Genomic DNA, 57671 nt, shown 5'->3' on the forward strand with positions numbered 1-57671 from the left:
CGATTAACGCTCGCACCCTCCGTATTACCGCGGCTGCTGGCACGGAGTTAGCCGGTGCTTCTTCTGTTGCTAACGTCAAGATGCGCAGCTATTAACTACACACCCTTCCTCACAACTGAAAGTACTTTACAACCCGAAGGCCTTCTTCATACACGCGGCATGGCTGCATCAGGCTTTCGCCCATTGTGCAATATTCCCCACTGCTGCCTCCCGTAGGAGTCTGGACCGTGTCTCAGTTCCAGTGTGGCTGATCATCCTCTCAGACCAGCTAGGGATCGTCGCCTTGGTGAGCCATTACCTCACCAACTAGCTAATCCCACCTAGGCATATCTTGACGCGAGAGGTCCGAAGATCCCCCTCTTTGGCCCGTAGGCATTATGCGGTATTAGCCATCGTTTCCAATGGTTATCCCCCACATCAAGGCAATTTCCTAGGCATTACTCACCCGTCCGCCGCTCGACGCCCATTAACGCACCCGAAGGATTGTTAGTGTCGTTTCCGCTCGACTTGCATGTGTTAGGCCTGCCGCCAGCGTTCAATCTGAGCCATGATCAAACTCTTCAATTTAAGATTTTGTGACTCAACGAATACTGACTTCAAAACTAATATTCATTCGAAAATGAACATGTAATTCTAAAGCTATTACCATTCCAACAGAATGGTAATGAATTGACTGTGCCGAATAACTACAAGTAGTTAAACGTATTGGTCACTCAGTTCATTGAAATCATTGTGTTACCGAAGTAACTGCTATTACCTAAGTAATAACGTTTTGATATTCATCAACGAGTGCCCACACAGATTGATAGGTTTAAATTGTTAAAGAGCTTTGCTTTCAGTGCCTTAGCACGTAAGCAGGACGCGTATAATACGCTTTCCACTTTGAAAGTCAACATAAAACTCTAAGAAAACTTAGAACTCTATGGTGACTTGTCTAGAAACTAGACAAAGTCGAAATTAAAGCCTGGCGATGTCCTACTCTCACATGGGGAAGCCCCACACTACCATCGGCGCTATTGTGTTTCACTTCTGAGTTCGGCATGGAATCAGGTGGGTCCACAATGCTATGGTCGCCAAGCAAATTTTAAAATTCGGAAAACTGATTTAAAAGTCTATCTCTTCAAACGCATTCAAGGTCTGGTACATCTGAGTCCACAAAACCCCTTGGGTGTTGTATGGTTAAGCCTCACGGGCAATTAGTACAGGTTAGCTCAATGCCTCGCAGCACTTACACACCCTGCCTATCAACGTCGTAGTCTACGACAACCCTTTAGGACGCTTATAGCGTCAGGGAAAACTCATCTCAAGGCTCGCTTCCCGCTTAGATGCTTTCAGCGGTTATCGATTCCGAACTTAGCTACCGGGCAATGCCATTGGCATGACAACCCGAACACCAGAGGTTCGTCCACTCCGGTCCTCTCGTACTAGGAGCAGCCCCTTTCAATTTTCCAACGCCCACGGCAGATAGGGACCGAACTGTCTCACGACGTTCTAAACCCAGCTCGCGTACCACTTTAAATGGCGAACAGCCATACCCTTGGGACCGACTTCAGCCCCAGGATGTGATGAGCCGACATCGAGGTGCCAAACACCGCCGTCGATATGAACTCTTGGGCGGTATCAGCCTGTTATCCCCGGAGTACCTTTTATCCGTTGAGCGATGGCCCTTCCATTCAGAACCACCGGATCACTATGACCTGCTTTCGCACCTGCTCGAATTGTCATTCTCGCAGTCAAGCGGGCTTATGCCATTGCACTAACCACACGATGTCCAACCGTGTTTAGCCCACCTTCGTGCTCCTCCGTTACTCTTTGGGAGGAGACCGCCCCAGTCAAACTACCCACCAGGCACTGTCCGTAATCCCGATTCAGGGACCGACGTTAGAACATCAAAACTACAAGGGTGGTATTTCAAGGACGACTCCACCACATCTAGCGACGCGGTTTCAAAGTCTCCCACCTATCCTACACATGTAGGTTCAATGTTCAGTGCCAAGCTGTAGTAAAGGTTCACGGGGTCTTTCCGTCTAGCCGCGGGTACACTGCATCTTCACAGCGATTTCAATTTCACTGAGTCTCGGGTGGAGACAGCGTGGCCATCATTACGCCATTCGTGCAGGTCGGAACTTACCCGACAAGGAATTTCGCTACCTTAGGACCGTTATAGTTACGGCCGCCGTTTACCGGGGCTTCGATCAAGAGCTTCGACCGAAGTCTAACCCCATCAATTAACCTTCCGGCACCGGGCAGGCGTCACACCGTATACGTCATCTTACGATTTTGCACAGTGCTGTGTTTTTAATAAACAGTTGCAGCCACCTGGTATCTGCGACTCTCGTCTGCTCCATCCGCAAGGGACTTCACTGATAAGAGCGTACCTTCTCCCGAAGTTACGGTACCATTTTGCCTAGTTCCTTCACCCGAGTTCTCTCAAGCGCCTTGGTATTCTCTACCCGACCACCTGTGTCGGTTTGGGGTACGATTCCTTACAATCTGAAGCTTAGAGGCTTTTCCTGGAAGCATGGCATCAATGACTTCACTACCGTAGTAGCTCGACATCGTATCTCAGCGTTAATGAAAGTCCGGATTTACCTAAACTTTCCGCCTACGTACTTGAACCTGGACAACCGTCGCCAGGCCCACCTAGCCTTCTCCGTCCCCCCATCGCAATTGTAAGAAGTACGGGAATATTAACCCGTTTCCCATCGACTACGCCTTTCGGCCTCGCCTTAGGAGTCGACTTACCCTGCCCCGATTAACGTTGGACAGGAACCCTTGGTCTTCCGGCGAGGGAGTTTTTCACTCCCTTTATCGTTACTCATGTCAGCATTCGCACTTCTGATACCTCCAGCATGCCTTACAGCACACCTTCAACGGCTTACAGAACGCTCCCCTACCCCACATACCCTAAGGTACGTAGCCGCAGCTTCGGTGTATAGCTTAGCCCCGTTACATCTTCCGCGCAGGCCGACTCGACCAGTGAGCTATTACGCTTTCTTTAAATGATGGCTGCTTCTAAGCCAACATCCTGGCTGTCTGAGCCTTCCCACATCGTTTCCCACTTAGCTATACTTTGGGACCTTAGCTGGCGGTCTGGGTTGTTTCCCTCTCCACGACGGACGTTAGCACCCGCCGTGTGTCTCCCGGATAGTACTTACTGGTATTCGGAGTTTGCAAAGGGTTGGTAAGTCGGGATGACCCCCTAGCCTTAACAGTGCTCTACCCCCAGTAGTATTCGTCCGAGGCGCTACCTAAATAGCTTTCGGGGAGAACCAGCTATCTCCAGGTTTGATTGGCCTTTCACCCCTAGCCACAAGTCATCCGCTAATTTTTCAACATTAGTCGGTTCGGTCCTCCAGTTGATGTTACTCAACCTTCAACCTGCCCATGGCTAGATCACCTGGTTTCGGGTCTAATCCTAGCAACTGTACGCCCAGTTAAGACTCGGTTTCCCTACGGCTCCCCTAAACGGTTAACCTTGCTACTAAAATTAAGTCGCTGACCCATTATACAAAAGGTACGCAGTCACACCACGAAGGTGCTCCTACTGCTTGTACGTACACGGTTTCAGGTTCTATTTCACTCCCCTCACAGGGGTTCTTTTCGCCTTTCCCTCACGGTACTGGTTCACTATCGGTCAGTCAGTAGTATTTAGCCTTGGAGGATGGTCCCCCCATATTCAGACAGGATATCACGTGTCCCGCCCTACTCGATTTCACTGATTATGATGTGTCGGTTACGGGGCTATCACCCTTTATTGCGAGACTTTCCAGACTCTTCACCTGCATCATTAAAAGCTTAAGGGCTAATCCAATTTCGCTCGCCGCTACTTTCGGAATCTCGGTTGATTTCTCTTCCTCGGGGTACTTAGATGTTTCAGTTCCCCCGGTTTGCCTCCTGTTGCTATGTATTCACAACAGGATACGTGCTTGTGCACGTGGGTTTCCCCATTCAGAAATCCCAGACTCAAAAGGTTATTACTACCTAATCTGGGCTTATCGCAAGTTATTACGTCTTTCATCGCCTCTGACTGCCAAGGCATCCACCGTGTACGCTTAGTCACTTAACCATACAACCCGAAAGGGTTTCTATTTGCTTTCACTTTAAAAAGTGAAGACAAATAAGCGTATGGCAACTAACCAAGGTTTTTGGTTGTCATCAAGAAGGGTTAATTCTTGATAACTGTTTGCCGGACTCAATTTACTTTTGTTTCCACTTTTTAATAAAAAGTAAAATCAAAAAATGAACAATCATTTCTGATCATTCGAATACAAGACACTTGAATGTGTTTGTTGTGTTTATCAATAAAGATAAACATTGAGAACTTTTAAATTTGATTAACATGACTCGTAAGTCAGTTAATCAGTCAGCTTTCCAAATTGTTAAAGAGCATAAAGCAAAAAGCTTTAATCAATAACTTACGTTATTAATTAAAGCTCTGGCTTTAACTAAATCTAAACCATCAATCTGTGTGGACACTCATCGTAAGTATCTTCGTATAAGGAGGTGATCCAGCCCCAGGTTCCCCTAGGGCTACCTTGTTACGACTTCACCCCAGTCATGAACCACAAAGTGGTGAGCGTCCTCCCCGAAAGGTTAAACTACCCACTTCTTTTGCAGCCCACTCCCATGGTGTGACGGGCGGTGTGTACAAGGCCCGGGAACGTATTCACCGTGACATTCTGATTCACGATTACTAGCGATTCCGACTTCATGGAGTCGAGTTGCAGACTCCAATCCGGACTACGACGCACTTTTTGGGATTCGCTCACTATCGCTAGCTTGCTGCCCTCTGTATGCGCCATTGTAGCACGTGTGTAGCCCTACTCGTAAGGGCCATGATGACTTGACGTCGTCCCCACCTTCCTCCGGTTTATCACCGGCAGTCTCCCTGGAGTTCCCGACATTACTCGCTGGCAAACAAGGATAAGGGTTGCGCTCGTTGCGGGACTTAACCCAACATTTCACAACACGAGCTGACGACAGCCATGCAGCACCTGTCTCAGAGCTCCCGAAGGCACACCTGCGTCTCCGCTGGCTTCTCTGGATGTCAAGAGTAGGTAAGGTTCTTCGCGTTGCATCGAATTAAACCACATGCTCCACCGCTTGTGCGGGCCCCCGTCAATTCATTTGAGTTTTAATCTTGCGACCGTACTCCCCAGGCGGTCTACTTAACGCGTTAGCTCCGAAAGCCACGGCTCAAGGCCACAACCTCCAAGTAGACATCGTTTACGGCGTGGACTACCAGGGTATCTAATCCTGTTTGCTCCCCACGCTTTCGCATCTGAGTGTCAGTGTCTGTCCAGGGGGCCGCCTTCGCCACTGGTATTCCTTCAGATCTCTACGCATTTCACCGCTACACCTGAAATTCTACCCCCCTCTACAGCACTCTAGTTCACCAGTTTCAAATGCAGTTCCGAGGTTGAGCCCCGGGCTTTCACATCTGACTTAATGAACCACCTGCATGCGCTTTACGCCCAGTAATTCCGATTAACGCTCGCACCCTCCGTATTACCGCGGCTGCTGGCACGGAGTTAGCCGGTGCTTCTTCTGTTGCTAACGTCAAGATGCGCAGCTATTAACTACACACCCTTCCTCACAACTGAAAGTACTTTACAACCCGAAGGCCTTCTTCATACACGCGGCATGGCTGCATCAGGCTTTCGCCCATTGTGCAATATTCCCCACTGCTGCCTCCCGTAGGAGTCTGGACCGTGTCTCAGTTCCAGTGTGGCTGATCATCCTCTCAGACCAGCTAGGGATCGTCGCCTTGGTGAGCCATTACCTCACCAACTAGCTAATCCCACCTAGGCATATCTTGACGCGAGAGGTCCGAAGATCCCCCTCTTTGGCCCGTAGGCATTATGCGGTATTAGCCATCGTTTCCAATGGTTATCCCCCACATCAAGGCAATTTCCTAGGCATTACTCACCCGTCCGCCGCTCGACGCCCATTAAATCCTCCGAAGAATCAATAATGTCGTTTCCGCTCGACTTGCATGTGTTAGGCCTGCCGCCAGCGTTCAATCTGAGCCATGATCAAACTCTTCAATTTAAGATTTTGTGACTCAACGAATACTGACTTCAAAACTAATATTTACCGCTCTTTCGAAAAAGAACAGAAACATGTAATTCTAAAGCTATTACCATTCCAACAGAATGGTAATGAATTGACTGTGCCAAAATTAAGTAAACTTAATTTTGTATTGGTCACTCAGTTCATTGAAATCAATTTTGATTCCGAAGAATCTGTTTTATCTAACGATAAAACGTTTTGATATTCATCAACGAGTGCCCACACAGATTGATAGGTTTAAATTGTTAAAGAGCTTCACTTGTTGAGCGTTCCTTTTAAGTAAGGAGCCTCTCGAAGTGGACGGCCATTCTAGCGTTTTAATTCTCAGTGTCAAACACTTATTGGGAATTAATTTCTACTTTTTAAAAGTAGGAGCGATTAAACGCTTTAAGCTAGTTGCCTTACCAACATTCTGCGCTGAAGCCTTGTGGCGTCTACCGTGTCAGTGAGGCGGCATTATAGAGATGCAGCTCTTATTGGCAAGCATTAAATACGTTTTTTATTGAAAAAAGAGGTTAAGCGAAGACATTTCAACCAAGGGCTTATTTATACCACTTTTAACCCAAGTTTCGAACAAATTACCCACAACACCCTGTGGATAACTACTCGCCATTATCAAAAAAGTAAGATAAACGAGCCCTAGGGTTTAGATATTCTCTAACTTGTTCCGGTAACTTACTTGGATGAACTGCATTGATAATTTTTATCTCTTTAGTAAAGAGGTCAATGATCGGGGCTTGGGTTCTTGGCACGCTAGGATCATAGATCAGTACATTCGGGTAAAGCATGTGTTTGGCATTAACTGAAATCACTATTCCAATTGATTCATTTGAAAGCTGCACGACAGTGCCCGGTGGGTACACTCCCATAAACTTGACTAACAGACTCAAGTTATCCTGACTATATAGGTGTTTGCAGTTCTTATATAAATGAGAGAGTGCTAAGTAAGGGATCTTTTGCTGGGATTGCGCTTTACTGTGGCAAAGGTTATCAAATGCATTTGCTACCGCGACTATTTTTGCAAACTCATCTATACCATCTTCAGTTAAGCCTTCTGGATAACCTGAGCCGTCATTCATTTCGTGATGCTGACCAATCACTCTCTTCGCACTGTCAGGAAAACCCTCAATAGCCGCGACTATATCTACCCCATACTTAGTATGAAGTTTGAGATAATTCGCCTCTGGCACAGTCAAAGCTGCCTGCTTTCTTAGTATCGCTACGGGTATCTTTATTTTACCTATATCGTGAAACAACGCTGCAAATGAAAGGTCTTTCAACTGTTGCGTATTGTAGCCTTTTGCTTTACCAATCATTAATGCAACAACAGAGACATTTAATGTATGGAAGTAAATGTCTTCAAAGTCAGCTTTTGCATTCATGAGATGCAAGGTTACGTTATCGTCACTCACTAGCGTTTCAACAATATCATCAACAAGAGCTTTAACCTCCCCTACCGCATCTAATGGGCGATTACGGATTTTGGTCATCACAGAACGCATTCGGGCAAGCGAACGTTCGAACTCTTTCTCGCAATGACTTACCCTACGACGGTAAGAGCTTAGAGTTTCGATACGCTCATGCTTATCTTTCCACATTCTTTCCGCTTCAAGACTTACTTGTAAATCAGTATCAAGGTCTTGTTCACTCACATGGTTAGCGGGTAAAGGTGATGTATCGCTTTGGTTCGGGTTTATATAGACGTGCTTAATCCCAAGATGTCGAATTACTTGTACTTGAGCGTCATCTTTGACTTTAAAGCTGTTAAGTAGAAATGGGTGTTCATTCCATTTTACTGGGAGTCGTATATGTAGACCGGGCTGAATGCGATCTACGGTAATCTTTATGCTGCCCATTTTTATATATAATATTGATCAATAATCTCTATTTATAATTCTAATAAAACCGAGCAGCAATTTCACTATCCAATTTCACAGGTTCAACTTAAAGAATCACAGTGCACCATCCAACGTATGCCGAACTTATCTTCCACTTTGCCAAACCGAGCTCCCCAAAACGTATCCGCCAAAGGTGTCATTATTCGCCCACCTTGCTTCAGATTTTCAAAGATTTGCTCTTGAGTCGCGGTATCCTCAGTAACAAGCGAGAGTGCAAGGTTGTTACCTTCGAGCTCTTTCGCTTTAACACCATCAGACATCATCAGCTTCATACCAAACGCTTCAAACTCTGCATGCATAATCCAATCAGGTTGGGCTCCCTCTATTACTTGTGGCGCATCACTAAAAAGTTGTTTCGATAAAACTACACCGCCAAAACATTTATGATAAAAATCCAACGCTTCGTTACAACGGCCATCAAAAAACAAGTAAGGGGTTACTGTCAGCATATATCTCTCCTCTATTATTCCTTTAAACATAGACAATAGAAGAGAGAATGGTAGGTAACATCATGATTTAAGATGATTAATTTATTAAGGAATAGAATTGTGGAGGGAAACGGTGTGGTTTAGGAATGAAACAACAAGATCTGACTGATTAAAAAAGCGTTTCTTTCGTTAAAATAAAGGTCAGCTTTTCTGTTCTCCAGATACAACAAAGCCCCGACCATTTCTGATCAGGGCTTTATCTAAATATGGTACCGGTAGGCGGACTTGAACCGCCACGCCCGAAGGCAACGGATTTTGAATCCGTCGTGTATACCAATTTCACCATACCGGCATTATCTTGGGGCGTTGCCCTTTCGATGTCTGGCATTATACGTATGCGAACTGATGTGGCAAGTATAAAAACTTGAATTCATGTGTGTTTGCCGATAATTTCGCCACTAAGTCATAAGCTGTGCGTCATGTCTCTTTTCACGCCAAGCCTTAGACTATATTCTGACGCCTAAATTTTTGAAGAAGTAATAACACCATGACATCAACAAACACAATGCCACCAGCAGGAGTAATGCGCCGATTTGGTGCCTTGTTCTATGACGCCCTTATCGTAATCGCTATTGAGATGCTGGCGGCTGGCGTCATTGTCGCTCTGCTGCATGCGCTCATGGCACTTGGCGTTTTTAACCATAGCGGTTATGCCGATGTTAGTGACTTCTTGAGCAACCACCCTATTTGGAGCCCTGCATATACCTTTTACTTAGTTGTAGTTTGGGTGTACTTCTTTGTGTTCTTTTGGACAAGAGCAGGTCAAACGCTAGGAATGCGAGCTTGGAAATTGCGCATTCAAAACAAAGATGGCTCCGCTATTACGGTAACCCAAGCGCTGATTCGCTTAGGAACTTCAGGATTTGGATTAGCAAACTTATGTGTTCCATTCGATCCTCAGAAGCGTGGCTTTCACGACATCTGGGCGAAGACCGAAGTAGTAGTGCTACCACAAGCACGATAACGCGATTAAACTTGCTACAGTCAAGATCAAAAAAGGAAGGCGTTATGCCTTCCTTTTTCTATTTACAGTTTCCGCCTCAAGAGCATTATGGCTATTCCGAGGAATACCACGCTCGGGGCTAGCGCACCCAAGGCCGGTGGTATTTGATAAACCAAACTGACCGGACCAAAGAACTCACTGGATATATAGAAGGTAAAACCTGCAATAACCCCCGAAAGAATCCTAGCTCCCATAGTCACACTTCGTAATGGACCAAAGATAAACGACAATGCCATCAACATCATGACCGCTATCGAAATCGGCTGAGTTATCTTTCTCCATAAAGCGAGTTCATAGCGTGATGCATCTTGCTCCGAGGCTTTAAGGTAGGAAACATAATCGTACAACCCACTTAAAGACAGTTCTTCTGGTTTAACCGTTACGATCGCAAGCTTATCCGGAGCGAGTGATGTTTCCCAAGTATAAGTTGGTAAGCTTTCTTTGGTAATCCGAAGCTCATTTTCGAAAGACGTGATCTCTACATCGTTCATAGTCCAAACGTTGTTGCCAACGTAATCGACTTCTTTTGAGTATATAGCTGTTTTCAGAGCCTTGTTCTCATCAAAGCGCCACATATTCATACCATATAACTTCTGATCATCGATTTTGACAATGAAAATGAAGTCATTGGCATCACGTGCCCATACCCCACTTTGGGTAGAGATAATATTACCACCAGCAATCGATATAGTTCTTAAGTCACGAGCCATCTTCTGTGCTTGAGGCGCACCCCATTGACCAAGAAGAGTCACCACGATCATTAATGGAATTGCGGTTTTGAGTACCGATAGGCCAATATCTAACTTAGAGAAACCCGCCGCCTGCATCACCACCAACTCAGAACTCGCAGCAAGCATACCCAATCCAATCAATGCACCAAGTAATGCGGCCATTGGAAAGAACATCTCGATATCACGAGGAACACTTAATAGAACGAAATACAGCGCTTGTAATAGATCATAGGTACCACGACCAACCTTTCTCAGCTGCTCTACGTACTTGATGATCCCAGAGAGACCAACAAACGTCACCAATACCAGTGACGTCGTTGCGATGATGGTTCTGCCTATATATAAATCGAGAATCTTAAACACGGCTTAAGCTAACCTTTTATTCTTGAATTTTTCTTTCAAACGCCTTACTGGCACGCTATCCATAAAGTTTGCACCAATTGCGACAAATAACAATAACGCATTAATTGGCCACATGCCGACTACCGCAGGGATACTCCCTTCTTCAATCGAAGATTTGGTTGCACTGATTGCTAAGAAATAGGTTAGGTAAATAAGGATTGCTGGACCAATTTTAGCGAAACGACCCTGTCGAGGGTTCACCGCCGACAGTGGCACAACAAGCATGGTCAACAATGGAATACAAAGTACCAATGAAATTCGCCACTGTAATTCCGCTTTCGCACTGTTTTCTGGATTACCAATCAGTTCGAGTGTAGGAATCGCTTCCCAATCTCGACCTTTTTTCTCAACTTCACGCTGACCAATTAAGCCTTCGTACTCTTCAAAGTGCGTCACCATATAATCAAGACGTGTCGGAACCCCTTCATGACGAGTGCCGTCATACATAACGATGACTTGGCGACCATCGCTCAGTTCTTTGACATCACCCGACTTAGAAAACATCACACTAGGCAATACCGAATCACGTGGGCGCATTTGAGCAACGAACACATTTTCTAACTTATTACCGTCGATATCATCAATGAAAACGACAGAAGAACCATCCGGCGTACCTTCAAACTTACCTTTCGGAAGTAAATCAACGCTATTTTCTGCAGCCACTTCTTCATACATTTGCTCAACTTTGTCTTGCGACCAAGGAGATAACCAAAATGAGTTGAAAGCGGCAACTGATGCGGTTATCAAAGCCAAATAAAGCGCAGATTGGATAAGGAATTTATTACCAATACCCGTAGCGTTCATTACGACTATTTCACTTTCAGCGTAAAGACGGCCAAAAGTAAGCAAAATACCAATATAGATACTGAGTGGAAGCATCAATAAACCCATCGCTGGCATATTTAGACCAACAATCGACAATATGAGGCTCGCAGGAATATCACCATCAGAGGCGTCCGCTAAAACACTGATGAATTTTTGGCTGAGAAACACGAGAAAGAGAACAAAAAAGATCGCAAATTGGCTCTTGATTGTCTCGCGGATCAAATATCTAACAATAATCACGCTCAAATTACCTATACAAAACTTGTTTTTTTGATTGAATCACTATAATTTCCCGTTGAACCTTTTATTTTTTTAAATTTTTAGCTAAGTGTTAGCGTTCTTCTTTAAGGTTAGTTCCATTATAGGATCCAACAAGTAAGAACCCATTATCTAACATTTAGTTCGATTTGTCTTCAGGATGTAGGAGTACGCATGGAGTTCAGTGTAAAAAGTGGCAGCCCAGAGAAACAGCGCAGCGCATGTATCGTTGTCGGTGTATTCGAACCGCGCCGCCTTTCTCCAGTAGCCGAGCAATTAGATAAGATTAGCGATGGCTATATTAGTTCACTGCTTCGTCGCGGTGATCTAGAGGGTAAACCTGGCCAGATGCTGCTACTGCATCAAGTACCTGGTGTACTTTCAGAACGTGTTCTACTGGTAGGCTGTGGTAAAGAACGTGAGCTAGGCGAGCGTCAATACAAAGAAATTATCCAAAAAACCATCAGCACACTAAACGAAACAGGTTCTATGGAAGCAGTATGTTTCCTTACAGAACTTCACGTTAAAGGTCGCGACACTTACTGGAAAGTTCGTCAAGCGGTAGAAGCGACTAAAGATGGTCTTTACACATTCGACCAATTTAAGAGCAACAAACCAGAGACTCGTCGTCCATTGCGTAAATTGGTATTCAACGTACCAACTCGTCGCGAGCTAAGCCTTGGCGAAAAAGCGATCTCTCATGGTCTTGCTATTGCTTCAGGTGTGAAAGCATCTAAAGATCTTGGCAACATGCCACCGAACATCGCAAACCCGGCTTACCTAGCTTCTCAAGCTCGTCGTTTAGCTGACGATTATGAGACAGTAAAGACTAAGATCATCGGTGAAGAAGAGATGGAAAAGCTGGGTATGACTTCATACTTAGCTGTAGGCCGTGGCTCTAAGAACGAATCTATGATGTCTATCATGGAATACAAAGGTGCTGCTGACCCAAATGCAAAACCTATCGTTCTAGTCGGTAAAGGTCTTACTTTCGATTCAGGCGGTATCTCGCTTAAGCCTGGTGAAGGCATGGATGAGATGAAGTACGACATGTGTGGTGCTGCATCTGTATTCGGCACAATGAAAGCACTGGCGAAACTTAACTTGCCAATCAACGTTGTAGGTATCCTTGCAGGCTGTGAAAACATGCCAGGTAGCAATGCTTACCGCCCAGGTGACATTCTAACAACCATGTCAGGCCAAACCGTTGAAGTATTAAATACTGATGCAGAAGGTCGCTTGGTTCTATGTGATGCCCTAACTTACGTTGAGCGCTTTGAACCAGATTGTGTTGTCGATGTTGCTACGCTAACTGGTGCATGTGTTATCGCTCTAGGTCACCACATCAGTGGCGTTCTATCTAACCACAACCCACTGTCTCATGAACTTGTTAATGCTTCAGAGCAAGCAAGTGATCGCGCATGGCGTCTACCTATGGCAGACGAGTACCATGAGCAGCTGAACAGTCCGTTTGCTGATATGGCAAACATCGGTGGCCGCCCTGGCGGTACTATCACCGCAGGTTGCTTCCTGTCTAAATTCACTAAGAAGTACCACTGGGCTCACATTGACAGTGCAGGTACTGCGTGGAAGTCAGGTGCAGCGAAAGGCTCGACAGGTCGTCCTGTCTCAATGCTAGTCCAATTCTTATTGAACCGCAGCGGCCAAGAGACTGAAGAGCAATCTTCAAAATAATGAAAAGGGCCTACGGGCCCTTTTTTAATAAGCGCTATTTGTTAGACCCTGTTAACCAAGTAATATTGATATCCACGATTTTCAGTTCAAGTTTCGAGTGTTAAGTATGCAGACTGCCACGTTTTACATTGTGCCTTCAGACAGCCCGCAAGCCAGCGAAGATGGTTTTGCTCACTATGTGCTGTTTCTTGCTCAGCACTTTGCTAAACAAGGCGCTAAACTTTATCTCAACTGCAATGACAAAGAACATGCCGAACGTATCGCTGAGGTTTTCTGGCAGGTCGAACCCAATGAATTTATTGCACATAACTTAGTTGGCGAAGGCCCAAAGTATTCAACCAACATCGAAATTGGCTATCAAGGCGTAAAACATAATTGGAATCGCCAACTGGTAATAAATCTGGCCGATAATAATACAACCTTTGCGAACGCCTTTGCTCAGGTGATAGACTTCGTTCCTTGCGAAGAAAAAGCTAAGCAACTCGCTCGAGAAAGGTATAAAATTTACCGTCAGGCTGGATATCAGCTACAAACTATCGAGATTCAACATCCATAGTCAAACCTCATAGTTAAAGCTATCTTTGGATTTAGATTCAAGAAGCTTCACTTATGAAGTTTGACCACGATTAACCATTCACAGTATCCGTTATAAGAGCACTATGGAAAAGACATACAACCCAACATCAATCGAACAAGCTCTGTATAAGACTTGGGAAGAGAAAGGCTACTTTAAGCCACACGGTGACACATCAAAAGAAGCTTACAGCATCATGATCCCGCCACCGAACGTCACTGGCAGCCTACACATGGGTCACGCGTTCCAAGATACGATCATGGATACGCTTATCCGTGCTCAACGTATGAAAGGCAAAAATACTCTTTGGCAAGTGGGTACTGACCACGCTGGTATCGCCACTCAAATGGTTGTTGAGCGTAAGATCGCTGCTGAAGAAGGCAAAACAAAACACGACTACGGCCGTGAAGCTTTCATCGACAAGATCTGGGAATGGAAAGGCGAATCAGGTGGCACGATCACTCAACAACTTCGTCGTCTTGGTGCTTCTGTAGATTGGGATCGTGAGCGATTCACTATGGATGACGGCCTATCGGCTGCGACTCAAGAAGTGTTTGTTCGTCTATACGAAGAAGACCTAATCTACCGTGGTAAGCGTCTAGTAAACTGGGATCCTAAACTGCACACTGCTATTTCTGATCTTGAAGTTGAAAACAAAGACAAAAAAGGTTTCATGTGGCACTTCCGCTACCCACTAGCGAACGGTGTTAAAACGGCTGATGGCAAAGACTACATCGTCGTTGCTACTACACGTCCAGAAACCATGCTTGGCGATACAGGCGTTGCGGTTAACCCTGAAGATCCTCGCTACAAAGATCTTATCGGTAAAGAAATCCTGCTTCCTATCGTTAATCGTCTTATCCCTATCGTAGGTGATGAGCACGCTGACATGGATAAAGGCACGGGTTGTGTAAAAATCACGCCAGCTCATGACTTTAACGATTACGAAGTGGGCAAGCGCCATAGCCTACCAATGATCAACATCCTAACGTTCAACGGTGATATCCGTGATGCGGCTGAAATTTTCACAACTAACGGTGAAGAGAGCGATGTGTATTCAACAGAGCTTCCTGCTAAATACCAAGGCATGGAACGTTTTGCTGCTCGTCGTGCAACGGTTGCTGAATTTGAAGAGCTAGGCCTACTTGAAGAAATCAAAGATCACGATCTAACCGTTCCTTACGGTGACCGTGGTGGTGTGGTTATCGAACCAATGCTGACAGACCAATGGTACGTGCGTACAGCACCTCTTGCTGCGCCTGCTGTTAAAGCCGTTGAAGATGGTGAGATCCAATTCGTACCTAAGCAATATGAAAACATGTACTTCGCGTGGATGCGTGACGTGCAAGACTGGTGTATCTCTCGTCAACTTTGGTGGGGCCACCGTATCCCAGCATGGTACGACAACGATGGTAAAGTTTACGTAGGTCGCACTGAAGAAGAAGTTCGTGAAAAGAACAACCTTTCACCGGTAATTGTTCTTAAGCAAGACAACGACGTTCTTGATACTTGGTTCTCTTCTGCACTTTGGACGTTCGGCACACAAGGCTGGCCTGAAGATACTGAAGCAATGAAAACATTCCACCCATCAGAAGTACTAGTATCTGGTTTTGATATTATCTTCTTCTGGGTTGCTCGTATGATCATGATGACCATGCACTTCGTGAAAGATGAAGATGGCAAGGCTCAAGTACCTTTCAAAACCGTTTACATGACGGGTCTTATCCGTGATGAAAACGGCGACAAGATGTCTAAGTCGAAAGGTAACGTACTTGATCCAATCGATATGATTGACGGCATCGGCCTTGAAGAGCTAGTAGAGAAGCGTTGTGGCAACATGATGCAACCTAAACTGGCTGCTAAGATCGAAAAAGCAACACGTAAAACTTTCGAAGATGGTATCGAACCATACGGTACAGATGCACTGCGTTTCACTCTTGCTGCTATGGCTTCAACTGGCCGTGACATCAACTGGGACATGAAGCGTCTTGAAGGTTACCGTAACTTCTGTAACAAGCTATGGAACGCAAGCCGTTACGTACTGATGAATACAGAAGAGCACGATTGTGGCATGTCACTGTCTGCTGAAGACCGTGCAAACATGGAATTCTCTCTAGCTGATAAGTGGATTGAATCTCAGTTTGAAGTTGCAGCGAAAGAGTTTAACGCTCACCTAGACAACTACCGTCTAGACATGGCGGCAAACACGCTTTACGAATTCATCTGGAACCAATTCTGTGACTGGTACCTAGAGCTAACAAAACCTGTTCTTTGGAAGGGTACTGAAGCTCAACAACAAGCAACTCGTTACACGTTGATCACGGTTCTAGAGAAGACTCTACGTCTTGCCCACCCTGTTCTTCCTTACATCACTGAATCTATCTGGCAGAGCGTTAAGCCGCTAGTAGACGGCGTTGAAGGTGAGACAATCATGACTCAAGCACTTCCTCAGTTTAATGAAGCTAACTTCAATGCTGAGATCGTTGACGACATCGAATGGGTTAAAACTTTCATCACAGCTATCCGTAACCTACGTGCGGAATACGACATTGCACCAAGCCAAGGCTTAGAAGTAATGATCAAAGTCGCTGATGAGAAAGATGCAGCTCGTATCGAAGCAAACAAGATCGTTCTTACTTCTCTAGCTAAGCTAGACGATATTAAAGTTCTAGCAGACGGCGAAGCGACTCCAGCTTGTGCAACCAAACTGGTTGGCAAATCTGAGCTGATGATCCCAATGGCGGGTCTTATCGACAAAGATGCTGAACTTGCTCGTCTAGATAAAGAAGTAGCGAAGACTCACGGTGAGATTAAGCGTATCGAAGGTAAGCTAGGTAACGAAGGTTTTGTTGATAAAGCACCTGAAGCGGTTATCGCGAAAGAACGTGAAAAGCTTGAAGGCTACAAAGAAACTCTTGTTAAGCTTGAAGAGCAAAAAGCGACCATTGCTGCTTTATAATCGATGCGATAGTTTTTAAGTAAGAAAAAGGGCAGATAATAATCTGCCCTTTTTATTGTCTAAAATTCGGTGGTAATTGTTTGATTAATATAAATTACAACTAGATAACAATGACTTAAGCATTAACACTAGCCTTCACCAGTAAACAACTAATGTACGTCCCTCAATGATTCAATCCGTTCACCCAATTCAGGATGAGAACTGAGCCATGTGGGTAGTTCAGCATGTCCATCAGAACCTTTTCCTAACAATTCAAACATCTCAATCATAGCTTGATTAGAACCATGCAGCTCGATCATCGAATAGGAAGCAAATGAATCAGCTTCTCGCTCTGCATCTTGTGATTGACCATTATTTGCAACAAACACACCAAGACCAGTAAGGTTATCAATGATCCCAGAGCTTTCACCAGTCAAAGCCGCCACAGTTACTGATAACAAACTTGATCGAACCAATACCTTCATTACATGCTGGTGCTGAACATGTCCTAATTCATGTAACAAGATACTGTCTAGTTGCTCTTCCGTTGTAGTCAATCTAACGAGATCATCTAATACGATGATTGTCCCAGCACTCAGCGCAAAAGCATTGGCGCCAAGCTCTGAAGAACGAAAAACCAACTGTACATCGCCTTCAATACTCATTTTTTGCAGCTGCCTTTCAAAGCGCTGTCGAATGTGGCGCTGTCGTTCTTCCGACAGAGTGGAGCTCTCAAAGAACTGTTCATCTAAAGACTCTAAAACCTGATTTTCAACCAGCCTAGGCACCGAATCAGGTAGATAAGTGACTATTTGATGAGTTAACCACGGGATCCCATGAGTGAACATAGAAATAGTAAGTAACACGAGAACAACACTACTAACTAAGATAGCCGTGATGTTCTTCTCTAATTTACCTAAGAAATCATGTTTACCTCTGTCTCTCAAATAGGCGTCCAGCTCATCACTTTCCTCCGAGATAAATTGCCATCCATCTGGGAATTTGAGCTTTGTTGGAGCGGATCCAACGCCTCGCATAATTTCAACACGTTCAAAATATGCAGAAACAATAGAGCCATCCACACTCAGGAGTAGTTTATCAGGGTGAGAGATATCTAAAATGGCCTCGCAGCGTTCAGAACTACGAGGCGGGTGTGCAACACCAGAGATCATTTAGCCAATACCAAGATCAACATTAAACGCTTGAGCTATTTCATCAGAAATAGCCGATTCCACATCAGACGGTTGGTCGTTTGCTACTAGTAAATCTAAGTTACCTTGAACATACGTATTCTCCGACAAGTAGTTCATCGTTCTTACCATCACCCATGGTCTAGCTAACCCGAGGGTAATCACTTGAAGTAAGAAGTTAGTTAATACTAAAAACATGTAGCTTTTTATCGTTAATGTCGAAGCAAAACTTAACGTTGAATCGGCCTCATTTTCTTTTCCTTCAAGCACTAATTCAGAAAAGGTGTAATTTCTAATTTTTACTTGAATGTAAGCAGCAATCGCAATACTCATAACAATGAAAGCAAAGTAATAAGCAACCATCATTGAAGTCAAACTTCCGTTGTTAGCGATTTCGGATAACGACTCAGGGTTGCTGATCATGTTGAAGCCAACGGCACTGAAGAGAGCCAAGACGGCAACAATAGAGACAACCAGCCATGCAATCATACTGGTTAAGTATACTTTGAAATAAAAGCCATCTTGGTAATCAGCTTTAAACTGACGATCGCCATAGCGATAGCCATTAGAAAAATAATTGGCGATACCGGCAAGTAGCCAGGATTGTAAATAAACATAAGAAGGTATGGATATTAAAATGGCGATGCCACCAGCAATCATGTTCATTTGCATCGTAAATATTATTGCCATGATTGCCGTAAATACGCCGACACCCACAACAAGACCACGCCCAAGAATTGCCCAGTAGGCTCCGGAAACAGTACCATGGAAAGAGAAGTGAACATTTCGAAAGCTTGTCATTGCAGAATCAAAACGAGCATTACTGCGAGATAACAATGGTAACAATGCAAAAAATACCAGTAATAAAACCAATGCAACCTGAGGAGCAAATTGATTACTGATTCCCCAAGCGACTACACAAATCAACGCAATGATTCGCCCTTTCAATATTTGCATGGGCTTACCATGATATTCAAAGCTATCACTACCAATAAATGTATTCCCATAAAAGTAACGTTTATTTCGAACTTTCGCCCAAGCCGAATAAATACCGAGCGTGATCACTGATAGTAGAATGTTAACAATCCATATTCCAAAATACTCTTTCCCTTTTCCACTAAAGAGAACCTTAGTTTCCAACTCTTTGTTTTCCATTTTAACTCCATCTGACGTTCATCATTAAACCATGCGCATCTTGGTGCGCATTGAGAGATTGCACGCTATAGAAACACGCCGTGCTAATCAATAACCTGAATGGATAAATCAAAGGGAGTTATCATAGTTTTTACAAATAATAACAAGGAGTTGAATAAGCCTTACTAAGATATTTATCACTATACAGTTACATTCAATCAGAGATTATTTTCTCCCTAGAATCCTTTGATAGGTTTCATCTATCAAATTAATCCCTACAACCCATTTCAATTAATGATAATAATTCTCAATAATAGCTCTATCGAAACAACACAACGATTGAGTAATTATCATGAAAAAGACACTAACCTTTGCCGCATTACATTTTACTATCGCATTTAGTGTCGCTTACGTACTCACAGGCGACATCTTAATTGGCAGCTTAATTGCCATGATTGAGCCCTCTGTGAATACTGTGGCCTTCTATTTTCATGAAAAGGCTTGGGCTCAAGTTCCAGCGCTTAAAGCTCGTCAGTGGATGACTAAATTAAAAACAGCAAGCTTCGCTACTATCCACTTTAGTGTTGCCTTTACCGTTGTCTACTTATTGACTGGCGATGCCTTTGTTGGTGGTGTGATGGCAACGTTAGAACCCGCTTTGAATACCGTGGCTTACTACTTCCATGAGAAAGTTTGGCTACGAAAAGCAGAAAGCCAAACAACACAGCCACAGTTTTGTTTGCACCAACACGCTTAACCTAGAGAGTTTATTGTTGACATAGTTGCGGCTCGCAATTAAATTATAGTTGTACGTCGCAACCATATTGAGAGGCAACATGACTTCAACACAACTTAGAGAATTATCACGTCAGCTCGTTCGACAGCTTGGAATGCTCGACAAAGATTGTGGTGATATTGCCCTACCTCCGATTCAAGCGCATACGCTTATCGAACTAGAGCAGCAGCCATTAACCGTGAATCAATTAGCGGATAAGCTCAATATTGATAAGTCCAACGCCAGTAGAGCAGTCAATAATCTAGCGAAGAACTCGTTAATCCAAACCTCGCCACACCCCAACGATAAGCGCAGTGTTGTTGCTTCAGTAACAGAGCAAGGGATAAACACTCTTGCCCAGCTTCACAGTCAACAGAATCAGTTTTATGACTCGGTACTTGAGCGTTTAACGGAAGCGGAAACTCAACAAGTTTCGGGGGGAATTAAGCACTACCTTAAAGCTCTGCAACAAAGCCAGGCTTCAAGTGATGTGGTGGTTCGTCCCCTACAACAGCAAGACAACACCGTAGTGGCCAATGTGATTCGCCAAGTCTCTTATGAGAACGGGCTAACCGAAGATAAAGGTTATGGTGTAGCAGATCCCACCTTAGAAGACATGTTTAGCGTTTATAACAATGAAAGATCTCAGTATTGGGTAATTGAACTTGATGGAAAGGTTGTCGGTGGTGGTGGATTTGCACCATTAGCAGGTATGCCAGAAGTCTGTGAACTGCAAAAGATGTACTTCTTGCCAGAAACAAGAGGCAAAGGCTTAGCTAAGAGGTTGGTTAATATGTCGATGGAGAAAGCTAAGGAACTGGGTTATCAACATATGTATCTAGAAACGACCGAATGCCTTAATGCTGCCGTTAAACTTTACGAAAAATTGGGCTTTGAACACCTTGATTCAGCTTGGGGAGAAACAGGCCATGACGCTTGTGAAGTTGTCATGGCCAAAACGCTATAATGTGTTTTTGAAATAGGGTTAGCGTCGGCAGTTCATCAGATGACAAGCAAGTGAGCGAATTGATTCCTTACGTAACGGGCTAATTAAATAACCGCTAACTACGCAAAAAATTACTGACGCAAGATGCTGGGTTCAAGGCGACAAAAGAGCTCTCTTCCTGCCCATCAAGTACCACTTCTAACGAGTATAAATGTTTAGGGTTAGGATTCTCAATATCAAAAATGATCGGAGCCTCAACCTGGAAAACAACACCCGTATGTTCTGCTCGCACATCTATCGGCATCACCAATGTCATACCATTAAACTTGATTGATGCCGATATTAGCCCCGGCTTTAGCGTTTGATAGATAACATCCACTTTGAACTCACAACCACCACCGTAATGCCAGATCTGCTCTGTCACAACTTGCTCAAGCTTGACGTGACGAACGAACTGCAGATATGGCGCTTGCCAGATTCCAATACGAGAATCCGATTTAGCGACAGCCGGTGAAGAGACTGACTCATCCATATCCTCTTCAAGCAACAGGCTCTCCTCTTCTTTAAGGAAAAGGATCTCAAAACGGTTGCGACCAGACTGCATGTAAGGTCGAATATCTTTACGGTATTCGACTTGGCTACCATCACAATCAAACACAGCCACACCATTGAGTCGCACTTCCGCAAAGTAATCAACACCTGCCATTACTAACTCAACAAACGGGCACGCCAACATCGCATCATCCACTTCGATGTCATGCATCAGGTGCCACTCTTGCTCTGCGATTTCACTTTCACTCAAGCTATCAGGAAGCTTTGAACTTAACGGAGCCGGAAAGGTAATGTCATCTTGTGGAATAGAGAGATCCGTTAGTGGCGATATTTGCCAAAGACCATCGAGAGGTAATCGCATAGCATTCCTTGAGATAGATCAATTTTGACCGCATTATAATGAATGAATGCATATAAAGACATTTATTTTTCTGAGGATAAAAAAATGCCAGCTCAAGGCTGGCATTCTTTAAAACTGGGAAGAAATTACTCTTCGTCTTCATCATCTTCGTCTGGGTAGATAGCATCTTCACCTTCGTAGTAAGTGCCCCAACCGTCGTAGATAATGTCAAACTTCTCTGCAAGATTTACAAGCTTCTCAACTTGCTCATCAATCGCTTCTGCATTCAGAGTACACTGCATCGTTGCATCACAACAAAGTAGCTTATTGCCATCTTCGTCTTCTGTCTCTTCAGCTTCAAGCACTTCAAAGCCCATTTTGAATGCTTCAACAACGGCTTTCTCAAGTACTGCGAAATCTTCAGCAAAAAGGTGATGCTCGATATCGTATAGAGCTTCAGGATCGCTACCATCTTCGATTAGTGCTTCAATGATGTCGCGAGTCTCTCCTTTTTGAAATTCAATTAATTCCGCTACTGATAGATATTCATCTTCGTGAGACATGTGTCTGCTCCAGAGTGTTGACTATGAAAAGATCAAATTTGATTGCCACGAAATATGGCATGGATCGCCTAGAAAAGCCACCTAGATCAGGTATAGAAGAGTAAGTTTATCGCTAGATAACAGAGGGGATATCAATTAAAAAGTGAAATCAAAATCACAGAAACAAATTTTCAACATATTATTAACTAACGTGTGTTTTAGCATTTCATTTTTATTGTTACTTTTCGCCTTACTTCTCTAAAACTGAGTGGTTAGTCATATCAAATGCATACTGACGATCACTTCATTGGTGCATAAGATCTCATTTAAAAGTAGATAATTGCATAAATTTTGAATGAAAAATCATGTTCACCAAGCAAAATGGATTATCGAATTACTGAAATTTGAGCATAGAACCGCAAAAAGTTTGTTCTAGCATTGAGTCTTTCAATTGGATTTTAATATTGCTAATTTTTAATTAATTAGCATTAAAAACCAATAGTTGAGAGATAACACAACCTTTACACAATTTTCAAAACTTGCATATTACGAACAAGCTTGTCATAAATAGACGCTGGATTAATAGTAAGGATGCAAAATGAGTAAGCTGTACGTTGGCTCCGAAGTCGGTCAATTAAGACGAGTTCTCCTAAATCGACCTGAAAGGGCACTCACCCACCTCACCCCTTCTAACTGTCATGAGTTACTCTTTGATGATGTACTTGCAGTAGAAGCCGCAGGTGAAGAACACGATGCCTTTGCGACGACACTTCGTAACCAAGACGTTGAAGTGTTATTACTGCATGACCTACTGGTTGAGACACTCGCTGTGGCTCAAGCTCGTGAGTGGCTACTGACTACTCAAATCTCTGATTTCCGTTACGGCCCTACATTCGCACGTGATTTAAGAGAATACCTTGCTCAAATGGACAACGAGCACTTAGCCACGATCCTACTGGGTGGTTTAGCCTACTCTGAACTTCCTATTAAATCTTCTTCAATGCTACCAAAGATGCACCGCCCGCTTGATTTCGTTATTGAGCCGCTACCCAACCATCTATTTACCCGCGATACTTCTTGTTGGGTTTATGGAGGTGTATCTCTTAACCCGATGATGATGCCTGCTCGTCAACGAGAAACGAATCACTTGCGAGCAATTTACCGCTGGCACCCTGTATTCGCAGGCCAAGATTTCATTAAGCACTTCGGTGATGAAGATCTTCACTATGACAACGCGAATATTGAAGGTGGAGATGTACTGGTTATCGGTAAAGGTGCCGTGCTTATCGGTATTTCAGAGCGTACTAAGCCACAAGGTGTTGAAAACCTAGCCGCTAGTTTATTCAAATCTGGTCAAGCTAAAGAAGTGATTGCGATTGATTTACCGAAGCACCGCTCTTGTATGCACCTTGATACGGTAATGACACACATGGATATCGACACATTCTCAGTCTATCCAGAGATCGTTCGTAAAGACCTAGATACTTGGCGCTTAACGCCAAAAGAAAATGGCGAAATGCGAGTAGAGAAAGCTGAAAACTACCTAACAGCGATTGAAGGCGCACTGGATCTCGATCAACTGAAGATCATCACAACCGGTGGTGATAACTACGAAGCTGAACGTGAGCAGTGGAATGACGCTAACAACGTACTGACGGTGAAACCGGGTACGGTTATCGGCTATGAGCGTAATGTTTACACCAATGAAAAATACGACAAAGCAGGTATCGAAGTTCTGACGATTCCGGGCAATGAGCTAGGTCGTGGCCGAGGTGGCGCTCGCTGTATGAGTTGTCCTATCGAAAGAGACGGTATCTAAGCCACAAAACTCAATAAAGCAAACACACTAACTTATCTAGGCCAGTACCATTGTACTGGCCTTTTTTATTAAATTAATAAAATAAATATTCACAAATATAGCATTTTTATGTTTAACTGAGTTCTTCATTGATCCTATATACGCAAGGAGCGAGAGATGGCCTTTAATCTTCGCAATCGTAACTTTCTAAAACTTCTCGACTTTACTCCTAAAGAGATTCAGTTTTTACTCGACCTGTCTGCCGACCTTAAAAAAGCTAAGTATGCAGGTACAGAGCAGAAAAAGCTTAACGGTAAAAACATCGCTTTGATCTTTGAAAAAGCATCCACTCGAACTCGATGTGCTTTTGAGGTAGCTGCTTTTGATCAAGGCGCTCAAGTCTCTTATTTAGGCCCTTCTGGTTCTCAGATTGGTCAGAAAGAATCAATGAAAGATACGGCGCGTGTATTAGGTCGCATGTACGATGGCATTGAATACCGAGGGTTTGGCCAAAGCATTGTCGAAGACCTAGGCGCTTATGCTGGTGTACCGGTTTGGAATGGCTTAACCGATGAGTTCCACCCTACTCAGATCTTGGCTGATTTCCTCACTATGCTTGAGCATGGTCGTGGTAAACATCTGCACCAAATCAGCTTTGCTTACCTTGGTGATGCACGTAATAACATGGGTAACTCTCTGTTAGTGGGTGCCGCGAAAATGGGCATGGATATTCGCCTTGTCGCGCCAAAAGCATTTTGGCCAGAAGAGCACCTTGTCGAAGAGTGCCAAGCTATCGCGCAAAGTACAGGTGCAAAAATCACGCTGACAGAAGACGTTGCCGAAGGTGTGAAAGGCTGTGATTTCCTTTATACCGATGTTTGGGTTTCTATGGGTGAAGCGCCAGAAGCTTGGGACGAACGTGTTGCTGTAATGACACCTTACCAAGTGAATATGGATGTCATTAAGCTCACAGGTAACCCTCAAGTGAAATTCATGCATTGCCTGCCCGCTTTCCACAACAATGAAACCGTGATCGGCCAGCAAGTTGCAGACAAATATGGAATGAACGGCTTAGAAGTCACTGACGAAGTCTTTGAATCGGATTACTCAATTGTATTTGATGAAGCTGAGAATCGCATGCATACCATTAAAGCCGTAATGGTTGCGACTCTGGGCCAATAGCGAATACTGAAAGTAAAAAAAGCTTGATGTAATCGCTTGCGCTCACAAATTGAAAGCGTATAATTCTCGGCAATTTGTCTGAGAGTAGTGAAAATGACGCCAAGCAATGTTGTGATAAAACATAATGATATTGTGAAAACACATAATAAAATTGTGAAAACACCAAATATTGCTCGCAAGCTAGCATGCTTGCCAGGCCGTCTATTCTGCTTTTCAGCACTTTTTTAAAGCCTCCCATTATGGGGGGCTTTTTTATGGCCAATACATTATTGTGGGGAAGAAGATCATGGCGAATTCGCTCTATCAAAAGCACATCATCTCAATTCCAGAGCTTTCTCGTGAAGAGCTAGAATTAATTGTTCAAACTGCAGGTCAGCTAAAGGCTGAACCAAACCCAGAACTCATCAAGAACAAAGTTGTTGCCAGCTGCTTCTTCGAACCTTCAACGCGAACTCGTCTCTCTTTTGAAACGGCTATTCAACGCATCGGTGGTGATGTGATTGGTTTCGACAGTGGTGGTAACACCTCACTGGCGAAGAAAGGCGAAACGCTAGCGGACTCGGTACAGGTTATCTCTTCATACGTTGATGCTTACGTAATGCGTCATCCTCAAGAAGGTGCTGCGCGTCTGGCTTCTGAGTTTTCTAACGGTGTACCGGTTATTAACGCAGGTGACGGCGCAAACCAACACCCAACACAAACGCTATTAGACCTATTCTCTATCGCTGAGACACAAGGCCGCCTAGACAACCTCAACGTTGCATTCGTTGGTGACCTTAAGTACGGCCGTACGGTTCACTCGTTGACTCAAGCGCTAGCGAAGTTCGATAACATCTGTTTCTACTTCGTAGCACCTGAAGCACTGGCGATGCCAGACTACATTTGCGAAGAACTTGATGAAGCGGGTATCAAGTATCAACTGCTGACAGACATGGAAGATGTCATTCCAGAACTTGATGTCTTGTACATGACTCGAGTTCAAAAAGAGCGCTTCGATGAATCGGAATACGCGCATATCAAATCAGCGTACATCCTGACTGCTCCGATGCTGGAAAATGCACGTGATAACCTAAAGGTTCTTCACCCTCTTCCTCGTGTTGATGAAATTACTGTCGATGTCGATAAAACACCTTACGCTTACTACTTCCAGCAAGCAGAGAACGGTGTTTACGCACGTGAAGCACTGCTAGCCCTTGTTCTTAACGAAACGCTGTAGAGGAGAGATATCATGTCTAAAGAGACTCAATTAAAAGTTGAAGCAATCAAGAACGGAACGGTTATCGACCATATCCCAGCCAACATCGGGATCAAGGTACTCAAACTGTTCGACATGCATAACTCAAATCAGCGAGTAACGATTGGCCTAAACCTGCCATCTTCTGCTCTAGGCGGCAAAGACTTACTCAAGATAGAGAATGTGTTTATCACTGAAGAGCAGGCGAGCAAGTTAGCACTTTACGCACCTCACGCAACGGTAAACCAAATCGAAGATTACGAAGTGGTTAAGAAGCTACCACTAGAACTTCCTGAGCAAATCAACGATGTGTTTGAGTGTCCAAACACCAACTGTATTACTCACAATGAGCCCGTAGAAAGCAGCTTTAAGATCTTTGAAAAGAAAGAAGATATTCGATTGAAGTGTAAGTACTGCGAAAAAGTATTCTCTCGTGAGATCGTGACAGAAAGATAACGTCATACGGCAACGCCGATCGAACGCAAAAACTATTCAATACCTCGCCTGTGCGGGGTATTTTGCTCTTTACCTATCCTGAGTTTGAAGGCACACTAAAAATTGCTTTTTATCCAATAACTGACGGAATAACCAATGACTAAAGTACTTCACACAGAATCGGCTCCAGCTGCAATCGGCCCATACGTACAAGGTGTTGACCTTGGCAATATGGTTCTGACTTCTGGTCAAATCCCAGTAAACCCAGCAACTGGTGAAGTATCTGCTGATATCGCAGAGCAAGCTCGCCAATCTCTAGACAACGTTCAAGCAGTTGTTGAAGCTTCTGGCCTGACTGTAAAAGACATCGTAAAATTAACGGTATTCGTTAAAGACCTAAACGACTTCGGCACAGTAAACGAAGTTTACGGTAAGTTCTTTGATGAGCACGGCGTTGCAAATTACCCTGCACGTTCATGTGTTGAAGTAGCTCGTCTACCAAAAGATGTAGGTATCGAGATCGAAGCTATTGCGGTTCGCAAATAGGTTTTTACCTATAGAATAAACGGTTTCTAGTAAACAAGTTGGCATAACGCTGAGCGTTTATCAGATACAAAAAAGGTTGCCCAATTGGCAACCTTTTTTATTGTTCATCATTTCACTTAGATGATTACTTCTTATTAAGCTCAATCACTTCTTTGTCTAACTCTTCAAGCTTAGCAGCCATCTGCTCACGGGCTAAGTTAGCCAGTTGACGAACATTAGACTTATCGTAATCTTCAGTGCTGATTGGTGGTAGCATTTCCACAATCACATGACCATTGTTCCAACGATTCAGCTTCACGCCACCTGTTGAGCTGCACACGATAGGAATAATAGGTAAGCCAGCGCCAATCGCAGCATGGAAAGCACCCGTTTTAAATGGCAACAAACCACGACCACGAGAACGAGTCCCCTCAGGGAACATCCATACTGAAACATCACTCTCTTTTAGACTAGTAACCACTTGATCGATCGTACCTACCGCTTTGCTGCGGTTAGCTCGGTCAATTAGGATATTCCCCGTCAACCAGTACAACTGACCAAAAAGAGGCATCCACGCTAGGCTTTTCTTACCAACAGTCACGACTTTAGGTGTTACCGCTGATGAAATCGTAAATAGATCCCAGCTGTTTTGGTGGTTTGCGACATAAACATGTTGGCCACGAGAGTAAGCATCTTCCGGGATGCGAAGCTCTAACTTCATGCCAAAGATTTTCGACATGCGACCGAAATAACGGCCAAAGGTAAATACGTGTTTCGGGTTACGTGGGCTTAATAGACAATAGCCACAACCAAATACAAACATAAGAATCGCAAATATCGCCACTGCGAAAATACGTAATATTGCTATCATTTTGCTCCTCACAACCGCCAAGTTGATTCATCTATTCACACAAAATAGGCAATAGATTCACTTGCGGTAAATACAACTATAAAAAAGCCGAAACCAAGGTTCCGACTTTTATGTTTTCATCTTACTGATTCATGAATCCACTAACCTAAGTTAGTTCGACTCGCTAAATCGTGTAATGTTTGCGCCTAAAGCTGAAAGTTTATCTTCAATCTTATCGTAGCCACGATCGATGTGATAAATACGGTCAACGATAGTTTCGCCTTGGGCAATACAGCCAGCAATAACTAGACTCGCAGATGCACGAAGATCCGTTGCCATTACTTGAGCGCCGCTTAACTTCTCAGTTTCACCACAGATAGCCGTGTTGCCTTCGATTTCCGCTTTTGCGCCCATTCGCTGTAACTCAGGAATGTGCATAAAGCGGTTTTCAAAGATAGTCTCAGTGATAACACCACTGCCCTTCGCCATCATGTTGAGCAGAGTAAACTGTGCTTGCATGTCGGTTGGGAAACCTGGGTGAGGTGCTGTTACGATTTTCACCGCTTTCAGCTCACGATCTGTCATATCAAGGCTGATCCAGTCTTCGCCCGTTTCAACCTTCGCACCCGCTTCTTCAAGCTTCGCTAATGCAGCTTCAAGAAGATGAGCGTTGGTGTTGCGACAAACCACTTTACCGCCAGAAACAGCAGCAGCAACAAGGAACGTACCCGTTTCGATACGGTCAGCAACCACAGAGTGATGACCACCACCAAGACGCTCAACGCCTTCGATAGTAATCGTATCCGTACCTGCGCCAGAGATCTTAGCACCTAGTTTGTTTAGGAAATCAGCCGTATCAACAATCTCAGGCTCACGCGCTGAGTTATCTAATACAGTTGTACCTTCCGCTAGCGTTGCTGCACACATGATAGTAATGGTGGCACCCACACTTACTTTATCCATCACGATGTGCGCGCCTTTCAAACGGCCGTCAACACTTGCTTTTACATAACCATCTTCCAATTTAATGGTCGCACCTAGTTGCTCTAGGCCATGGATATGTAAATCAACAGGTCGAGCGCCAATTGCACAACCACCAGGAAGTGACACTTGGCCTTCACCAAAACGAGCGACTAGAGGACCTAAAGCCCAGATAGAAGCACGCATTGTTTTTACTAAATCATAAGGCGCACAAAATTCATTAATCTCGCTGCCATCAACATGAACACTACCGTTACGTGATACTTTTGCGCCTAAACGCTTAAGTAGTTCCATCGTAGTATCGATGTCACGTAGGTGAGGAACATTACTCACTTCAACCGGCTCTTCAGCAAGGATTGAGGCGAATAAAATAGGTAGCGCTGCATTTTTTGCGCCTGAGATCGTCACTTCACCGCTTAACGGCTTATCCGATCCAATAACTCGAAACTTTTCCATCATAAACCTTAAAGTGACATCAGTTTCTTATCACGTTCCCACTCTTCTGGCGTGAAAGCCTTAATAGAAAGAGCATGGATGTCATTGCGTTGAATGTATTCCATTAGTGGGCCGTAGATTAGTTGCTGCTTCTTAACTCGATTCATGCCGTCAAAACATGCATCAACCGCAACAACTTCGTAATGACTGCCTTCACCCTTCACGAAAATCTCCTGAAGGTTCAGTGCCGCTGCTAATAATTCTTGTACTTTTGTGCTGTCCACAAATAGCTCCTGCCTAATTTTTTATGTGTTCTGCCATCATTGGCTGGATATTGCTCAATTGGAACAACGTTCGTAATTGTTCTGGCACGAAACTGAGCATTATATGACAGTTTTGATTTTTTGCATGCTCTAATAAGTGAATTAGCATCACCATTCCTGCTGAATCGACTCGATTTATATGGCTAAGGTCAATTTCAACGCTCGATTCCGTCGTTTGCCACTTTTCCAATATACGCCAGATTGCAGGGACGCTGTCTCGGTCTATGTCACCGAGCAACTGACACTCTTTAGAGCTTAGTGCTTGCCATTGAGAGTGGCTCATTATTTATTACTCTCAAAACGAATCGGTTGTGCTGCAAGTTTCTCTAATTCATCAGCAACTTGTAAAATGCCTTCTTGACGAATTTTAGTATTCCACTCTGATTGCTTGCTCGATAATAGGCTAATACCTTCAGCAACCATATCAAACGCCTTCCACTCGCCCGACTTCTTGTCTTTGCGTAGCTTAAATTCAAGCTTAATGTTTGGTCGCGGCGTATCTATGATACTAACCTTAATACTGGTAATACGGCTATCTGCTTTGATTTTTGGCTCAGGACCAAATTCAATCGTCTGATCCGAGTACTGAGTCAGTACTTGAGCATAAGAAGATACAAGGTATTTACGGAACGCATCGATAAACACACCCACGTCTTTTCTATCCGCGCCTTTCAAGTTTGGACCTAGCAGTTTAAGAGCCGCATATTGAGCATTAACATAGGGCATCAACTCTTCTTCCACAATGACCTTCAATAACTCAGGATCTTGCTGGATATTCTCTTGCTCACTCTTCAAACGATCAAACGCCACTTCTGCAACTTGCGTCATCATCTGATAAGGCTGAGTGCGATCAATCGATTCTGCAGCAAATGCTGGAGTAGAAATAAGCAACGCCATTGCCGCCATAAACATTGATTTCAAGTAACCGATAGCTTTTAAATGACTAATATCTTTTAAATGACTAATAGTTTTCAACATCATCTTACTCCTTAGCTTCGCTGTCATCAGAGCCACCAACGCTATACAGCACTTGGCCAATCAAATCTTCTAGTACTAATGCTGACTTGGTGTCTTCAATAGAATCACCATCAACCAACATCTCTTCATCATCAAAAATGAAGCCAGGAACCAGACTGATGTACTGCTCACCGATTAAGCCAGACGTTAAGATTTGAGCACTAGAGGTATCTGGAAATTGTGAGTACTTCGCATCAATAGATAATTCAACGACAGGAAGGTAACTCTCGGTATCAAGCTCAATACTTTTAACTCGACCGACAACGACGCCACCCACCTTCACTGGAGAGCGAACTTTTAGGCTACCAATGTTGTCAAAGGTCGCTTTTAGATTGTAAGTATGGTTCGAACCTAAGCCTTTTACGTCAGCGACTTGAAAGATCATGATTAAGATTGCGCAAATTCCGACAATAACAAAGGTGCCGACCCATAATTCTAATTTTCGAGTTTGTTGCATGATTAATTCCCAAACATCAATGCGGTAAGAACAAAATCTAGCCCTAATACCGCTAGAGAAGAGTGCACTACAGTGCGTGTGGTTGCCTGACTAATACCTTCTGAGGTCGGTACCGCATCATAACCATTAAAAAGTGCGATCCAAGTTACTGTGATAGCAAAGACCATACATTTGATCGTGCTGTTACCAATATCTCGACCTAGCTCAACGGAAGACTGCATCGCAGACCAGAAACTGCCGTGGTCAATGCCTTTCCAATCGACACCAACCAACTGAGCCCCCCAAATCCCGACCGCCATAAAGATCATCGCGAGCAGTGGCATTGAGATAAGCCCGGCCCAAAGGCGTGGCGCAATAATGCGTTTGAGAGGATCGACGGCCATCATTTCAAGGCTAGAGATCTGTTCGGTTGCTTTCATTAAGCCGATCTCAGCCGTTAATGCTGAACCTGCGCGGCCTGCAAACAATAACGCAGTCACCACTGGGCCCAACTCACGTAACAGTGAAAGCGCGACCATTTGACCAAGGTTACCTTCAGCACCGTAGTCGATTAACACGACATAGCCTTGCAGGCTGAGCACCATACCAATAAACAAACCCGAAACTAAAATGATAGCTAATGACTGAACACCAACGCTATAAAGTTGTTTAACGAATAAAGGGAAATTCTTTAGTCTCGGGATGCCAAACAAAGCCCCAAATAACATCAGGCTTGCTCGACCAAATGACTCACAGATCGCAAGTGTTCGCTTACCGACACCCGCAATAGCTTTAACAATCATATTAAAACAAATCCTCTTTTAAGCTCTTCGCAGGAAATCTAAACGGCACAGGGCCATCCGCGTCACCTTGCAAAAATTGCTGCACTCTCGGATCGCTGTTGTTGTACAGCTCATCAGGCGCACCAGCAGCAATGATTTTTCCATCAGCCATCAGATAAACCCAATCGGCAATACTCATCACCTCAGGCACATCATGAGAAACGACAATAGAGGTCAAGCCCAAAGCTTGATTGAGATTACGGATCAGCTCAACTAAGACGCCCATAGTGATCGGGTCTTGGCCAACAAACGGCTCATCGTACATGATAAGTTCAGGATCCAATGCGATCGCACGAGCCAACGCAGCACGTCTCGCCATCCCACCAGACAATTCACTCGGCATCAATTGCGCAGCACCTCGTAACCCTACCGCTTCAAGCTTAAGTAATACGATGGTACGAATGAATTTTTCGTTAAGTTCAGTGTGCTCTCGCAGCGGAAACGCCACATTATCAAAGACATTAAGATCAGTAAAAAGTGCACCCGATTGGAAAAGCATGCTCATTTTCTTGCGGGCTTGATATAGCTTACGACGTGATAATGCAGGGATGTTGTCGCCATCAAACCAAATTTCGCCCTCATCTGGCGGTAATTGTCCGCCAATCAAACGCAGCAAGGTCGTTTTACCGATCCCTGACGGGCCCATGATTGCGGTTATTTTGCCTTGAGGCACCTCTAAACTGATGTCATCAAAGATAACGCGCTCACCGCGTGAGAAGCTGAGGTTCTTAACTTTCACAAGCTCAGTGTTCAACATATTTTTGTTGTTTCCTTGCTTTAAAATACGCCAATTATGGCTGCAATAATAATGAGTCTACTTTAGAATTAAAAGCACTGTTCAATTAATTCATATTAAACAGGAATCTATGCAGGGATTTGAAAGCATTAGAAAATTATCTATTGAGCTCTCTTTCTTGCCTGCTAACTGGTAATTAATTTGCCGAGTGACTTCCCTTTTATCTAGCAACAGGTCAAAATTAGCGGTTAATTCTCCGTTTTTTATTAATTTTTTAGGAATCATCATGCTTGAAGCGATTGCGTTTCTTATTATCGGTCTAGGTTTTTTGGTGTGGAGTGCAGATAAGCTGGTTTACGGCGCCGCTGCTCTTGCTCGCAACTTTGGTATCTCACCATTAGTTATCGGTATGACGATTCTAGCAATGGGGTCTTCGGCTCCTGAAATGATGGTTTCAGCAACAGCTGCTCTTGATGGAAAAACAGATACAGCTGTAGGTAACGTTCTCGGTTCAAACATCGCTAACATCGCACTGATTTTGGGTATTACAGCGCTTATCAAACCGCTATCAATTAGCTCTGGTGTGATTCGCCGTGAACTACCATTGATGATTGGTGTCACTCTACTAGCGGGCGCTTTGCTGTGGGACAACCATTTAGGGTTCTACGAAGGCGTATTGTTGTTTGTTCTTTTTGCCGCATTCTTATTCGCGATGCTGCAAATCAGCCGCAGTGAGAAAAAGAACGGCGATGCCTTCCTTGAAGAACAAGAATCTGAAGTTCCTGAAGGCGTGAGCAACCCTAAAGCCGCAATGTGGGTGGTAGTTGGTCTGATAATACTGCCTCTAGCTGCCAACATGTTGGTTGATAACGCCGTTGTTATCGCGAAATTCTTTGGCATGAGCGACCTTGTGATTGGTTTAACCATTATTGCCGTTGGTACAAGTCTGCCTGAGCTAGCAGCATCTCTTGCAGGTGTAATGAAAGGTGAAGATGACATGGCCGTGGGTAATATCATTGGCTCGAACGTATTCAACATCCTTGCTGTTATGGGTATCCCTGGCATCCTCAACCCTTCAGTCTTGAGCGAGTTTGCGATGGGTCGTGATTTCTGGGTAATGCTAGGTGTATCGCTACTGCTTGTCGTCATGGCGCTAGGTAAATCACGTAGTGTGAATCGTATTGAAGGCGGTGTGTTAATAGTGACATTCGTGGCCTACCAAGCTTACCTACTTATGAACATGTCAGCTTAATTATTGATTTAACTTCCCGTACTTGGAGTATTTAATGTCTCAGTCATTCGATTATCGCAGTGTTGCAAAGCAAGTTTTGGAAACCGAAGTTGCAGGTCTTACTCAATTGGACCAATATTTTAATGATGACTTTTGCAAAGCTTGCGACCTTATCCTGAACAACAAAGGAAAAGTAGTTGTGATGGGCATGGGAAAATCTGGCCACATCGGCAAAAAAATAGCAGCAACACTAGCAAGTACTGGGACATCCGCTTTCTTCGTACACCCAGGGGAGGCTGCGCACGGTGACTTAGGAATGATCGGGGCTGGCGATGTTGTGATAGCAATATCCAACTCTGGCGAATCAGGTGAAATCCTAAGCTTATTCCCGGTATTGAAGCGTTTGAACATCAAGATTATCAGCATGACAGGTAAGCCAGCATCAAACATGGCGACTTTGTCTGATATTCATTTACAAATATCAGTACCAGAAGAAGCGTGTCCACTTGGTCTTGCGCCAACAACCAGTACAACGGCTACCTTGGTGATGGGTGATGCATTAGCCGTCGCACTGTTACAAGCCAGAGGCTTTACTGCGCAAGATTTTGCTTTGTCTCATCCTGGCGGCGCTTTGGGTCGACAACTATTATTGAAGCTTGAAGATATCATGCATACGGGCGATGCACTCCCAGTGGTAGCACCGAAAGCATTGGTACGAGACGCTCTTTTGGAGATATCTCAAAAAGGCTTGGGGATGACGGCTGTCGTGGGTGAAGACGGTCTAATGGCCGGTATTTTTACTGATGGTGATTTGCGCCGTATCCTAGACAAGCGCATCGATATCCATGACACGCAGATCGGCGACGTGATGACGCTAAATCCGACGGTAGCAGAACCAAACATGCTCGCGGTTGAGGGTTTGAACTTGATGCAAGCTAAGAGCATCAATGGCCTAATGCTGTGCCATGAAGGCAAACTAGTCGGAGCGTTAAACATGCATGACTTACTGAAAGCAGGAGTAATGTAATGACACAGACAGTCGAAACTCTATACGGCACGGTAGATTCAGAAGTGTTTGCCGTAGCAAAAGAGATCAAATTGCTTATTTGCGATGTCGATGGCGTATTCTCAGATGGTCGCATCTACATGGGCAACAACGGTGAAGAACTGAAAACCTTCCACACTCGTGATGGCTATGGCATTAAGTCACTGATGAACGCTGGTATCGAAATCGCGATCATCACTGGCCGTAAATCTCAAATTGTTGAGAATCGAATGACCGCTCTCGGTATTAAGCTTATTTACCAAGGTCAGGATGATAAAGTTAAGGCATACCAAGATATTTGCGATAAGCTTTCTGTAAACCCTGAAAATACGGGCTACATCGGAGACGATCTGATCGACTGGCCTGTGATGGAAAAAGTTGGCTTGAAAGTATGTGTTGCAGATGGTCATCCACTACTTGCAAAGCGTGCAAATTACGTGACAACCATTAACGGTGGTCACGGTGCGGTACGTGAAGTTTGCGACCTTATTTTACAAGCAAGAAATGAACTCGACGTGCATAAAGGTTTAAGCATATGAGTTTTACTCGTATTATCTATTTAATACTCATATTTATTGCCTCTTGGTCGACCTATTACTTGTATGACAAAGAGCAAACATCAACGATACAAGTGGCTCCAAATTTGGAGCTGCCCGCGTTTAGTGGCAAAAGCCTAAACAACATTAGCTATGACGAAAGCGGTATTCGTAGCTATCAGGTTGAATCGACGTATTTAGAACACTACTCAGTGGTTGGCGATACGCACTTTCAAAACCCGGTTCTTTCGGTATTCCGAGAAGGGCACACGATTGAATGGCAAGTCACCGCTGATCGCGCGATTATGGATGAGAATCAAGTTGTCACGTTTTATGACAACGTCGTGGCAAAGAACCTGTTGCCAGAAGCCAGCTTCGATACAATGACCACAGATAAAATGGTTGTTGAGCTGCCTAGCCGAGATTTTTATTCAGAGACTCCGGTCCATATGATCGGTACATTTTTTGAAACTGAGGGACAAGCAATGAAAGGTAACTTCGGTACCAACAATGCAACCCTCTTTAATTCTGTTCAAGGTAGATATGAAACTCTTACACCTTAGTTTATTCGCTTTGACCCTTGCGGCGCCTAATGTCTATGCCCTTTCTTCGGATAGCGAGCAACCTGTCTACATTGACTCAGACAGCCAGCAATTGGATATGAAAAGTAACCAAGTGACTTTCCTTGGTGATGTAAACCTTAAGCAAGGCAGCATCAATATCAATGCCGATAAGGTTATTGTTACCCGCAACGCCGTAAACGGTGAGATTGAAGAAATTCAAGGCTTCGGTAAGCCAGCGACCTTCTCTCAACTGACTGACGACGGGAAGACACTCTACGGTGAAGCTGATGACTTACATTACCAGCTTGTTGCCGACAAATTGATCATGACTAAGAATGCAATGCTATCTCAAGATGGCAGCATCATTCGTGGCTCTAAGATCACCTACCAGATCGGCTCTCAAAAATTAGTCGCTGACAGTGGTGAAAACAAACGAGTGTCAACGGTTTTACAACCAACGGAAGTGAATAAGTAACGATGGCTGTTCTTAAAGCAAAAAACCTAGCGAAAACCTACAGCAAGCGCAAAGTTGTTACCGATGTAAGCTTGCAGGTAGAGTCAGGCCAGATCGTTGGTCTGCTTGGCCCTAACGGTGCGGGGAAAACGACCTCTTTCTATATGATAGTTGGCCTGGTTGCGCGTGATGAAGGAACTATCAGCATTGACGACCGTGACATCAGTATCTTGCCAATGCACAGTCGTTCTCGTCTTGGTATCGGTTACCTACCGCAAGAAGCATCGATTTTCCGTAAATTGTCTGTTGAGAACAACATCATGGCCGTTTTACAAACCCGTGATGAGATGACTAACGAACAGCGCCAAGATAAGCTGGAAGACCTTCTAGAAGAGTTCCACATCCAACATATCCGCACCAGTAATGGTATGGCTCTGTCAGGTGGTGAGCGTCGTCGTGTGGAGATTGCTCGAGCTCTAGCAGCAAACCCGCAATTCATTCTGCTGGATGAACCGTTTGCCGGTGTTGACCCGATCTCAGTTATCGATATCAAGAAAATCATTGTTCACCTACGTGATCGCGGCTTGGGCGTTTTGATTACCGATCACAACGTTCGTGAAACATTAGATGTGTGTGAAAAAGCTTACATCGTAAGCCAAGGACACCTGATCGCTGAGGGTACTCCTGAAGATGTTCTCAATAACGAACAAGTTAAACAAGTTTATCTAGGCGAACAATTCCGTCTATGATTATATAGAGAGTATCGAGAGTTCTAAGAATAATAACTAGGTAAGTCACACTGAATGAAACCCTCATTACAACTTAAGCTAGGCCAACAGTTAGCAATGACTCCTCAATTGCAGCAAGCGATTCGTTTGTTGCAATTGTCTACTTTAGATTTGCAGCAAGAGATTCAAGAAGCACTTGAATCTAATCCACTACTCGATGTCGAAGAAGGCAATGAAGATACGCCTACATCGGAAGAGAAACCTAGCAGTGACGAGAAAGAAACAGTTGAAGCCACAGAGCAAGATTTACCTGATAGTTCAGACTTAATCGAAAAATCAGAAATTGGCAACGAACTAGAAATCGACACAACTTGGGAAGACGTCTACAGCGCCAACACAGGTAACACTGGTATTGCGATTGATGACGACATGCCTGTTTATCAAGGCGAAACGACTCAAAGCCTACACGATTACCTACTTTGGCAACTCGACCTAACACCATTCTCTGAAACTGACCGAAGCATTGCTTTCGCGCTGATTGATGCCATTGATGACTATGGCTACCTCACCGTATCTTGTGAAGATATCCTTGAAAACTTCGATAGCGAAGAAGTAGAGCTTGATGAGATTGAAGCCGTCCGCAAACGAGTTCAGCAGTTTGACCCGCTGGGTGTCGGTTCAGTAAACCTACAAGATTGCTTGTTACTGCAACTGGCAACCTTTCCCCAGGATACCCCTTGGCTTAATGAAGCTAAGTTAGTACTTACTAGCCACATCGACCAACTCGGTAACCGCGATTACAAATTAGTCATCAAAGAAACCAAGCTGAAAGAAGCGGAACTACGTGAGGTTCTGCAACTGATTCAGCAACTGGATCCTCGACCAGGCAGTAAGATTACACCGGACGAAACTGAATATGTGGTTCCAGACGTAACGGTGTTCAAAGATCTTGGAAAGTGGTTAGTCACCATTAACCCTGATAGTGTCCCTAAGCTGAAAGTAAATCAGCAATATGCCGCTCTTGGTAGCAAGGGCAGCAGCGCAGACAACCAATTCATTCGCTCAAATTTGCAAGAAGCAAAATGGCTAATCAAAAGCTTAGAAAGCCGAAATGAGACGCTACTCAAAGTTGCGCGATGCATTGTTGAACATCAGCGTGATTTCTTCGAACATGGCGAAGAAGCGATGAAGCCAATGGTTCTGAATGATGTTGCGTTAGCCGTTGATATGCACGAATCCACGATCTCTCGTGTGACGACTCAAAAATTCATGCACACGCCACGTGGCATCTTCGAACTCAAATACTTTTTCTCAAGCCATGTCAGCACTGACAATGGCGGTGAATGTTCATCTACAGCAATTCGCGCACTCATTAAGAAGCTTGTCGCAGCGGAAAATACCGCGAAGCCTCTCAGTGACAGTAAGATTGCTGCTTTACTGGCTGACCAAGGAATTCAGGTAGCTAGACGTACCATAGCGAAATACCGTGAGTCTCTGGGCATTGCCCCATCGAGTCAGCGTAAACGCCTGCTATAAGCTAATTTAGTTAGCTATTTAGTTAACTATTAATTTAGTTATAACCTGGCAACCAACTGAAAAGGAAAGTCTATGCAAATCAATATTCAAGGCCATCACGTTGATCTTACCGATTCAATGCAAGACTATGTTCGCACTAAATTCGACAAACTTGAGCGCTTCTTTGATCATATCAATAGCGTTCAGGTTGTTTTAAAAGTTGAGAAAATCAATCAAATCGCGGAAGCTACCCTGCATATAAATCAGGGGGAAATCCATGCGACAGCAACTGATGAAAGCATGTATGCCGCGATTGATTCATTGGTTGATAAACTCGTCCGCCAACTCAACAAGCACAAAGAAAAGCTAAGTAGTCACTAACATGCAATTAAGCGAAGTACTTTCATTGGACTGCACCAAAAGTGCAGTCCAATGCACAAGCAAAAAAAGAGCCCTTGAGCTCATCAGTCAGATCGCTGCAGAAAGCTGTGGTCAAGATTCAACAGAACTGTTTGAGTGCATGTTGAGCCGTGAAAAAATGGGCAGTACTGGTATTGGTAATGGCATCGCTATTCCTCATGCTCGTATGAATGTCAGTGATAAAGCGATAGCTGTATTACTACAATGCCAAGACCCAATCGAATTTGATGCGATTGATAATCGTCCTGTCGACCTACTATTTGCCCTGCTTGTTCCAAGTGAACAGTGCAAGGAACATCTAAAAACCCTTTCATGTATGGCAGAACGACTTAACGACAAGCAGACTCTTAAAAAGTTGCGTAATGCTCAAAGCGATCAAGAGCTTTACGACATCATGATCCAAGTGCCAACTTGCGAGCAATAACATGCGATTAATCGTTGTGAGTGGCCAATCTGGGGCCGGTAAAAGTGTTGCGTTACGAGTCCTTGAAGACTTGGGGTATTACTGTGTTGATAATCTTCCAGTAAACCTGCTAAGCGACTTCGTCGAATCGGTACGCGAGATCAATCAAAACGTCGCTGTTAGCATTGATATTCGCAACCTACCGAAAGAACCGCAGTTAGTTACAGAGACACTAGAACAACTAGAAGCCGCCACTGATATTGATGTGAACGTTTTGTTCCTAGACGCAAGTAAGCAAACGCTACTCAAACGCTACAGCGAAACACGCAGAATCCATCCTTTGTCGATCGGTCAGGAAAAGTTATCTCTTGAGCAAGCGATTGATTTAGAAAAGACACTCCTAACACCTCTCGCAGAACAAGCCAGCATTGTGATTGACAGCAGTGACTGCAACCTCTATGAATTGAGCGAAAAGGTTCGATTTAAAGTTGAAGGTAAAGAGAAGCAAGAGCTGATCATTGTCTTTCAATCTTTCGGTTTCAAATACGGACTACCAAGTGATGCCGACTATGTGTTTGATGTTCGCTTTTTGCCGAATCCTCACTGGGAACCCGCACTGCGACCATTAACGGGTCTTGATGCACCCATTCACTCTTTTCTTGAAAAACATTCAGAAGTTCTTGAACTCAAGCAGCAAATTCAAGGCTTTGTTGAGCAATGGTTGCCAATGCTAGAGAAGAATAATCGCAGTTATCTAACGGTCGCGATTGGTTGTACTGGCGGTAAACACCGCTCGGTTTACCTAACTCAGAAAATTGGTGAATACTTCGAACAACTTGGCCATCAAGTTCAAATCAGACACGCCTCCCTAGAGAAGCACCAACAGGGCTAACCATGGAATTAACTCGAACTGTACTGATCCAAAATCGCTTGGGTCTTCACGCTAGAGCAGCCGTAAAATTGGTTGAGCTTGCACAAAGCTTTGATGCAACCATCACTATCCATAGTGAAGAAGATAAAACGGCAACAGCAGACAGTGTAATGGGGCTACTTATGCTGGAGTCGGCGCAAGGGCAACACATCACCATCCAAGCCGCAGGCACCGATTCACAGCAAGCGCTTGATGCCGTTTGTCACCTAATTGAAGACCGGTTTGATGAAGGCGAGTAGCAAAAACGCTTCACTCACAACATCTAGAACTCAAACCACGCATCAACCAATATTAATTCTTAGTTCTACCTAAGTTAATGATTTAAATAAGCCCCAGAATTAAGTTACTATTCCAAGCATTGTTAGAATAATGAGATAGGAGGAAAATATGGCAGAGCAATTAGAATTCGACCAAGCTCACCAAACCCTCCAAGAAGTCAGCGAAGCCCTAGAAAACGGCCGATTTGTTCACGTACGCCGACAACTTCAGGATATGGAACCTGAGGATATTGCACACCTTTTAGAAGCCTCCCCTCGCAAAAGTCGTGACGTACTCTGGCAACTCACCGACCCTGAAGACTACGGTGAAATTCTTGATGAACTAAACGAAGACGTCAAAGATGCTCTTGTGTCAAAAATGGCACCAGAGACCTTGGCAGAAGCAACAGAAGGCATGGAAACCGATGACGTCGCGTACGTACTTCGAAGCCTACCTGACGATGTTTCTCGCGAAGTCCTTTCTCAAATGGACTCCGTTGATCGTGCTTTAGTTGAAACCGCACTATCGTACCCAGAAGATTCAGCGGGTGCGTTAATGAACACCGACGTAATCACGATACGTGGTGATGTCGATGTTGAGGTCGTACTGCGTTATTTACGCATGCGTGGTGAATTACCTGACGCTACCGATGCATTGTATGTTATCGATGACGACGAACGCCTCATTGGTAACCTATCGCTCAGCACACTGATTACGACTCAGCCTGATGTGTCTGTTTCAGAAGTGATGGAAGATGCCGACGAAGCGATCGCAGTTGAAACCAGTGCCTCTGATATCGCCAGCCTGTTCGAACGTCGTAACTGGGTGTCAGCTCCTGTTGTCGATGTAAATCAACACCTTGTCGGTCGTATCACGATCGATGATGTGGTTGATGTTATCCGTGAAGATGCCGAACACTCAATGATGAGTATGGCGGGTATGGACGATGACGAAGATACCTTCGCTCCGGTCGTCAAATCTGCTCGTCGTCGTAGTGTATGGCTAGGCGCAAACGTTTTGGCAGCACTCGCGGCAGCGTCTGTGTCTAACATGTTTGAGGCGACACTGAATGAGATGGCCGCGATTGCTGTTTTGATGACTATCGTACCGTCCATGGGTGGGGTTGCAGGTAACCAAACCGTCGCTCTAGTGATTCGTGGTTTAGCGCTTGGTCACATTGGTGACAGTAACAAACGCGAACTGCTACTCAAAGAAGCCTCTATCGGCTTCCTTAACGGTATTCTATGGGCCGTTATCATTGGCGGCATAGTGGTTGCTTGGAAAGGCAATTGGATCTTGGGAGGCATCATCTCAGCAGCGATGATGACAAACTTGATTGTCGCGGGTATCGCCGGTGTAACCATTCCTGTGATGCTGAAGAAGATGAATATCGACCCTGCCCTTGCAGGCGGTATGGCTCTGACCACAGTAACCGATGTGATTGGCCTATCGGTATTCTTAGGCCTAGCCACGATACTTATCTAACTCATGCTTATCTAGTGTGAATAAACAGATAGCCTATTCTAAGACGAGATGCTGAATACAAAAAGGGAGCCAGAGGCTCCCTTTTTAATAGGTCAGATTTACGCTTCAGGTTTGAGCTTCAGGTTTAAACTAAAGCAAATTAAGCAAATTACTCACCCGCGACTTTCATCGATTCAAGCAAGATAGAACCGGTTTGAATTTGTGAACGAGTTTCAACGTCGTTACCTACCGCTACAATCTGAGTGAACATATCTTTTAGATTGCCCGCGATCGTCACTTCCGATACTGGGTATTGGATCTCTCCGTTCTCAACCCAGAAACCTGCAGCACCACGAGAATAATCACCTGTCACGGTATTAACGCCTTGACCCATCACTTCAGTCACAAGAAAGCCTGTGCCTAACTCTTTTAGCATCTGCTCAAAGTTTTGACCGGTCGATTTAACGAACCAGTTATGAATACCACCCGCATGACCTGTTGGCGTCATATCCATTTTACGTGCGGCGTAGCTCGTTAGCAGGTAAGTTGCTAACACACCGTCGGTGATGATTTCACGATCTTGAGTGAACACACCTTCGCTATCGAATGGGCTTGAAGCCAAACCACGTAAGATATGGGGACGCTCAGAGATATTGAACCAATCTGGCAAGATTTTCTGACCTAGATGATCCAGTAAGAACGAAGACTTACGGTAAAGATTACCACCGCTAATTGCCATCACAAGGTGGCCAATTAGACCTGTAGCGACATCGTTCGCGAACATAATTGGATATTGGCCTGTTGGTAGCTTTTTAGCATCCAAACGGCTGATGGTTTTTTCTGCCGCTTCTTGACCAACACGCTCAGGCGCCCATAGCTCATCACGATGACGTGCAACGGTGTAGCTGTAGTCACGTTCCATTTCACCATTAACGCCTTGTCCAATCACACAGCAGCTCGTGCTATGGCGGCTTGAGGCGTAGCTTGCTAGTAAGCCATGGCTGTTACCATAAACCTTAACACCATAGTGACTGTCGTAGCTTGCACCATCACTTTGTTTGATCTTGTCGCTATAAGCTAGCGCTTGCTTCTCAGCAGCAATCGCAATCTCAGCGGCATAGTCAGGGTTTGGTTCATCAGGGTGGAAAAGATCCAAATCTGGAATTTCTTTTACCATGTATTCTTTTGCGGCAGGACCTGCAAATGGGTCTTCAGAAGTGTACTGAGCGATATCAAGCGCAGCCGCGACTGTTTGAGCAATTGCCTTTTCACTCAGATCAGATGTAGATGCGCTGCCTTTTTTCTGGCCGCGGTAAACAGTAATACCTAGAGCACCATCACTATTAAATTCAACGTTTTCCACTTCACACATACGTGTTGAAACACTTAAACCCGTTGACTTAGTAATAGCGACCTCAGCTGCGTCTGCACTCACTGATGCCATATCCAACGCTTTAGCTACTGCGGCTTCTAGCTCAACTCTTTGCTGGGCGACTTGCTGTTTTACATCCATATCTATTCTAATTTTTTAGGTCAATATTACGTAGGATAACAAGAATTTCGCTTTCTCCCCAAGATTCTTGCTAAAATAGGCAATATATTCGTTTGAGATAGTGACATAGGCAGAAAAGATGGCTCGCAAAAACCAAAAAGCCCCATGGGAACCAGAAGAAGAAATCATCTGGGTAAGTAAGACAGAAATGAAAACGGACATGGATGCCCTGCAAAAGCTGGGAGAAGAGCTTGTTGAACTAAAGCCTTCTATTCTTGATAAGTTCCCTTTGTCTGAAGACCTGGCACAAGCGATTAAAGATGCACAACGCTTTAAAAATGAAGCAAAGCGCCGTCAGCTTCAATACATTGGTAAAGTAATGCGCAATGTAGATCCAGAGCCAATTCAAGCGGCTTTAGATAAAATTCGCAACAAACACTCTCAAGCAACAGTTGAACTGCACAAACTAGAACAACTGCGTGACCGCGTTGTTGCAGAAGGTGATGCTGCCATTTCTGACGTTATGGAAATGTACCCTGAAGCAGACCGTCAACGTCTTCGTCAGCTAGCTCGCCAAGCTAACAAAGAGAAATCAGCAAACAAGCCAGCGAAGTCTTCTCGCGAGATCTTCCAAATCTTAAAAGAGCTAAAGCAAGGCGACTAATCTTCGTCTCCCTTTGCTCAGAAAGATAATAAAAGACCTAGCACATGCTAGGTCTTTTTGTTTTCGACTTACTCAATATCAAAAGCCATCAAGACCAATACTCAGTCGTCACTCACCCGCTTTAACAAACGAGCTTAATTCTTGCTGTGGATGAGTAGCGGTCAGTACCTCTATCGAGTCTTCAACCAACACCTTACCTAGCGCCACAAAAATAAACTTATTCGCGATACTGCGTGCATCACCTAAATGGTGAGTCACCATCAATACCGTAATATTTCGTTCTGCCGCTAATCGCTTCACTAAGCTAAGCATCTCCTCGCGCAGCAAAGGATCAAGCGCAGAGAAAGGCTCATCAAGCAACCAGATATCATGAGGCTGAACAAAACAGCGGGCTAACGCGACACGTTGGCGCTGGCCACCCGATAAATGCTCAGGCAATCTATCTAAATACTCTGCAACACCTACTTGTGCGGCTGCTTGCTCAACTTTGAGCTTTTGGGTTGCCGTAAGCTTTAATCCTGGATGCAGCCCTAAACCAATATTTTCACGTACGGTGAGATGAGCAAAAAGATTGTGTTCTTGGAACAGCATAGCCAATGGGCGTTGATGTGCTTCTTTACCAATAAGCGATTGTCCTGCCACTGATATCTCACCCGATGTAGGCTCTATGAATCCCGCGACTAGCGCCAACAACGTTGATTTACCAGCGCCACTCGGCCCCATCAACGCGACAATGTCGCCCTGCTCAGCTTGAAAATCAAAGCAAAACAACTCTCGGTGATAGTGGTAGTCCACCTCTTTCATCACTAACATCATCGGTTCCTTAACTCTTTAGCATTGGGCTTTGAACTTCGAGTAAATAAAAATTCTATTAAGCTAAAACTGCCCACACTCAGCAGCAGTAAACTCACCGAAACCACCGCGGCAGCTTCCATTTGATAGCTGCCTAACAATTGGAATAGATACAAAGGCAGCGTTCTAAAATCTTGGCTACCAAACAAGGCAATAGCGCTCAAGTCCCCCATCGCCAGCATAAAGCTAATAGAGAAGGCTTGCGCCATTGGTTTACGTAGTGCGCGCCACTCCACCAGCCTAAAACGTGTGAAACCTGTCATACCCAAGCTTGCACACACGTATTGATACTGTTGAGATAAATGCAACATAGGTTGAGCTAAGGTTTTAATCACATAAGGCAGTGCCATTAAGCTATTTACTGCAATCACAATAAAGAAAGCTAAGCTAAATACATCGGTAAATGAACGCAGTAATAAGAAGAGTCCCGTACTGATCACTAACCCTGGAGTCACTAAGATAATGGTACCAATCAGCTCGATTTTATCGGCTCTAAAGTTCTTATTCTGCAAACGCCATGCACGACTGGTCAGCAGTATCGCAATACCAATACCGACAGCAATAACACTTGCTAAGGACGCAACTTTAACTGAGGTCATTAGTGCAGCCCAAAACGGTTCGCTGCTGAGCACAGTCAGTGCTTGTGAGTTAATACCACTGACGATAACCATGGCTAATGGCGGCAATACCAGCATTGAGACTACTATGATCCAAAAGCTATCCCAAGCTTTTGACCACCAGCAGTCCTTAACCAAATATTTCTCTTCCGACAACTGACTGGCCGTCACTGAAATAGGTTTCGACAGTCGCTGAATACTCACGGCGAGCACACCACACAGCAGCATTTGCCATATCGCGAGCAAGGCACCAGCCTGTAAGTCAAAGTCGAATTTAATCGCTTGATAAATAGCGAGTTCGATAGTGGTCGATTTCGGACCTCCACCTAGCGCCATCACGGTAGCAAAGCTAGTAAAGCACAACATGAAGACTAAGCCACATACATGAGGCAGCTGTTGTCTCAATCGCGGCCATTCGACCCATTTAAATTTATTCCAATGACTCATACCCAAATGAGCACACAGCTTATGTTGCTCGGCAGGCACGGTATCTAAAGCTTGTAAAAGTAAACGACTGGCATAGGGAAGATTAAAGAAGACATGTGCGAGCAAAATGCCATTCAACCCATAAATCGAGAATGGTAATTCAATATCGAAGTTCGCCAGAAATTTAGCTAACCAACCACTGTTGCCATAAATTGCAAGCAAACCAAACACACCGACTAACACAGGCAGAACCAAGGTCGACGCGAACAGCCTTAACAACAGAGCTCGCCCAAAAAATTGCCTGCGACACAAAGCATGAGCAATAGGTATAGCAAAGCCAACACTCAGCACAGTTGAGAGTGTCGCTTGATAAAAACTGAATTTCGTTACATGCCAATAGTAAGGATCGGACCATACTTGGCTGATATCAAGAGAAGGGGCATTGCTAAGCAATGCCCCAACTGCTGAAACCACAAAGGCGGTAATGAGTATCGCAACCCAGATCCCGACCTTAGGTGTTTTCTTTATCATAAATTGATTTTTTACCGTAAGTGGTTCACTCAGTTAATATCAAACGAACCTTTAAATACAGAAAGTTAGAAAGCTGAATTTTAGGAAACTCATCTTTAGAAAGTTAAGCTAGAAAGCTAATCTTTTAAAAAGTAAGTGCACTCTGCCATTCACGAATCCATGGCTTACGCTTAGCAGCGATTTCTTCAGGCGTAAAACTCAAAGCTTTCTGCGGTACTGTTAACTGATCAAACCCTTTTGGTAGCTCGATATCCGTCACTGGGTACATCCAGTTGCCCGTTGGCATCGCAGATTGGAATTCATCACTTAGGATAAACGCCATAAACTCATCGGCAAGCTTTTCGTTCTTGCTGCCTTTAACTTTCGCTGCCACTTCCACTTGAGTGTAATGACCTTCTTCAAAGCTTGCTGCTGCGTACTTAGAATCACTTTCTGCAATGATGTGGTAAGCCGGAGAAGTCGTGTAAGACAAGACTAAGTCCGACTCACCCTTTAAGAACATAGAGTAAGCTTCAGACCAACCTTTAGTCACAGTAACCGTTTTCTGAGCGAGCTTCTTCCAAGCTGCTGTCGCTTCATCACCGTATACTGACTTCATCCATAGCATCATGCCTTGACCCGGCGTTGATGTACGTGGGTCTTGGTAGATAACCTTGAGATCATCACGCTGCTCAACCAGTTCTTTCAAGCTCTTAGGCGGGTTTGCCAACTTCTCTTTGTTGTAAACAAAAGCAAAGTAGCCAAAGTCATAAGGGACAAAAGTACTGTCATTCCAACCATTCGGAAGTGTCACTGAAGACGTATCAACATTGTGCTCAGCCAATAAGCCCGTCGCTTTCGCTTCTGCCATCAGATTGTTATCTAAACCTAACACGATATCTGCTTTGCTGTTACCGCCTTCAAGGCGCAAGCGGTTCAAAATAGACACGCCATCTTCTAGCGCGACAAAGTTCACATCGCAGCCACACTTCTCTTCAAATGCTTTTTCAACGGCAGGACGAGGGCCCCAATCCGCAGCAAAAGAGTCATAGGTATATACAGTTAAGGTATTGTCTGCAGCAAAGGCAGAAAAAGAGATGGCTGTAGTAACAGCAAGAGTTGTTAATGTGAATTTCACTGGACGCTCTCCATGGTCTGAGCGGCACAGGTTTGAGGGAGGAGAACGGTAGAAGTTGTTCCTAACTCAATTCCTACGCCAGCATTATCTGGTTCAGGTTTACGGGTCCCAAGCACTTGCTTGATCTCAGCTCGCATTCATTATTTGAATGGTTCGCTCCCCGATGAGTGTTCAGAATTGTAATTCGAATTTTAACAATAAGCTATCAAGTTTGGATCAATTACGTTGATCGTAACCCCAACGTGGCACTAAACCTTGCTCGATGCCAAGATGATCCAAAATGCGCGCCACCATAAAATCGACCAGATCTTCAATCGACTTGGGTTGATGATAAAAACCCGGAGCGGCAGGCATGATCGTCACGCCCATAGTCGATAGCTTATGCATGTTCTCTAAGTGCAGCGTCGAGAATGGCGTCTCACGAACCACCAACAACAGTTGGCCTCGTTCTTTCATGACCACATCTGCAGCACGCTCAATCAGATTATCTGACAGGCCATGAGCAATTGAAGCCAAGCTTCCCGCTGAGCATGGGCAAACGACCATCTGCTTCGGCGCTGCAGAACCAGAGGCAACCGGTGAGAACCAATCATCTTTGCCACACACCACCAGCTTTTCTGGGTCGCAGCCTAAATGCTTAACCAAAGCTTGTTTCGCGGCATCGGGCCCTGCAGGTAACTTAAGTTCATGCTCGGTCGCCAACACCACTCTCGCTGCCGAAGATATCAGTAAATAGACCTGATAATCCGCCGCCAAAAGGCATTCAAGTAAACGCAGGCCATAAGGCGCACCTGATGCGCCAGTGAAAGCGAGGGTTATAGCTTTATCGTGTTTTGTCATGTTCTCAATTACTTCAAAATATAAGGTCGTGGATGCCGTTAGCCTTTGAGTGCCAACGCATCCAACAATTTCTGGTGAATACCACCAAAGCCACCATTACTCATTACTAAGATTTGGTCGCCCGCTTGTGCCTCTGAGACAATTCTAGCAACGAATGCATCCATGTCATCACTTACATGTGCGGGTTGATGGCACGCATTGGCAACATCTTGTACAGACCAATCAATATTATCCGGTTGGAATAAGTAGGTAGAATCCGCCTGTTTGAGCGAATCAGCCAAGGTTTCTTTATGCACACCACGCTTCATAGTGGCAGAACGAGGCTCTAAAACAGCAATGATTTTTTTCGTATCGACCTTATTACGTAAGCCACCCAGAGTAAGTTCAATCGCTGTAGGATGATGAGCAAAATCGTCATAGACAGAAACACCTGCCACTTCGCCTTTAAACTCTAAGCGACGCTTGGTATTAATGAAAGTCGCCAGTGATTCACATCCTAAGTCGGGTGTCACACCAACATGTCTTGCCGCCGCAATCGCCATCAAGGCGTTACTTACGTTATGATCGCCAACCAAATCCCAGTCTACGGTTCCAACACATTCGTCTTGGAAATAAACCTCAAATTTGGAGCCATCTTTAACCAGTTTCTTGGCATCCCAATCGCCAAGTTCGCCGCTCGATTCAGTCTCACTCCAACACCCACGAGATAGAACATCTTCAATAGCCGTATCTTGCTTCGGTGAGAAAATACGACCATTACTTGGCACAGTGCGAACCAAATGATGGAACTGTCGCTTGATCGCTTCAAGATCATCAAAGATATCCGCATGATCGAACTCAAGATTATTCATGACCAAGGTTCTTGGGTGGTAATGAACGAACTTAGATCGTTTATCGAAAAAAGCACTGTCGTATTCGTCGGCTTCAACCACGAAGAACATGCTTTCACCAAGGCGAGCAGAGATACCAAAGTTACCCAACACACCGCCAACTAAGAAGCCCGGTGCATAGCCACAGTCTTCCAAGATCCAAGCCAACATGCTTGATGTAGTGGTCTTGCCATGCGTTCCCGAGACCGCAAGAACCCAACGGTCATGCAGTAGAAATTCTTGCAACCATTGCGGGCCTGATGTGTATCTAAGGTTATTGTCCAATACATACTCAACACACGGGTTACCACGGCTCATGGCATTACCGATAACCACGAGATCAGGCCTTGGCTCTAATTGACTAGGGTCGAACCCTTCAATAATTTCAATCCCTTGCGATTCCAACAAAGTGCTCATTGGAGGGTAAACATTCGCGTCACTACCCGTAACCTTGTGACCTAATTGACGAGCCAATACCGCGGCACCACCCATGAAGGTGCCACAAATTCCTAAGATGTGAATATGCATATATTGCTTCCAAACGCTTGGCTAAATGAGCCATGTCTAAATCAAACTACTTGCACTCATTATCATTAAATGGCGATTAAAAGCGAGCAGCAATGCAAAACAAATTTAGTCGACATAGTAAGTGAGATCTGTGTCGCTTAGTTCATTACCATTAAAAAGATCTAACCTTTAGAATTTAGGTAAGCGTCTAGATGAATAAAGCCCACTCAAGAGGCCTAATCTACAGTGCTCAAATCCCCCCTAATATTGAGAGAAGTTTAAGGAAATAACATGTCTGAGATGCGCACCCTTGGTGAGTTCATTGTTGCAAAACAAAGTGACTTTCCCCATGCAAGTGGTGATCTATCATCCCTTTTGTCATCAATTCGTCTTGCTGCGAAAATTGTTAACCGTGAAATCAACAAAGCAGGTCTTGTCGACATTACTGGCGCTGTTGGTACAGACAACGTTCAAGGTGAAGAGCAACAAAAGCTAGACCTTTACGCGAACGACAAATTTAAAGCGGCTCTAGAAGCTCGTGACCAAGTTTGTGGCGTTGCAAGTGAAGAAGAAGACGAAGCTGTTGCCTTCAATAAAGAGCTCAACAAAAACGCAAAATACGTTGTTCTGATGGATCCACTTGATGGTTCTTCAAACATCGATGTGAATGTATCGGTTGGTACGATTTTCTCTATCTACCGCCGAGTGTCACCGATTGGTACCCCACCAACACAAGAAGATTTCCTACAACCTGGACACAAACAAGTCGCAGCTGGTTACGTAATTTACGGTTCTTCAACCATGCTTGTTTACACAACAGGCGCTGGCGTCAATGGTTTCACCTACGACCCATCACTGGGTACCTTCTGTCTATCTCATGAAAACATGATGATCCCTGATGAAGGTAAGATCTACTCGATCAACGAAGGTAACTACTTCCGCTTCCCTACGGGTGTTAAAAAGTACATCAAGTACTGCCAAGAAGATGAGCCAAGTGATAACCGCCCTTACACTTCTCGTTACATTGGTTCTCTAGTATCAGATTTCCACCGTAACCTGCTGAAAGGTGGCATCTACTTATACCCAAGCACACAAAGCCACCCTCAAGGTAAACTGCGTTTGCTTTACGAGTGCAACCCAATTGCTTTCCTTATGGAACAAGCGGGTGGTATCGCTTCAGACGGTGCTCAACGTATCATGGACATCAAACCAACTGAGTTACACCAACGTGTACCTTTCTTTGTTGGCTCAACAGACATGGTTCGCAAAGTAGAAGAGTTTCTTGAGCTTAACCGAGACTAATTCTCTCGCTTATTTCTCGAAATAGCGTCACTAAAAAAGCCAGCATTTATATGCTGGCTTTTTGTTTGATAACTCAAGGATATATAGCGGCTAACCGTTGTTTCGCTTACACCAGTCACCCGAAAGTATTTCTTTATTAGCTGTTAGATCAAGCTGATACAAATATACCCATGCTAATCCAAATATAGTCTCTATTTGCTCGCGACGATACTCAACAGGAACATCTTCTAGCCGATCGAGCGACTCCAAAATTTCGTCGTTAATGACATAGACCTCGCCAGCGACACTTTTCTTTCCGAAAATCATCGCCGGATACGCAACTAAATCAAAAAGTGCGTATTCCTCAGGTGTGTCAAACCTTCCTAAACACTCACACTGTTTTAAATAGTGGTGGTTTGATTGGTCTTTTCTCAATGTCCCATAAACAAAAACGAGGTGCTGCATACTCACTCCCTAGCATTCGTCATCCGCTAATCAATCACCGCTCAAAGTGTTACTCAAATTCAAATTGATAGAGAAGATCCACAGCACTGTCTAGACCCGATACTGCCTCAACGTAGAGATCCTGCATCAATCGATAACGAACGGTAAACTCGCCTAACGAGTTAAAGATACCCACACCATATTTCACCTGTAAACCTGGGAGAATATAGCCGCTTACCGTAACCTGAGAGTCATCCCCAGAGCCTGCTGTATCCAGTTGTAAATCTTGTACACCAAAGGCTTCGCCGATTTCGCCAACAACCTTACCACTCTTCGCCAAACTCAAACCGATCAAGGTTGTTGTCATCGAACCGCTGGACTCACCATCGATATCTTGGCCACGCAGAATATAAGACAGCGCGTTCGCTTGTGGCATCGCTGGATCAGAGTAAATCTCGATGGTCGGCTCTGTCGCAGGGCCTGTAACTCGAATACCTGCGGTCACATCATCCTGAGTATTATCAGGGTTACGAATCGCATTGATGGCTACATATGGTTGATCCGGTGGACCATTCATTAGAATTTTACCCTCTTCGATCAAGAGGTCTTGCCCGAATGATTGGTAAGTACCATCGACGATATTCACTTCACCAGTGATGAATGGACCTTGGTCTTTTTGAGCTACATTGAGCTTACCAACCAAGTCGCCTTCAAGACCAAAGGCAGACAATTTAAAGTCATCACCAATGGAGATATTAATATTGGTCATCACATTGAATGGGATCGTATCTTCACTTTCAGGCTCAAGATCTTTGTTCAATATCACCTGATCCGAAGACACACCAACCGCTGACGGTGGTAAGTTTTCTACCACAATTCGTCCCCATGGTAGTGCAATATCACCGGTAATTTTCGCCAGTTCTGGTGTGACATCAATGGTCATATCAGGCACGACCTTAACCTTGACCATCGGCGGGATATCAACCATCAACTCATCGGCAAAAACTCTAACATTAGAGTGCCATGCTTTAAGATCTTGCCAATCTCCGGTTCCCTCAATATCAAGGTGACCGTCAGGTGTTTCTACATTCGCATCAAGCTTTGCACTATAACCATCAAAGTCGAGATCGACACGGCCATCTTTCACATCAACAGGCGTAACGTCACCTTTGACTTGAATACCATCAACCGAGAACTGACCAAAAACTTGAGGGTGCATCAAAGATCCTTTAACTTGAAGATCACTCTCAAGGTCGGCTTTCAATAGACTGTACTCACCTAGGATGGGTTGCAAGAAATCGAGGTGGAAAGTGGTCAGCTTAATTGCAGCATCGACCATTTTGTCTTCGGCAAGAATATCCGGTAACGACACCGTACCAGACAGGTCACCATTGTCGGAAACATCCAGCTTAAAATCGGCATCCAATTTGTTATCTTTCAGCTGGGCATTCAATGCAATACTTTCCCAACCCAATGTGATTGGCTCACCAACTTGTTGAACAACCTGACCTTTCGGCATATCAACGCTTACCGTAACCTCAGGCTCACCTTGTTCAGACCACTTAGCATGGGCAGTCGCATTGACTAAGCCCTGTAATTGCGTCTCTTTAGGCACAAAGGCTTTAATCTGCTCGAAATCAAATTGATTGATGGCCACCTTGGCCTCACCCGATTTTCCGACACGAACATCTTCATCCAAGCACACACTCGAACCAGATTGCTTCCAACAGTGCGCTTGAACATCGGCAAACTGTTTATCGACATCCGCCTTTATCGCGACAGGTTGATCTAATACCCAAGGACCTTGCTGAGTGATTATTTTGACTCTGTCTAACGACCCATCCCAAATAATAGAAGGCTTTTGAATCAACTCTCCAGAGATCGCCAAACTTGTCGACACGATGTCGGATATCACATCAAGTGTCACTGTGTGTTTCTTCTCACCACCACTCACCGTAAGATCAATACTTTCCACGTTTTGATCTTGATAGGTTAAGTTCTTAGCTTTGAGTACAAGATCGGCTTGGGCTTCAGGTAATGGCAGAGGAACCAAAGAGCCATTAAGCGACAAGGATTCTAGTGTTGCTTCGTTATTCCAATCGACCTTATCAACATTTAAAGCAAGATCGACTTCAGGCTCTTTCGTTGGGCCGCTAATTTGGATGCTACCGATCACTCTACCTTTCAGCTCAGGACTACTTTTTGCAAGCTCAGGGAAGAAGATCTCAACGCCCATGTCCCATTGCTTATCAAGTTGCCCCTGTGCCTTAATCGAGTTCACACCATGAGCCAAGCTCAAACCGCTGGTTTTCAGCTTTGGTTCACCGCTCGCGCTGCGATCTGACGCAGACAACTGACCTTCGATATCCAGAGGGTACTCTCGCAAGATCCCTTCAATATCCAGTTTAGGCAATTCAATCGCCCAACCGCCCGCTTCCGTCAACTCACCCGAGGTGACTATGCTTCCGCTAATGTTACCCTCGGCTTCTGGCCATTGCAGGCCCGGCTGAATGTCTTTGAGTGTCACGTCAGCTTGCCAGTTAACGAGACTCTTCCAATTCGCTTTAACGACACCGTTAAGTTCACCGCCTAGCGTGTTTAGCTTTAGACGCTCGAGCTCAATCTGTTCCGTCGTGCCTTTACCCTGTAGATCGATTGATAACTCAGGGATTTCCTTCCCATCGGCCCCACCTTTAAGTAGAACATTGAAACCATCTAGTGAGCCATTAGCTTTGAATTTCTCAATTGTCGCTTGGTAATCGCTTTCTCCGGTAAGAGGCCACTGCGCTTGTCCGCCCTCTAAAAGAAGGTCAAATGGTAGAGTTGGCTCTAAGGGTTGAATATCCCCAGACAGCTTTGCCTCAATCAATTCAGAAAACTCGGAATCTAGGTTTAGTTTAGCTACGCTACCTTGCGCTTTCAGGGATAATTTCTGACCAGCGAGGTCTGTTTCTTTCACTAACGCATCCAAAGAAAGTTCTAGCGGATAGCCCCCCTTGAGCTCAACCTTCGTCGCTAAATTCGCACTTGCTTGGGGCATATCGAGCTCTAGAGTGGAAACATCTATCGTGTGCTTACCCGCTTTAGCTTCAAGGCCAAGGTGGTTGACAATAATTGGCGTTTCTTGTTCTAAGGTGAAACGGTTGAGGTCAAAACGCTCAAGTACAACCTGCAAAGGAATTAAGACTTCAGGTAACTCGATAGCCGTTTTAGTGGCAGCCTCTGGTTCTACCGTTTCTGTTTGCGGTTCTTCTGTCGATTCAGCAAGCTTAATTTTTAGGTCATTGAACAAGGTTGGCGATACCGTCAGCGTTTCTCCCTGCATGCTCAGAGCCGTTGAGAACAGACCCCATTCGATTTCATGACCCAAGATATTCAGTTTGATATCAGATAAAGCGATGCGATTGATCACTATTGGTAATGGTGTTTTCACTGATGTTAGGGGCGGAGTCGGTTCTACTTCTTCTGTAGAGGGGGGAGGCAGTTCAGTAAATGCGAAGTCCAATCCTTGAATCGCTAAACGATCAACACACAGCTTAGGATCAAGCAAACAACGAGGGTTAATAGCCAAGTTCAGCTTTTGAACCTTGGTGTCGATATGCAGGCTGTCACCTTTAAACTGAACATTATTAAGCGTAAAGCTTGGGAACAGGGCCCCTTTAGTACTTTCCACTTTAAGTTGTGGTAATGCTTTTTCAGCGCCCCACAACACGGTGTTCAACCCTGGATTGGTGAACAAAACAAAACCAAGCAGGGCTATCAACAATAGCAAAATAGACGTCAATGAGATCGACGTCCACTTCAGGCACTTGCCCATCACTTTGATCATAATTCAGGTCCTAAACTAAAGTGCAGTTGGAACTCATCGCCTTTCTTCGCATCTAGGCCCCAAGCAAAATCTAGACTCACTGGACCAACGGGGGACGCCCAACGCACCCCGACACCGGTGCCGTGCTTCCACTCTGGCTTGTCATTAAATGCATCACCAATATCGTAGAATGCAGCGCCCCACCAGTTTCCAACCAAGCGGTATTGGTATTCAAACGAGCTGGTTGCAATGAATTTTGCACCCGTTAGTGCACCACTTTCATCACGAGGAGAGATCGACTCATAGCCATAACCACGAATACTGTTATCACCACCGGCAAAGAATCTTAGGGAAGGAGACAGCTTCTCAAACTCGTCGGCAAAGTTACCGCCAAATTGAAGCCGAGTTAAACCTCGGTGGTTATCGCCAATGCTTCGAATCCAAGCGGTTTGGCCTTGAAAACGAACAACCTTAGTTTCAGATAACAAGGTATCATCAGCCGCTTCAAACATAATGGTTTGTTTATCGCCCCACATAGGCATCGAACCACCTCGCGTTCGAGTTCGTGAGAAAGAGAAACCCGGCAAAACAAACTGTGCCAAGTCATCTTGTAAACCTTGTTCATAGTTTTCGACCAAGTATCGAATGAACACCGTGCGTTGCCAGCCATTGTCCAGGCGCCAGTACCTTTCTAAGGCGAGGTTTGATTCCAAACTCTTGGTATCACGATTATCCAAATTTTTCATACCGTACTTAACTTGGTAGTAGTCATTAAGTACGTCATCCAATGGGATTTTATAAGCCGCAGTGATCGTCTGCTCAGGCTTGGAGATCGACAAGCTACTATTGAAGCTATGGCCTCGGTCATTAACCCAAGGTTTTTTCCATTTAAGAGTGCCTTTCACACCAAGGTCTGTTGAGACACCGATACCCGTTTCGATTTGGTTACGAGCTTGCGGAGCAAGGCTAACCTTCATCGGGATTTCTCGGCCTTCGCCTAACTGGCTTAAATCTGGCTCAACAAATACCGAGGAGAACCAATCTGTATTCGACAAGTTTTGGTTGTACTCGCCGACTTTGGTAATTGAGTAAGGTTCGCCATCTTCAAACGGCTTGAGAGATTGAACTTTGTCATCTTCAATTTGACTGCCCGTCACTGTGGTTGTGCCAAAGTGGTAGCGTATACCACTGTTATAATGAAGGCGGACATAAGCACGGTTTAATTCAGGGGCGACTTCTAGCTTGCTAAGATCATACGACCCATCGAAGTAGCCTTTCGCTAATCCAAGGTTGCGGATCGATGATTTCAAAGAATCATAATTGCCATGATTCAGAATCGAACCTTTAGACAGCTTACTCCTAGCTATCAAAGCCAAAAAGTCAGGATCATCTTTGGCTTCACCAGTCAGAACGATATCTGAGGTATAAATAACAACAGGCTCTCCCGGCTCAACCGTAACGGTCATTTCGGTATCATCTTCGGAGTGAGAAAATGTGATATTAGGGTGGTAGTAA

Annotated in this window: 50 protein-coding genes, 1 tRNA gene, 4 rRNA genes and 1 riboswitch (2 of these 56 cut by a window edge); of the genes, 25 read left to right on the top strand and 30 right to left on the bottom strand. The window is 44.6% G+C overall.

The genetic code is table 11. The features are described from left to right. From M4S28_RS15550 to M4S28_RS15580, 7 genes are all read right to left on the bottom strand, one after another. Positions 1-567 (bottom strand): 16S ribosomal RNA (locus tag M4S28_RS15550); it reaches 988 nt to the left of the window's first position. A gap of 395 nt (positions 568-962) precedes the next feature. Further along, positions 963-1078, bottom strand: a 5S ribosomal RNA gene (rrf, locus tag M4S28_RS15555). A 97-nt stretch (positions 1079-1175) separates the two neighbouring features. Then, positions 1176-4069: ribosomal RNA gene (locus tag M4S28_RS15560) — 23S ribosomal RNA — on the bottom strand. Between the two features lie 430 nt (positions 4070-4499). Further along, positions 4500-6054, bottom strand: a 16S ribosomal RNA gene (locus M4S28_RS15565). Together the 16S, 23S and 5S rRNA genes form the textbook arrangement of a ribosomal RNA operon. 623 nt (positions 6055-6677) lie before the next feature. Next, positions 6678-7931, bottom strand: coding sequence for a cyclic di-GMP phosphodiesterase (locus M4S28_RS15570; RefSeq protein WP_249632071.1), 1254 nt, complete (start codon positions 7929-7931; stop codon positions 6678-6680). Positions 7932-8014: 83 nt separating this feature from the next. After that, positions 8015-8422 (bottom strand): VOC family protein, encoded by a 408-nt coding sequence (locus M4S28_RS15575; RefSeq protein WP_004735357.1) that lies wholly within the window; start codon positions 8420-8422, stop codon positions 8015-8017. 246 nt (positions 8423-8668) lie between these two features. Next, positions 8669-8753, bottom strand: a tRNA-Leu gene (locus tag M4S28_RS15580). 195 nt (positions 8754-8948) lie between these two features. Here M4S28_RS15580 and M4S28_RS15585 point away from each other — a divergent pair. Next, complete coding sequence (locus M4S28_RS15585) at positions 8949-9425, top strand: RDD family protein (protein WP_017083738.1); 477 nt, start codon at positions 8949-8951, stop codon at positions 9423-9425. Between the two features lie 62 nt (positions 9426-9487). Here M4S28_RS15585 and lptG read toward each other — a convergent pair whose 3' ends face one another. Beyond that, the gene (gene lptG, locus M4S28_RS15590; protein WP_249632072.1) at positions 9488-10558 is read right to left on the bottom strand and encodes an LPS export ABC transporter permease LptG; all 1071 of its coding nucleotides are present in this window, start codon (positions 10556-10558) and stop codon (positions 9488-9490) included. Positions 10559-10561: 3 nt separating this feature from the next. Further along, positions 10562-11662: an LPS export ABC transporter permease LptF gene (lptF, locus tag M4S28_RS15595; RefSeq protein WP_004735336.1), complete on the bottom strand. Its 1101-nt coding sequence runs from the start codon at positions 11660-11662 to the stop codon at positions 10562-10564. Positions 11663-11854: 192 nt separating this feature from the next. Here lptF and pepA point away from each other — a divergent pair, with 192 nt between their 5' ends. The 3 genes from pepA (at position 11855) to M4S28_RS15610 (ending at position 16908) form a co-directional block, all read left to right on the top strand. Beyond that, on the top strand, positions 11855-13375 hold the full coding sequence (gene pepA, locus M4S28_RS15600; protein WP_004735335.1) for a leucyl aminopeptidase: 1521 nt from the start codon (positions 11855-11857) through the stop codon (positions 13373-13375). A gap of 106 nt (positions 13376-13481) precedes the next feature. Next, positions 13482-13931, top strand: coding sequence for a DNA polymerase III subunit chi (locus tag M4S28_RS15605; protein WP_017089968.1), 450 nt, complete (start codon positions 13482-13484; stop codon positions 13929-13931). 103 nt (positions 13932-14034) lie between these two features. Then, on the top strand, positions 14035-16908 hold the full coding sequence (locus tag M4S28_RS15610) for a valine--tRNA ligase (RefSeq protein ID WP_249632073.1): 2874 nt from the start codon (positions 14035-14037) through the stop codon (positions 16906-16908). A gap of 149 nt (positions 16909-17057) precedes the next feature. Here M4S28_RS15610 and M4S28_RS15615 read toward each other — a convergent pair whose 3' ends face one another. Then, positions 17058-18059, bottom strand: coding sequence for a M48 family metallopeptidase (locus M4S28_RS15615; RefSeq protein ID WP_249632074.1), 1002 nt, complete (start codon positions 18057-18059; stop codon positions 17058-17060). Then, positions 18060-19232, bottom strand: coding sequence for a YjgN family protein (locus M4S28_RS15620; RefSeq protein ID WP_004735328.1), 1173 nt, complete (start codon positions 19230-19232; stop codon positions 18060-18062). 331 nt (positions 19233-19563) lie between these two features. On the opposite strand from M4S28_RS15620, the gene M4S28_RS15625 reads away from it, so the two are divergent. Continuing rightward, positions 19564-19968 carry a DUF2061 domain-containing protein gene (locus M4S28_RS15625; RefSeq protein WP_009847723.1) on the top strand — a complete coding sequence of 135 codons (405 nt, stop codon included), beginning with the start codon at positions 19564-19566 and terminating at the stop codon, positions 19966-19968. 79 nt (positions 19969-20047) lie between these two features. After that, entirely contained in the window at positions 20048-20953 is a 906-nt protein-coding gene (locus tag M4S28_RS15630) for a bifunctional helix-turn-helix transcriptional regulator/GNAT family N-acetyltransferase (protein ID WP_249632075.1), read from the top strand. Positions 20954-21047: 94 nt separating this feature from the next. Here the strand turns inward: M4S28_RS15630 and M4S28_RS15635 are convergent, their stop codons facing one another. Further along, on the bottom strand, positions 21048-21845 hold the full coding sequence (locus tag M4S28_RS15635; RefSeq protein ID WP_249632076.1) for a glycosyl hydrolase 2 galactose-binding domain-containing protein: 798 nt from the start codon (positions 21843-21845) through the stop codon (positions 21048-21050). A gap of 125 nt (positions 21846-21970) precedes the next feature. Then, complete coding sequence (gene rraB, locus M4S28_RS15640) at positions 21971-22387, bottom strand: ribonuclease E inhibitor RraB (RefSeq protein ID WP_004735324.1); 417 nt, start codon at positions 22385-22387, stop codon at positions 21971-21973. A gap of 577 nt (positions 22388-22964) precedes the next feature. On the opposite strand from rraB, the gene arcA reads away from it, so the two are divergent. From arcA to M4S28_RS15665, 5 genes are all read left to right on the top strand, one after another. Beyond that, positions 22965-24185, top strand: coding sequence for an arginine deiminase (arcA, locus tag M4S28_RS15645; RefSeq protein WP_004735323.1), 1221 nt, complete (start codon positions 22965-22967; stop codon positions 24183-24185). Positions 24186-24341: 156 nt separating this feature from the next. Beyond that, positions 24342-25346, top strand: a complete 1005-nt coding sequence (locus M4S28_RS15650) for an ornithine carbamoyltransferase (protein ID WP_004735322.1) — start codon at positions 24342-24344, stop codon at positions 25344-25346. A gap of 286 nt (positions 25347-25632) precedes the next feature. Next, on the top strand, positions 25633-26562 hold the full coding sequence (gene pyrB / locus M4S28_RS15655; RefSeq protein ID WP_004735321.1) for an aspartate carbamoyltransferase: 930 nt from the start codon (positions 25633-25635) through the stop codon (positions 26560-26562). A 12-nt stretch (positions 26563-26574) separates the two neighbouring features. Continuing rightward, positions 26575-27036, top strand: coding sequence for an aspartate carbamoyltransferase regulatory subunit (gene pyrI / locus M4S28_RS15660; protein ID WP_004735320.1), 462 nt, complete (start codon positions 26575-26577; stop codon positions 27034-27036). A 135-nt stretch (positions 27037-27171) separates the two neighbouring features. Beyond that, positions 27172-27561: a RidA family protein gene (locus M4S28_RS15665; RefSeq protein ID WP_004735319.1), complete on the top strand. Its 390-nt coding sequence runs from the start codon at positions 27172-27174 to the stop codon at positions 27559-27561. Positions 27562-27685: 124 nt separating this feature from the next. Here M4S28_RS15665 and M4S28_RS15670 read toward each other — a convergent pair whose 3' ends face one another. From M4S28_RS15670 to mlaF, 8 genes are all read right to left on the bottom strand, one after another. Then, positions 27686-28411 carry a 1-acylglycerol-3-phosphate O-acyltransferase gene (locus M4S28_RS15670; protein WP_029222177.1) on the bottom strand — a complete coding sequence of 242 codons (726 nt, stop codon included), beginning with the start codon at positions 28409-28411 and terminating at the stop codon, positions 27686-27688. 150 nt (positions 28412-28561) lie between these two features. Then, positions 28562-29827 carry a UDP-N-acetylglucosamine 1-carboxyvinyltransferase gene (gene murA / locus M4S28_RS15675; protein ID WP_004735317.1) on the bottom strand — a complete coding sequence of 422 codons (1266 nt, stop codon included), beginning with the start codon at positions 29825-29827 and terminating at the stop codon, positions 28562-28564. Positions 29828-29835: 8 nt separating this feature from the next. After that, positions 29836-30090 (bottom strand): BolA family iron metabolism protein IbaG, encoded by a 255-nt coding sequence (ibaG, locus tag M4S28_RS15680; RefSeq protein WP_004735316.1) that lies wholly within the window; start codon positions 30088-30090, stop codon positions 29836-29838. Positions 30091-30103: 13 nt separating this feature from the next. Beyond that, a complete protein-coding gene (locus M4S28_RS15685) occupies positions 30104-30412 on the bottom strand; it encodes an STAS domain-containing protein (protein ID WP_249632077.1) in 309 nt (102 codons plus the stop codon). Beyond that, a complete protein-coding gene (locus M4S28_RS15690; protein WP_133149479.1) occupies positions 30412-31041 on the bottom strand; it encodes an MlaC/ttg2D family ABC transporter substrate-binding protein in 630 nt (209 codons plus the stop codon). The genes M4S28_RS15685 and M4S28_RS15690 overlap by 1 nt, the downstream gene beginning before the upstream one ends. Positions 31042-31111: 70 nt before the next feature. Beyond that, on the bottom strand, positions 31112-31603 hold the full coding sequence (gene mlaD / locus M4S28_RS15695; protein WP_017078788.1) for an outer membrane lipid asymmetry maintenance protein MlaD: 492 nt from the start codon (positions 31601-31603) through the stop codon (positions 31112-31114). Between the two features lie 2 nt (positions 31604-31605). Then, complete coding sequence (gene mlaE / locus M4S28_RS15700) at positions 31606-32385, bottom strand: lipid asymmetry maintenance ABC transporter permease subunit MlaE (RefSeq protein ID WP_004735312.1); 780 nt, start codon at positions 32383-32385, stop codon at positions 31606-31608. Position 32386: 1 nt separating this feature from the next. Further along, complete coding sequence (gene mlaF, locus M4S28_RS15705) at positions 32387-33181, bottom strand: phospholipid ABC transporter ATP-binding protein MlaF (RefSeq protein WP_004735311.1); 795 nt, start codon at positions 33179-33181, stop codon at positions 32387-32389. A gap of 265 nt (positions 33182-33446) precedes the next feature. On the opposite strand from mlaF, the gene M4S28_RS15710 reads away from it, so the two are divergent. From M4S28_RS15710 to mgtE, 12 genes are all read left to right on the top strand, one after another. After that, on the top strand, positions 33447-34412 hold the full coding sequence (locus M4S28_RS15710; RefSeq protein WP_004735309.1) for a calcium/sodium antiporter: 966 nt from the start codon (positions 33447-33449) through the stop codon (positions 34410-34412). Between the two features lie 34 nt (positions 34413-34446). Further along, on the top strand, positions 34447-35418 hold the full coding sequence (locus M4S28_RS15715; RefSeq protein WP_017086695.1) for a KpsF/GutQ family sugar-phosphate isomerase: 972 nt from the start codon (positions 34447-34449) through the stop codon (positions 35416-35418). Further along, positions 35418-35975: a 3-deoxy-manno-octulosonate-8-phosphatase KdsC gene (gene kdsC, locus M4S28_RS15720; protein WP_004735307.1), complete on the top strand. Its 558-nt coding sequence runs from the start codon at positions 35418-35420 to the stop codon at positions 35973-35975. Before M4S28_RS15715 ends, kdsC begins: the two co-directional genes overlap by 1 nt. After that, the gene (lptC, locus tag M4S28_RS15725; protein ID WP_004735306.1) at positions 35972-36535 is read left to right on the top strand and encodes an LPS export ABC transporter periplasmic protein LptC; all 564 of its coding nucleotides are present in this window, start codon (positions 35972-35974) and stop codon (positions 36533-36535) included. The genes kdsC and lptC overlap by 4 nt, the downstream gene beginning before the upstream one ends. Beyond that, a complete protein-coding gene (lptA, locus tag M4S28_RS15730) occupies positions 36516-37010 on the top strand; it encodes a lipopolysaccharide transport periplasmic protein LptA (RefSeq protein WP_004735305.1) in 495 nt (164 codons plus the stop codon). The genes lptC and lptA overlap by 20 nt, the downstream gene beginning before the upstream one ends. Before the next feature lie 2 nt (positions 37011-37012). Then, positions 37013-37738: an LPS export ABC transporter ATP-binding protein gene (lptB, locus tag M4S28_RS15735; protein WP_004735304.1), complete on the top strand. Its 726-nt coding sequence runs from the start codon at positions 37013-37015 to the stop codon at positions 37736-37738. Between the two features lie 54 nt (positions 37739-37792). After that, entirely contained in the window at positions 37793-39253 is a 1461-nt protein-coding gene (locus M4S28_RS15740; RefSeq protein ID WP_004735303.1) for an RNA polymerase factor sigma-54, read from the top strand. Positions 39254-39325: 72 nt separating this feature from the next. Then, positions 39326-39613, top strand: coding sequence for a ribosome hibernation promoting factor (gene hpf / locus M4S28_RS15745; protein WP_004735302.1), 288 nt, complete (start codon positions 39326-39328; stop codon positions 39611-39613). A gap of 1 nt (position 39614) precedes the next feature. Continuing rightward, complete coding sequence (gene ptsN / locus M4S28_RS15750) at positions 39615-40076, top strand: PTS IIA-like nitrogen regulatory protein PtsN (RefSeq protein WP_004735301.1); 462 nt, start codon at positions 39615-39617, stop codon at positions 40074-40076. 1 nt (position 40077) lies between these two features. After that, the gene (gene rapZ, locus M4S28_RS15755) at positions 40078-40947 is read left to right on the top strand and encodes an RNase adapter RapZ (RefSeq protein WP_004735300.1); all 870 of its coding nucleotides are present in this window, start codon (positions 40078-40080) and stop codon (positions 40945-40947) included. A 2-nt stretch (positions 40948-40949) separates the two neighbouring features. Then, positions 40950-41225 (top strand): HPr family phosphocarrier protein, encoded by a 276-nt coding sequence (locus tag M4S28_RS15760; protein ID WP_004735299.1) that lies wholly within the window; start codon positions 40950-40952, stop codon positions 41223-41225. Between the two features lie 148 nt (positions 41226-41373). Beyond that, the gene (gene mgtE / locus M4S28_RS15765) at positions 41374-42729 is read left to right on the top strand and encodes a magnesium transporter (RefSeq protein ID WP_004735298.1); all 1356 of its coding nucleotides are present in this window, start codon (positions 41374-41376) and stop codon (positions 42727-42729) included. Positions 42730-42877: 148 nt separating this feature from the next. Here the strand turns inward: mgtE and pmbA are convergent, their stop codons facing one another. Then, the gene (pmbA, locus tag M4S28_RS15770) at positions 42878-44221 is read right to left on the bottom strand and encodes a metalloprotease PmbA (protein ID WP_249632078.1); all 1344 of its coding nucleotides are present in this window, start codon (positions 44219-44221) and stop codon (positions 42878-42880) included. 118 nt (positions 44222-44339) lie between these two features. Between pmbA and yjgA the strand changes: the two genes are divergently transcribed. Beyond that, entirely contained in the window at positions 44340-44864 is a 525-nt protein-coding gene (gene yjgA, locus M4S28_RS15775; RefSeq protein ID WP_017083748.1) for a ribosome biogenesis factor YjgA, read from the top strand. 108 nt (positions 44865-44972) lie between these two features. Here yjgA and thiQ read toward each other — a convergent pair whose 3' ends face one another. The 5 genes from thiQ to mpl form a co-directional block, all read right to left on the bottom strand. After that, on the bottom strand, positions 44973-45677 hold the full coding sequence (gene thiQ / locus M4S28_RS15780; protein ID WP_249632079.1) for a thiamine ABC transporter ATP-binding protein: 705 nt from the start codon (positions 45675-45677) through the stop codon (positions 44973-44975). Then, the gene (thiP, locus tag M4S28_RS15785) at positions 45677-47290 is read right to left on the bottom strand and encodes a thiamine/thiamine pyrophosphate ABC transporter permease ThiP (protein ID WP_249632080.1); all 1614 of its coding nucleotides are present in this window, start codon (positions 47288-47290) and stop codon (positions 45677-45679) included. The genes thiQ and thiP overlap by 1 nt, the downstream gene beginning before the upstream one ends. 124 nt (positions 47291-47414) lie before the next feature. Continuing rightward, positions 47415-48407 carry a thiamine ABC transporter substrate binding subunit gene (gene thiB, locus M4S28_RS15790; RefSeq protein WP_102535151.1) on the bottom strand — a complete coding sequence of 331 codons (993 nt, stop codon included), beginning with the start codon at positions 48405-48407 and terminating at the stop codon, positions 47415-47417. A gap of 53 nt (positions 48408-48460) precedes the next feature. Next, positions 48461-48580: riboswitch (TPP riboswitch) on the bottom strand. A 43-nt stretch (positions 48581-48623) separates the two neighbouring features. Continuing rightward, positions 48624-49247 (bottom strand): flavin prenyltransferase UbiX, encoded by a 624-nt coding sequence (locus tag M4S28_RS15795; RefSeq protein WP_016787846.1) that lies wholly within the window; start codon positions 49245-49247, stop codon positions 48624-48626. A 38-nt stretch (positions 49248-49285) separates the two neighbouring features. Continuing rightward, complete coding sequence (gene mpl / locus M4S28_RS15800; protein ID WP_061023526.1) at positions 49286-50644, bottom strand: UDP-N-acetylmuramate:L-alanyl-gamma-D-glutamyl-meso-diaminopimelate ligase; 1359 nt, start codon at positions 50642-50644, stop codon at positions 49286-49288. 270 nt (positions 50645-50914) lie between these two features. Between mpl and fbp the strand changes: the two genes are divergently transcribed. Then, a complete protein-coding gene (gene fbp / locus M4S28_RS15805) occupies positions 50915-51925 on the top strand; it encodes a class 1 fructose-bisphosphatase (RefSeq protein WP_004735289.1) in 1011 nt (336 codons plus the stop codon). A gap of 90 nt (positions 51926-52015) precedes the next feature. On the opposite strand, the gene M4S28_RS15810 is transcribed toward fbp, so the two are convergent. The 3 genes in view from M4S28_RS15810 to tamA are tightly spaced (at most 49 nt apart) and all read right to left on the bottom strand, a layout consistent with a single transcriptional unit that may run on beyond the window. Beyond that, on the bottom strand, positions 52016-52369 hold the full coding sequence (locus M4S28_RS15810; protein WP_249632081.1) for a gamma-glutamylcyclotransferase family protein: 354 nt from the start codon (positions 52367-52369) through the stop codon (positions 52016-52018). A gap of 49 nt (positions 52370-52418) precedes the next feature. After that, a complete protein-coding gene (gene tamB / locus M4S28_RS15815; RefSeq protein ID WP_249632082.1) occupies positions 52419-56177 on the bottom strand; it encodes an autotransporter assembly complex protein TamB in 3759 nt (1252 codons plus the stop codon). Beyond that, on the bottom strand, positions 56174-57671 hold the 3' portion of the coding sequence (tamA, locus tag M4S28_RS15820) for an autotransporter assembly complex protein TamA (protein WP_108094167.1). 215 nt of this gene lie beyond the right edge of the window; only the last 1498 of its 1713 coding nucleotides appear in the window; its start codon lies off the right edge, out of view; it ends in the stop codon at positions 56174-56176. The genes tamB and tamA overlap by 4 nt, the downstream gene beginning before the upstream one ends.

Source organism: Vibrio sp. J383 (assembly GCF_023503985.1).
GTDB classification, from domain to species: domain Bacteria; phylum Pseudomonadota; class Gammaproteobacteria; order Enterobacterales; family Vibrionaceae; genus Vibrio; species Vibrio splendidus.

What these genes read in the sequence shown, in the direction of transcription:
- pyrB (WP_004735321.1), top strand. Translation starts at nt 25,633, where the DNA reads ATGGCGAATTCGCTCTATCAAAAGCACATCATCTCAATTCCAGAGCTT.
- mlaF (WP_004735311.1), bottom strand. Translation starts at nt 33,181, where the DNA reads ATGTTGAACACTGAGCTTGTGAAAGTTAAGAACCTCAGCTTCTCACGC.
- M4S28_RS15620 (WP_004735328.1), bottom strand. Translation starts at nt 19,232, where the DNA reads ATGGAAAACAAAGAGTTGGAAACTAAGGTTCTCTTTAGTGGAAAAGGG.
- kdsC (WP_004735307.1), top strand. Translation starts at nt 35,418, where the DNA reads ATGACACAGACAGTCGAAACTCTATACGGCACGGTAGATTCAGAAGTG.
- M4S28_RS15605 (WP_017089968.1), top strand. Translation starts at nt 13,482, where the DNA reads ATGCAGACTGCCACGTTTTACATTGTGCCTTCAGACAGCCCGCAAGCC.
- pmbA (WP_249632078.1), bottom strand. Translation starts at nt 44,221, where the DNA reads ATGGATGTAAAACAGCAAGTCGCCCAGCAAAGAGTTGAGCTAGAAGCC.
- rapZ (WP_004735300.1), top strand. Translation starts at nt 40,078, where the DNA reads ATGCGATTAATCGTTGTGAGTGGCCAATCTGGGGCCGGTAAAAGTGTT.
- M4S28_RS15630 (WP_249632075.1), top strand. Translation starts at nt 20,048, where the DNA reads ATGACTTCAACACAACTTAGAGAATTATCACGTCAGCTCGTTCGACAG.
- rraB (WP_004735324.1), bottom strand. Translation starts at nt 22,387, where the DNA reads ATGTCTCACGAAGATGAATATCTATCAGTAGCGGAATTAATTGAATTT.
- M4S28_RS15615 (WP_249632074.1), bottom strand. Translation starts at nt 18,059, where the DNA reads ATGATCTCTGGTGTTGCACACCCGCCTCGTAGTTCTGAACGCTGCGAG.
- lptC (WP_004735306.1), top strand. Translation starts at nt 35,972, where the DNA reads ATGAGTTTTACTCGTATTATCTATTTAATACTCATATTTATTGCCTCT.
- arcA (WP_004735323.1), top strand. Translation starts at nt 22,965, where the DNA reads ATGAGTAAGCTGTACGTTGGCTCCGAAGTCGGTCAATTAAGACGAGTT.
- M4S28_RS15610 (WP_249632073.1), top strand. Translation starts at nt 14,035, where the DNA reads ATGGAAAAGACATACAACCCAACATCAATCGAACAAGCTCTGTATAAG.
- yjgA (WP_017083748.1), top strand. Translation starts at nt 44,340, where the DNA reads ATGGCTCGCAAAAACCAAAAAGCCCCATGGGAACCAGAAGAAGAAATC.
- M4S28_RS15710 (WP_004735309.1), top strand. Translation starts at nt 33,447, where the DNA reads ATGCTTGAAGCGATTGCGTTTCTTATTATCGGTCTAGGTTTTTTGGTG.
- pepA (WP_004735335.1), top strand. Translation starts at nt 11,855, where the DNA reads ATGGAGTTCAGTGTAAAAAGTGGCAGCCCAGAGAAACAGCGCAGCGCA.
- M4S28_RS15740 (WP_004735303.1), top strand. Translation starts at nt 37,793, where the DNA reads ATGAAACCCTCATTACAACTTAAGCTAGGCCAACAGTTAGCAATGACT.
- M4S28_RS15685 (WP_249632077.1), bottom strand. Translation starts at nt 30,412, where the DNA reads ATGAGCCACTCTCAATGGCAAGCACTAAGCTCTAAAGAGTGTCAGTTG.
- M4S28_RS15690 (WP_133149479.1), bottom strand. Translation starts at nt 31,041, where the DNA reads ATGTTTATGGCGGCAATGGCGTTGCTTATTTCTACTCCAGCATTTGCT.
- mlaE (WP_004735312.1), bottom strand. Translation starts at nt 32,385, where the DNA reads ATGATTGTTAAAGCTATTGCGGGTGTCGGTAAGCGAACACTTGCGATC.
- M4S28_RS15810 (WP_249632081.1), bottom strand. Translation starts at nt 52,369, where the DNA reads ATGCAGCACCTCGTTTTTGTTTATGGGACATTGAGAAAAGACCAATCA.
- M4S28_RS15585 (WP_017083738.1), top strand. Translation starts at nt 8,949, where the DNA reads ATGACATCAACAAACACAATGCCACCAGCAGGAGTAATGCGCCGATTT.
- M4S28_RS15635 (WP_249632076.1), bottom strand. Translation starts at nt 21,845, where the DNA reads ATGCGATTACCTCTCGATGGTCTTTGGCAAATATCGCCACTAACGGAT.
- mgtE (WP_004735298.1), top strand. Translation starts at nt 41,374, where the DNA reads ATGGCAGAGCAATTAGAATTCGACCAAGCTCACCAAACCCTCCAAGAA.
- lptB (WP_004735304.1), top strand. Translation starts at nt 37,013, where the DNA reads ATGGCTGTTCTTAAAGCAAAAAACCTAGCGAAAACCTACAGCAAGCGC.
- lptA (WP_004735305.1), top strand. Translation starts at nt 36,516, where the DNA reads ATGAAACTCTTACACCTTAGTTTATTCGCTTTGACCCTTGCGGCGCCT.
- M4S28_RS15760 (WP_004735299.1), top strand. Translation starts at nt 40,950, where the DNA reads ATGGAATTAACTCGAACTGTACTGATCCAAAATCGCTTGGGTCTTCAC.
- mlaD (WP_017078788.1), bottom strand. Translation starts at nt 31,603, where the DNA reads ATGCAACAAACTCGAAAATTAGAATTATGGGTCGGCACCTTTGTTATT.
- M4S28_RS15625 (WP_009847723.1), top strand. Translation starts at nt 19,564, where the DNA reads ATGAAAAAGACACTAACCTTTGCCGCATTACATTTTACTATCGCATTT.
- murA (WP_004735317.1), bottom strand. Translation starts at nt 29,827, where the DNA reads ATGGAAAAGTTTCGAGTTATTGGATCGGATAAGCCGTTAAGCGGTGAA.
- tamB (WP_249632082.1), bottom strand. Translation starts at nt 56,177, where the DNA reads ATGATCAAAGTGATGGGCAAGTGCCTGAAGTGGACGTCGATCTCATTG.
- M4S28_RS15570 (WP_249632071.1), bottom strand. Translation starts at nt 7,931, where the DNA reads ATGGGCAGCATAAAGATTACCGTAGATCGCATTCAGCCCGGTCTACAT.
- M4S28_RS15670 (WP_029222177.1), bottom strand. Translation starts at nt 28,411, where the DNA reads ATGATAGCAATATTACGTATTTTCGCAGTGGCGATATTTGCGATTCTT.
- ptsN (WP_004735301.1), top strand. Translation starts at nt 39,615, where the DNA reads ATGCAATTAAGCGAAGTACTTTCATTGGACTGCACCAAAAGTGCAGTC.
- M4S28_RS15575 (WP_004735357.1), bottom strand. Translation starts at nt 8,422, where the DNA reads ATGCTGACAGTAACCCCTTACTTGTTTTTTGATGGCCGTTGTAACGAA.
- M4S28_RS15715 (WP_017086695.1), top strand. Translation starts at nt 34,447, where the DNA reads ATGTCTCAGTCATTCGATTATCGCAGTGTTGCAAAGCAAGTTTTGGAA.
- M4S28_RS15795 (WP_016787846.1), bottom strand. Translation starts at nt 49,247, where the DNA reads ATGACAAAACACGATAAAGCTATAACCCTCGCTTTCACTGGCGCATCA.
- pyrI (WP_004735320.1), top strand. Translation starts at nt 26,575, where the DNA reads ATGTCTAAAGAGACTCAATTAAAAGTTGAAGCAATCAAGAACGGAACG.
- thiP (WP_249632080.1), bottom strand. Translation starts at nt 47,290, where the DNA reads ATGATAAAGAAAACACCTAAGGTCGGGATCTGGGTTGCGATACTCATT.
- M4S28_RS15650 (WP_004735322.1), top strand. Translation starts at nt 24,342, where the DNA reads ATGGCCTTTAATCTTCGCAATCGTAACTTTCTAAAACTTCTCGACTTT.
- fbp (WP_004735289.1), top strand. Translation starts at nt 50,915, where the DNA reads ATGTCTGAGATGCGCACCCTTGGTGAGTTCATTGTTGCAAAACAAAGT.
- hpf (WP_004735302.1), top strand. Translation starts at nt 39,326, where the DNA reads ATGCAAATCAATATTCAAGGCCATCACGTTGATCTTACCGATTCAATG.
- mpl (WP_061023526.1), bottom strand. Translation starts at nt 50,644, where the DNA reads ATGCATATTCACATCTTAGGAATTTGTGGCACCTTCATGGGTGGTGCC.
- thiQ (WP_249632079.1), bottom strand. Translation starts at nt 45,677, where the DNA reads ATGTTAGTGATGAAAGAGGTGGACTACCACTATCACCGAGAGTTGTTT.
- M4S28_RS15665 (WP_004735319.1), top strand. Translation starts at nt 27,172, where the DNA reads ATGACTAAAGTACTTCACACAGAATCGGCTCCAGCTGCAATCGGCCCA.